The 57,671-nt window shown below is 68.1% G+C and carries 52 protein-coding genes and 2 tRNA genes (2 of these 54 running past the window's edge); 25 read left to right on the plus strand and 29 right to left on the minus strand.

Annotation, left to right across the window (positions count from 1 at the left end; genetic code table 11):
* Positions 1–617 carry the 5' end (the start) of a cytochrome P450 gene (locus tag K883_RS14180; protein WP_020821786.1) on the minus strand. Its footprint begins 625 nt before the window's first position, so 617 of the gene's 1,242 nt are visible here — the first part of the coding sequence; it begins with the start codon at positions 615–617; its stop codon lies beyond the left edge, outside the window.
* A 140-nt stretch (positions 618–757) separates the two neighbouring features.
* On the opposite strand from K883_RS14180, the gene K883_RS14185 reads away from it, so the two are divergent.
* Positions 758–4,066 carry a LuxR family transcriptional regulator gene (locus tag K883_RS14185; RefSeq protein ID WP_020821787.1) on the plus strand — a complete coding sequence of 1,103 codons (3,309 nt, stop codon included), beginning with the start codon at positions 758–760 and terminating at the stop codon, positions 4,064–4,066.
* A gap of 2 nt (positions 4,067–4,068) precedes the next feature.
* On the opposite strand, the gene K883_RS14190 is transcribed toward K883_RS14185, so the two are convergent.
* The 5 genes from K883_RS14190 to K883_RS14210 all read right to left on the minus strand — a co-directional run bounded on the left by K883_RS14190 (position 4,069) and on the right by K883_RS14210 (position 7,824).
* A complete protein-coding gene (locus tag K883_RS14190) occupies positions 4,069–4,725 on the minus strand; it encodes an LpqN/LpqT family lipoprotein (RefSeq protein WP_020821788.1) in 657 nt (218 codons plus the stop codon).
* Positions 4,722–5,066: an arsenate reductase (glutaredoxin) gene (arsC, locus tag K883_RS14195; protein WP_020821789.1), complete on the minus strand. Its 345-nt coding sequence runs from the start codon at positions 5,064–5,066 to the stop codon at positions 4,722–4,724. The genes K883_RS14190 and arsC overlap by 4 nt, the downstream gene beginning before the upstream one ends.
* The gene (locus K883_RS14200; protein WP_008254209.1) at positions 5,067–6,047 is read right to left on the minus strand and encodes a ribose-phosphate diphosphokinase; all 981 of its coding nucleotides are present in this window, start codon (positions 6,045–6,047) and stop codon (positions 5,067–5,069) included. It abuts the gene before it with no gap.
* Between the two features lie 91 nt (positions 6,048–6,138).
* Positions 6,139–7,620 (minus strand): bifunctional UDP-N-acetylglucosamine diphosphorylase/glucosamine-1-phosphate N-acetyltransferase GlmU, encoded by a 1,482-nt coding sequence (gene glmU, locus K883_RS14205; protein WP_020821790.1) that lies wholly within the window; start codon positions 7,618–7,620, stop codon positions 6,139–6,141.
* Between the two features lie 132 nt (positions 7,621–7,752).
* A tRNA-Gln gene (locus tag K883_RS14210) sits at positions 7,753–7,824 on the minus strand.
* Positions 7,825–7,981: 157 nt separating this feature from the next.
* Between K883_RS14210 and K883_RS14215 the strand changes: the two genes are divergently transcribed.
* Positions 7,982–8,575: a TetR/AcrR family transcriptional regulator gene (locus K883_RS14215; protein WP_008254212.1), complete on the plus strand. Its 594-nt coding sequence runs from the start codon at positions 7,982–7,984 to the stop codon at positions 8,573–8,575.
* A 68-nt stretch (positions 8,576–8,643) separates the two neighbouring features.
* Here the strand turns inward: K883_RS14215 and K883_RS14220 are convergent, their stop codons facing one another.
* Both K883_RS14220 and lysA read right to left on the minus strand, forming a co-directional pair.
* Positions 8,644–9,837 carry an IS30 family transposase gene (locus K883_RS14220; protein WP_369751691.1) on the minus strand — a complete coding sequence of 398 codons (1,194 nt, stop codon included), beginning with the start codon at positions 9,835–9,837 and terminating at the stop codon, positions 8,644–8,646.
* 91 nt (positions 9,838–9,928) lie between these two features.
* Positions 9,929–11,278: a diaminopimelate decarboxylase gene (gene lysA / locus K883_RS14225; RefSeq protein ID WP_020821791.1), complete on the minus strand. Its 1,350-nt coding sequence runs from the start codon at positions 11,276–11,278 to the stop codon at positions 9,929–9,931.
* A gap of 176 nt (positions 11,279–11,454) precedes the next feature.
* On the opposite strand from lysA, the gene mfd reads away from it, so the two are divergent.
* From mfd to K883_RS14265, 8 genes are all read left to right on the plus strand, one after another.
* A complete protein-coding gene (gene mfd, locus K883_RS14230) occupies positions 11,455–15,114 on the plus strand; it encodes a transcription-repair coupling factor (protein ID WP_162143676.1) in 3,660 nt (1,219 codons plus the stop codon).
* Positions 15,114–16,094, plus strand: coding sequence for a nucleoside triphosphate pyrophosphohydrolase (locus tag K883_RS14235; RefSeq protein WP_020821793.1), 981 nt, complete (start codon positions 15,114–15,116; stop codon positions 16,092–16,094). Before mfd ends, K883_RS14235 begins: the two co-directional genes overlap by 1 nt.
* Before the next feature lie 317 nt (positions 16,095–16,411).
* Positions 16,412–17,140, plus strand: coding sequence for a lytic transglycosylase domain-containing protein (locus K883_RS14240; protein ID WP_008254220.1), 729 nt, complete (start codon positions 16,412–16,414; stop codon positions 17,138–17,140).
* A 47-nt stretch (positions 17,141–17,187) separates the two neighbouring features.
* A complete protein-coding gene (eno, locus tag K883_RS14245) occupies positions 17,188–18,480 on the plus strand; it encodes a phosphopyruvate hydratase (RefSeq protein ID WP_020821794.1) in 1,293 nt (430 codons plus the stop codon).
* 1 nt (position 18,481) lies between these two features.
* A complete protein-coding gene (locus K883_RS14250) occupies positions 18,482–19,183 on the plus strand; it encodes an FtsB family cell division protein (RefSeq protein ID WP_020821795.1) in 702 nt (233 codons plus the stop codon).
* Complete coding sequence (locus K883_RS14255; RefSeq protein WP_020821796.1) at positions 19,176–19,664, plus strand: DUF501 domain-containing protein; 489 nt, start codon at positions 19,176–19,178, stop codon at positions 19,662–19,664. Before K883_RS14250 ends, K883_RS14255 begins: the two co-directional genes overlap by 8 nt.
* Positions 19,658–20,608, plus strand: coding sequence for a Ppx/GppA phosphatase family protein (locus K883_RS14260; protein WP_020821797.1), 951 nt, complete (start codon positions 19,658–19,660; stop codon positions 20,606–20,608). The genes K883_RS14255 and K883_RS14260 overlap by 7 nt, the downstream gene beginning before the upstream one ends.
* A 111-nt stretch (positions 20,609–20,719) precedes the next feature.
* Entirely contained in the window at positions 20,720–21,025 is a 306-nt protein-coding gene (locus K883_RS14265; protein ID WP_020821798.1) for a hypothetical protein, read from the plus strand.
* Between the two features lie 59 nt (positions 21,026–21,084).
* Here the strand turns inward: K883_RS14265 and K883_RS14270 are convergent, their stop codons facing one another.
* The 13 genes from K883_RS14270 to K883_RS14330 all read right to left on the minus strand — a co-directional run bounded on the left by K883_RS14270 (position 21,085) and on the right by K883_RS14330 (position 34,826).
* On the minus strand, positions 21,085–21,765 hold the full coding sequence (locus tag K883_RS14270; protein ID WP_020821799.1) for a response regulator: 681 nt from the start codon (positions 21,763–21,765) through the stop codon (positions 21,085–21,087).
* Between the two features lie 49 nt (positions 21,766–21,814).
* A complete protein-coding gene (locus K883_RS14275) occupies positions 21,815–24,370 on the minus strand; it encodes a sensor histidine kinase (protein WP_036454756.1) in 2,556 nt (851 codons plus the stop codon).
* 11 nt (positions 24,371–24,381) lie between these two features.
* Positions 24,382–25,251: a potassium-transporting ATPase subunit C gene (locus tag K883_RS14280; RefSeq protein ID WP_020821801.1), complete on the minus strand. Its 870-nt coding sequence runs from the start codon at positions 25,249–25,251 to the stop codon at positions 24,382–24,384.
* Between the two features lies 1 nt (position 25,252).
* The gene (gene kdpB / locus K883_RS14285; RefSeq protein ID WP_020821802.1) at positions 25,253–27,412 is read right to left on the minus strand and encodes a potassium-transporting ATPase subunit KdpB; all 2,160 of its coding nucleotides are present in this window, start codon (positions 27,410–27,412) and stop codon (positions 25,253–25,255) included.
* Positions 27,412–29,082, minus strand: coding sequence for a potassium-transporting ATPase subunit KdpA (kdpA, locus tag K883_RS14290; protein WP_020821803.1), 1,671 nt, complete (start codon positions 29,080–29,082; stop codon positions 27,412–27,414). The genes kdpB and kdpA overlap by 1 nt, the downstream gene beginning before the upstream one ends.
* Positions 29,083–29,172 (minus strand): potassium-transporting ATPase subunit F, encoded by a 90-nt coding sequence (locus K883_RS14295; RefSeq protein ID WP_036428576.1) that lies wholly within the window; start codon positions 29,170–29,172, stop codon positions 29,083–29,085.
* Positions 29,169–29,252, minus strand: a complete 84-nt coding sequence (locus K883_RS14300) for a hypothetical protein (protein ID WP_008254247.1) — start codon at positions 29,250–29,252, stop codon at positions 29,169–29,171. Before K883_RS14300 ends, K883_RS14295 begins: the two co-directional genes overlap by 4 nt.
* A gap of 159 nt (positions 29,253–29,411) precedes the next feature.
* Complete coding sequence (locus K883_RS14305; RefSeq protein ID WP_020821804.1) at positions 29,412–30,947, minus strand: sensor histidine kinase; 1,536 nt, start codon at positions 30,945–30,947, stop codon at positions 29,412–29,414.
* The gene (locus tag K883_RS14310) at positions 30,944–31,717 is read right to left on the minus strand and encodes a response regulator transcription factor (RefSeq protein ID WP_008254249.1); all 774 of its coding nucleotides are present in this window, start codon (positions 31,715–31,717) and stop codon (positions 30,944–30,946) included. The genes K883_RS14305 and K883_RS14310 overlap by 4 nt, the downstream gene beginning before the upstream one ends.
* 227 nt (positions 31,718–31,944) lie before the next feature.
* A complete protein-coding gene (locus K883_RS14315; protein WP_008254256.1) occupies positions 31,945–32,229 on the minus strand; it encodes a WXG100 family type VII secretion target in 285 nt (94 codons plus the stop codon).
* A gap of 41 nt (positions 32,230–32,270) precedes the next feature.
* Complete coding sequence (locus tag K883_RS14320; RefSeq protein ID WP_003874404.1) at positions 32,271–32,567, minus strand: WXG100 family type VII secretion target; 297 nt, start codon at positions 32,565–32,567, stop codon at positions 32,271–32,273.
* A gap of 161 nt (positions 32,568–32,728) precedes the next feature.
* Positions 32,729–33,883 carry a PPE family protein gene (locus K883_RS14325; RefSeq protein ID WP_008254257.1) on the minus strand — a complete coding sequence of 385 codons (1,155 nt, stop codon included), beginning with the start codon at positions 33,881–33,883 and terminating at the stop codon, positions 32,729–32,731.
* Positions 33,884–33,941: 58 nt separating this feature from the next.
* Positions 33,942–34,826 carry a PPE family protein, SVP subgroup gene (locus K883_RS14330; protein ID WP_008254258.1) on the minus strand — a complete coding sequence of 295 codons (885 nt, stop codon included), beginning with the start codon at positions 34,824–34,826 and terminating at the stop codon, positions 33,942–33,944.
* A 350-nt stretch (positions 34,827–35,176) separates the two neighbouring features.
* Between K883_RS14330 and K883_RS14335 the strand changes: the two genes are divergently transcribed.
* From K883_RS14335 to K883_RS14385, 11 genes are all read left to right on the plus strand, one after another.
* Positions 35,177–35,250 (plus strand) — tRNA-Leu (locus K883_RS14335).
* A gap of 97 nt (positions 35,251–35,347) precedes the next feature.
* A complete protein-coding gene (locus K883_RS14340; RefSeq protein WP_231504838.1) occupies positions 35,348–35,761 on the plus strand; it encodes a hypothetical protein in 414 nt (137 codons plus the stop codon).
* A gap of 69 nt (positions 35,762–35,830) precedes the next feature.
* On the plus strand, positions 35,831–37,048 hold the full coding sequence (locus K883_RS14345) for a class I SAM-dependent methyltransferase (protein WP_020821806.1): 1,218 nt from the start codon (positions 35,831–35,833) through the stop codon (positions 37,046–37,048).
* Positions 37,049–37,133: 85 nt separating this feature from the next.
* The gene (locus K883_RS14350; protein WP_020821807.1) at positions 37,134–37,931 is read left to right on the plus strand and encodes a hypothetical protein; all 798 of its coding nucleotides are present in this window, start codon (positions 37,134–37,136) and stop codon (positions 37,929–37,931) included.
* Between the two features lie 83 nt (positions 37,932–38,014).
* Entirely contained in the window at positions 38,015–38,776 is a 762-nt protein-coding gene (locus K883_RS14355; RefSeq protein WP_020821808.1) for a DUF427 domain-containing protein, read from the plus strand.
* Positions 38,777–39,174: 398 nt separating this feature from the next.
* Positions 39,175–40,266, plus strand: a complete 1,092-nt coding sequence (locus tag K883_RS14360; RefSeq protein WP_231504839.1) for a YncE family protein — start codon at positions 39,175–39,177, stop codon at positions 40,264–40,266.
* Between the two features lie 130 nt (positions 40,267–40,396).
* The gene (locus tag K883_RS14365; RefSeq protein ID WP_233432788.1) at positions 40,397–41,653 is read left to right on the plus strand and encodes an IS30 family transposase; all 1,257 of its coding nucleotides are present in this window, start codon (positions 40,397–40,399) and stop codon (positions 41,651–41,653) included.
* 250 nt (positions 41,654–41,903) lie between these two features.
* Complete coding sequence (locus tag K883_RS14370) at positions 41,904–43,535, plus strand: long-chain fatty acid--CoA ligase (RefSeq protein ID WP_020821813.1); 1,632 nt, start codon at positions 41,904–41,906, stop codon at positions 43,533–43,535.
* A 13-nt stretch (positions 43,536–43,548) separates the two neighbouring features.
* A complete protein-coding gene (locus K883_RS14375) occupies positions 43,549–44,022 on the plus strand; it encodes an SRPBCC family protein (protein WP_020821814.1) in 474 nt (157 codons plus the stop codon).
* A gap of 28 nt (positions 44,023–44,050) precedes the next feature.
* Positions 44,051–44,941 carry a class II glutamine amidotransferase gene (locus tag K883_RS14380; protein WP_020821815.1) on the plus strand — a complete coding sequence of 297 codons (891 nt, stop codon included), beginning with the start codon at positions 44,051–44,053 and terminating at the stop codon, positions 44,939–44,941.
* A 24-nt stretch (positions 44,942–44,965) separates the two neighbouring features.
* Positions 44,966–45,835 (plus strand): patatin-like phospholipase family protein, encoded by an 870-nt coding sequence (locus K883_RS14385; RefSeq protein ID WP_036455520.1) that lies wholly within the window; start codon positions 44,966–44,968, stop codon positions 45,833–45,835.
* 25 nt (positions 45,836–45,860) lie between these two features.
* Here K883_RS14385 and K883_RS14390 read toward each other — a convergent pair whose 3' ends face one another.
* The gene (locus K883_RS14390) at positions 45,861–46,931 is read right to left on the minus strand and encodes a patatin-like phospholipase family protein (RefSeq protein ID WP_172417491.1); all 1,071 of its coding nucleotides are present in this window, start codon (positions 46,929–46,931) and stop codon (positions 45,861–45,863) included.
* Positions 46,932–47,032: 101 nt separating this feature from the next.
* Positions 47,033–47,452: a lipoprotein LpqV gene (locus tag K883_RS14395; RefSeq protein ID WP_020821818.1), complete on the minus strand. Its 420-nt coding sequence runs from the start codon at positions 47,450–47,452 to the stop codon at positions 47,033–47,035.
* A 151-nt stretch (positions 47,453–47,603) separates the two neighbouring features.
* Between K883_RS14395 and K883_RS14400 the strand changes: the two genes are divergently transcribed.
* A complete protein-coding gene (locus tag K883_RS14400; RefSeq protein WP_225336874.1) occupies positions 47,604–48,218 on the plus strand; it encodes a cupin domain-containing protein in 615 nt (204 codons plus the stop codon).
* The gene (locus K883_RS14405; protein ID WP_020821820.1) at positions 48,215–48,652 is read left to right on the plus strand and encodes a rhodanese-like domain-containing protein; all 438 of its coding nucleotides are present in this window, start codon (positions 48,215–48,217) and stop codon (positions 48,650–48,652) included. Before K883_RS14400 ends, K883_RS14405 begins: the two co-directional genes overlap by 4 nt.
* A gap of 196 nt (positions 48,653–48,848) precedes the next feature.
* Here K883_RS14405 and K883_RS14410 read toward each other — a convergent pair whose 3' ends face one another.
* The 4 genes from K883_RS14410 to K883_RS14425 are packed head-to-tail and all read right to left on the minus strand — an operon-like array spanning position 48,849 to position 53,121.
* Positions 48,849–49,502 carry a TetR/AcrR family transcriptional regulator gene (locus tag K883_RS14410; protein ID WP_020821821.1) on the minus strand — a complete coding sequence of 218 codons (654 nt, stop codon included), beginning with the start codon at positions 49,500–49,502 and terminating at the stop codon, positions 48,849–48,851.
* A 4-nt stretch (positions 49,503–49,506) separates the two neighbouring features.
* Complete coding sequence (locus K883_RS14415; protein WP_009957777.1) at positions 49,507–51,279, minus strand: alpha/beta hydrolase; 1,773 nt, start codon at positions 51,277–51,279, stop codon at positions 49,507–49,509.
* 8 nt (positions 51,280–51,287) lie between these two features.
* Positions 51,288–52,070, minus strand: coding sequence for an enoyl-CoA hydratase (locus K883_RS14420; protein WP_020821822.1), 783 nt, complete (start codon positions 52,068–52,070; stop codon positions 51,288–51,290).
* Positions 52,071–52,083: 13 nt separating this feature from the next.
* A complete protein-coding gene (locus K883_RS14425; protein WP_020821823.1) occupies positions 52,084–53,121 on the minus strand; it encodes an enoyl-CoA hydratase/isomerase family protein in 1,038 nt (345 codons plus the stop codon).
* A gap of 236 nt (positions 53,122–53,357) precedes the next feature.
* Here K883_RS14425 and K883_RS14430 point away from each other — a divergent pair, with 236 nt between their 5' ends.
* Complete coding sequence (locus K883_RS14430) at positions 53,358–54,209, plus strand: Bax inhibitor-1/YccA family protein (protein WP_026071427.1); 852 nt, start codon at positions 53,358–53,360, stop codon at positions 54,207–54,209.
* 196 nt (positions 54,210–54,405) lie between these two features.
* On the opposite strand, the gene K883_RS14435 is transcribed toward K883_RS14430, so the two are convergent.
* Complete coding sequence (locus K883_RS14435; protein WP_008254309.1) at positions 54,406–55,623, minus strand: acetyl-CoA C-acetyltransferase; 1,218 nt, start codon at positions 55,621–55,623, stop codon at positions 54,406–54,408.
* A gap of 93 nt (positions 55,624–55,716) precedes the next feature.
* Positions 55,717–56,679, minus strand: a complete 963-nt coding sequence (locus K883_RS14440) for an SGNH/GDSL hydrolase family protein (RefSeq protein WP_086427177.1) — start codon at positions 56,677–56,679, stop codon at positions 55,717–55,719.
* A gap of 245 nt (positions 56,680–56,924) precedes the next feature.
* Here K883_RS14440 and K883_RS14445 point away from each other — a divergent pair, with 245 nt between their 5' ends.
* On the plus strand, positions 56,925–57,671 hold the 5' portion of the coding sequence (locus tag K883_RS14445; RefSeq protein WP_036455522.1) for an alpha/beta hydrolase. The gene runs 321 nt beyond the window's last position; 747 of the gene's 1,068 nt are visible here — the first part of the coding sequence; the start codon lies at positions 56,925–56,927; its stop codon lies beyond the right edge, outside the window.

Genomic DNA, 57,671 nt, shown 5'->3' on the forward strand with positions numbered 1-57,671 from the left:
AACTCCTCGAGGTAGGCGTCGAGTTGATCCCATGCGGCCAGGATCGCCGGACCGTCTTCGGCGACGTTCCAATCGAAGATCTTCTTGATGTCATCGGTCCAGTCGCTGAACAGGTGCCAATCCTCCGGCGGCGCACCCAGCAACGCGCAGATGACCGGCGTCGGGTAGCGGCGAGCGATGTCGGCGACGACGTCGCAGTGCCTCGCGTTGGTGAGCGGGTCGACCAGGCCGTCGATGATCTCGATGACGAGGGCGCGCAGCCGCTCCGCGCCCCGCGGTGCGAAGGCCTTCGACACCAGGCGGCGCAGCCGGTGATGCGCGGCGCCGTCGAGTCCGAGGATGTTGCTGATGGCCCTGTCCCACAGCGGGCCGGAGGTAACGCCTTGCAGGCCGAGCCCGAGGCCGTGCGCGGTGACGAATCGGCCGTCGCGCAACACCGTCCGGACCAGCTCGTAACTCAACACCTCCGGTCCGTGGGGGCCGACCGCGATCGGGGAGAGCTCGCGGGCGTCGTCGATGACGCGGTGCGCCGCGTCGGGGTCGGTGAGGTGGTCGTAGGCGATGACGGGAAGGCCGGCGTCGAAAACGTTCGGGCATCCGCTGATGAGAGTGGTCATGGCAGTCGACTATCCGGCGCCGCGCGGCCAAGACCATCCGCCCTGGCGCGTAGATCTACGGCCCGAGGGTCGTAGATCCGCGCGCCGCGCGAAGGCGATCTGCGCGTATTGGCCGATGTTTTGCCTAGTCGGCGGAGGCGATGCTGACTAACATGAGCCAACATGCGGAAATACCGTCGCTAACCTGGGACGATTTGGGCGTGGTCGAGTTGCTGCCGACCGGAACGGTGACGTTGCTGCTGGCCGATGTCGAGGGTTCGACGCGGCTGTGGGAAACGCGGCCCGAGGAGATGACGGCCGCGCTGGTCCAGCTGAACAAGACGGTGAACGAGGCGATCGCCTCGCACGACGGAGTGCGCCCGCTCGAACAGGGTGAGGGCGACAGCTTTGTGGCCGCCTTCGCGCGGGCGTCCGACGCGTTGGCCTGTGCGGTGGAGTTGCAGCGGGCTCCGCTGGCCCCGATCCGGCTACGCATCGGAATCCACACCGGCGAGATTCAGCTGCGCGACGACGCCAACTACGCCGGCCCGACGATCAATCGCACCGCGCGGCTACGCGACTTGGCGCATGGTGGTCAGACGGTGTTGTCCGGGGTGACCGAATCGTTGATCGTCGACCGCCTTCCCGAGGACGTCTGGCTGGCCGATCTGGGCAGCCATCCCTTGCGGGACCTCCCGCGTCCCGAGCGGGTCGTGCAGATGTGTCATCCTGATCTGCGCAACGAGTTCCCACCGCTGCGCGTCCGCACAGCTGTTGTGGCGCAGAACCTTCCGGCCCAGCTGACGAGCTTTGTCGGCCGCCAAGGGCAACTGGGCGAATTGCGGGACATCGTCACCGCCAACCGGCTGGTGACGTTGACCGGGGCCGGCGGTGCCGGAAAGACCAGGCTGGCCGTCGAAAGCGCCGCACGAGTGGCCGCAGACTTCTCCGATGGGGTCTGGTACGTCGACCTCGCGCCGATCACCATCCCGGAAGTGGCGCCGGTGACCGTGGCCCGCACGCTCGGACTGCCCGACCAACCGGGCCGCTCCACCATGGATCTGCTCGTTCGGTTCTTCGGCGACAAGAAGATATTGCTGTTGCTCGACAATTGTGAGCACCTGCTTGACGCGTGCGGCGCGATGGTCGTCGAATTGCTGGCGGCCTGCCCACGATTGACGATCCTGGCCACCAGCCGCGAGCCGTTGGGCTTACCCGGTGAACTGAGCTGGCGGGTGCCGTCACTTTCCCTGAGCGATGACGCGATCGAGTTGTTCGCTGACCGCGCACGCCGTGCCCGACCGGATTTCGCTGTCGACGACGGCAATACCGCGGTGGTAGCCGAGATCTGCCGGCGAGTCGACGGGATGCCGTTGGCGATCGAGCTTGCCGCGGCGCGGGTCCGGGCGCTGTCGCTGACTCAAATCGTGGACAGCCTGCACGACCGGTTTCGGTTGCTCACCGGGGGCGCGCGCACGGCGGTGCGTCGTCAGCAGACGTTGCGTGCGTCGGTGGATTGGTCCCACGCGCTGCTCACCGAGCCGGAGCAGGTTTTGTTTCGGCGGCTGGCGGCGTTCGCCGGCGGCTTTGATCTCGACGCCGCCCAAGCCGTCGGCGCCGACAGCAACGTCGAAAGTTATCAAGTTCTGGATCAACTGAGCCTGTTGGTCGACAAATCGCTGGTGGTCGCCGAGGACACCGGCAGCGGGATGCGCTATCGCCTGCTGGAGACGGTGCGCCAGTACGCCCAGGAGAAACTGGGCGAATCCGGCGAGGCCGGCGAGGTTCGCACGCGCCACCGCGATTACTACACGACTGCGGCGATCGAGATGGACTCGCAGGGCCTCAGCGGCCTTGGGAGGCTGTTGGTTTGGGCGCAAGACGAAATCGACAACCTGCGGGCCGCGTTCATGTGGAGCTATGAGAATTCCGATCTCGAGACAGCGCTGCGGCTGGTATCCACATTGCAACAGTTCTGGATCGCTTGCGGCCGTTTCCGCGAAGGACTGGCAGGGTTCGAAACGGTGTTGACCGACAACCGCTGCTCGGAAGTCGAACCGGCGGTGTGGGTTCGCGCGGTCGCCGACCAGAGCACACTTACAGGGTGGGCGGTTGTTCCCGCGAATGTGGGGCGTGCACGGGACGCCCTTGCTGCTGCGCGCGAACTTGACGATCCGGCCCTGCTTGCCCGAATCCTGACCGGGTGCGCGACCGCCACCTTCTACGATCCCGAAACCTCGGCGCGCTACCTCGAAGAGGCCACGGAAGTGGCACGCGCCAGCGACGATCGTTGGATTCTGTGCCAAATACTCAGTTATGCGGCTACCACGGGGTGCGTGGCGGGCGAACCGACGGGCGCACGCGCCGCGGCCGAGGAAGGTCGCGACGTCGCCGACGCATTGGGCTTTGGGTTCTATTCGCGCCACTCCCGAGCGTGGCTCAGCATGGCGCTGATGATGGAGGGGAATCTTGCTCATGCCGCTCGGGTCGAAGCGCATCTGACCGAGGAAGCCGAAGCGGCCGGGGATAAGCCGATGAAGGTCTTCGCCGACGTGGGCCGTGCCGTTGTGCTTGCCTATCACGGACAGGCTGAGCCCGCTCAAGCGGCGGCGGAGTCCGCGCGAGAACTTGCCGAGGCGTTGGGCGGGCAGTGGGCAGACGTGGCGAGTGCGGTCGCCGCACATGCCGCACTGGCTGCCGGTGACGGCGCCCGAGCCTGGGACGTCGCGCAGGTGGCGTGGCGGCAGACCGTTCCGCTGCGCGAAGTGTTCATCAAAAGCATCAATCCAATCGCCGAGGCGGCGCTTGCCTGCGGTGATCTGGTGACCGCACGTAAATGGGCCGACGATTGTGTCGCGGTGGTACCGGGCTGGTTCCAAGTGATCGCGCGCGTAGTCCGCGCCTTTGTCGCGATCGCTCAGGGTGAGCCGGATCAGGCCGAGCGCGACGCCCATGAAGCACTTGCGATCGCCGTCCGCACCATGGGATACCTGCGGGTCGCCGACACGTTGGAATGCCTTGCCCGCCTGTCGGTCGACCACGCCAACCACCCGTATGCGGCACGACTGTTCGGCGCAGCGGCCCAAATCCGGCAGCGAATGGCGCATGCGCGTTATCCGATGTACCAAGCCCATTACGATGTCGCAGTCGCACTGGTGCGAGAAGGATTGGGGCAGAAGGCCTTTGACGCCGCATGGGTGGAAGGGGCCGCACTGTCCACCGAAGAGGCGATCGCCTACGCGCAACGCGGGCGTGGCGAACGCAAACGCCCGAGTAGCGGCTGGGAATCGCTGACGCCCATGGAGAACGATGTTGTACGTCTGGTCCGTGAAGGCCTGGGCAACAAGGAGATCGGCGCGCGGCTTTTCATCTCGCCGCGCACCGTCCAGACGCACCTCACCCACGTCTACTCGAAGCTCGGCCTGACATCCCGGGTCCAGTTGGTGCAGGAAGCGGGCCGTCGCTCCTGAATCTACTTCGCCGCGACGACGAATCCGCGGATGATCGCGTCGATGTCCGTCGACTCCGCGGCGGCCTGGTTGGCCATGCTGGTGATGGTCAGCTGCACCAGGTAGCGCTTGCGGTCCGGCGGCGGGCCGGTGGGGATGACGATTCGGTTCCAGCTATGTAGCCGCATGCCGTCGAGGTCGTAGCTGCCCTGGATCATCGACGACGGGAAGCCGCTGTACGGCGCGCCCGAGGCGTCCAGCTGCTTGAAGTTCTCGAACAGGTGCGCATCGTCGTTGCCGTGCTTGATGACTTCGGCCGGGTCGAAATCCCCGTTCAGCTGGAAGACCACCAGCCGCGCCGTCGGAAATTTACCGCCCTTGGAGATGATCAAGGTTTGCGGTGTGATGTTGGGACTGGTGAACGGCGCCCAGCCCTGCGGCGTCGGGATCGAGATCGTCAGGCCGGGAACGGATCCCGGTGCCACGGGTTGGCCGGTAACCCCGATGCTTTGCAGATACTGCGACAGGGGGACCGGCTTGGCCGTCGGCGCGGTGGTAGAGGTGGTCGGCGTCTTCGACAAGATCGATTGATAGTCAGGAGCTTTCGGGGCGCACCCGGCGGCCGACACGGCCAGTGCAACTATCGCGGCGCCGGCCGCGCAGCTGCCGAACCGATTCACAGAATCTCGCGGACCGCGTCGATCGGGCGGGCCAGCCGAGTGCCCTTCGTCGTGACGACGAAGGGGCGTTCGATCAGGATCGGGTGTTCGACCATGGCGTCGAGCAATTGCTCATCGGTCGCGTTGGCGAGATTGAGCTCCTCATACAGCGATTCACGCTTGCGCACCGCCGTACGCACGTCGATGCCGGCGTCGCGGATCATCTTCACCAGCTCGGCACGCGACGGCGGGTTTTTCAGGTACTCGACGACTTCGGGCTCAAGGCCGCTGTCGCGCAACAGGTCCAGCGTCTTGCGGGAGGTGCTGCAGCGGGGGTTGTGGTAGATGACGGTGTCGGCCATTTAGGCGTCCCCGTCGAACAGCCCTGTGACCGAGCCGTTTTCGAACACAGCACGGATGGTGCTGGCCAGCAGTGGCGCGATAGACAGGACCGTCAGCTGCGGGAAACGCTTCTCCTCACCGATCGGCAAGGTGTTCGTCACGATCACCTCCCGGGCGCCGCAGCCGGCCAGCCGCTCGGCCGCCGGGTCGGAGAGCACGCCGTGCGTCGCGGCGATCACCACGTCGGCCGCGCCGTCGTCGTGCAGCAGCTTGACCGCGCCGGCAATGGTGCCACCCGTGTCGATCATGTCGTCGATCAACACGCAGGTGCGTCCCGCCACCTCACCGACGACGCGGTTGGACACCACCTGGTTGGGCACCCGCGGGTCGCGGGTCTTGTGGATGAACGCCAGCGGGACACCGCCCAGGGCGTCGGCCCATTTCTCGGCGATGCGCACCCGGCCGGAGTCGGGGGAGACGACCACCATGTTGCCGTCGGGGTAGTTGTCCCGGATGTAGCCGGTGAGCAGGTTCTGCCCGCGCATGTGATCGACGGGCCCGTCGAAGAAGCCCTGGATCTGATCGGTGTGCAGGTCGACGGTCACGATCCGGTCGGCGCCGGCGGTCTTGAGCAGGTCTGCGACCAGGCGCGCCGAGATCGGTTCGCGGCCGCGGTGCTTCTTGTCTTGCCGGGCGTAGGGGTAGAACGGCATGACGGCGGTGATCCGCTTGGCGCTGCCCCGCTTGAGCGCGTCGATCATGATGAGCTGTTCCATCAGCCAGTTGTTCACCGGCGCCGGCGCCGACTGCAACACGAAGGCGTCGCACCCGCGGACCGATTCGTGGAACCGGACGAAGATCTCGCCGTTGGCGAACTCGCGCGCGGTCTGCGCGGTGACGTGGACGTCGAGCTCCTTGGCCACCTGCTCGGCCAGCTCGGGGTGCGCCCGACCGGAGAAGAGCATCAAATTTTTGCGGTTATCGGTCCAGTCGTGGCTCACCGTGCTGCCCTTGCCGTTCGGATCCCAATGGAAGTGCCCATCGTACGAAGCGAATCGTACGGAAATGTGGCCGGGTTGCCAGCTACCGACGTCACGATGTCTGTTCGGTTTCTGCGGCGGGCGCCTGGCCGGTGGCCTTTTCGGCGGCCTCGGCCGCTTGCGCGGCGGCGCTGCCGGGGCGCTTGCGGTGCACCCAGCCCTCGATGTTGCGTTGCGGACCTGCGGAGACCGCCAGCGTTCCCGGCGGGACGTCGTTGCGCACCACCGTGCCCGCTCCGGTGTAGGCGCCGTCGCCGACCGTCACCGGAGCCACGAACATGGTGTCCGACCCGGTGCGGACGTGCGAACCGATGGTGGTCCGCCGCTTGGATTCGCCGTCGTAGTTGACGAACACGCTGGACGCGCCGATGTTGCTGTGCTCGCCGATGTCGGCGTCCCCGACATAGGTCAGGTGCGGCACTTTGGAGCCGGTGCCGATGGTGGAGTTCTTGGTCTCGACGAACGCGCCCAGCTTGCCGTCGTCGCCCAGCACGGTGCCGGGCCGCAGGTAGGTGAACGGGCCGACGGTGGCCCCGGCGCCGATCGACGACGAGGTGCCGTGGGTCCGCACCACCGAGGCGCCGTCGCCGACGCTGACGTCCGTCAGGGTGGTGTCCGGCCCGACGACGCAGTGCCCGCCGACCTGGGTGCGGCCCAGCAGCTGAGTCCCGGGGTGGATCACGGTGTCGCGGCCGATCGTGACGTCGACGTCGATCCAGGTGGTGGCCGGGTCGACGATGGTGACGCCGGCCATCTGGTGCGCGGCGACGATGCGCCGGTTGAGCTCGGCGCCCAGCTGCGCGAGCTGGACCCGGTTGTTGACGCCGGCCACCAGCGCGCTGTCGTCGACGTGGCGGGCGTGGATCGCCAGGCCGTCGCCGCGCAGGATGGCGATGACGTCGGTCAGATACAGCTCCTGCTGGGCGTTGTTGGAGCTCAACCGGTTCAGCGCCGAGCGCAACGCCGCGATGTCGAAGGCGTAGACGCCGGCGTTGACCTCGCGGATCTCGCGCTGGGATTCGGTGGCGTCGGCGTGCTCCACGATCGCCGTGACCTCGTTGTCCTGGGTGCGCAGGATGCGGCCGTAGCCGCTGGGGTCGGTCAACGTCGTGGTCAGCACCGTGGCCGCGGCCGGCGCCGCGCTATGGGCGGCGATGAGGTCGGCGAGGGTGTCGGCGTCCAGCAGCGGAGTGTCGCCCGAGGTGACGACGACCACCCCGGCGTAGTCCTCGGGCAGAGCGGACAGGCCGCACAGGACGGCGTCGCCGGTGCCCCGCGGCCGGTCCTGCAGGGCCACGTCGATCGGGCGCCCGAGGGCGTCGGCCCAGTCGGCGACGAGCGGGGCGATGCGCTCGTGATCGTGGCCCAGCACCACGGCCAGGTGCTGCGGTGCCACCTTGGTGATCGCGTGCAGAAGGTGGGACAGCATGCTGCGCCCGCCGATGGTGTGCAGCACCTTCGGGGTGTCCGACCGCATCCGGGTGCCGGGCCCGGCCGCGAGCACCACGACCGCGGTATCACCAGGAGACGACATCAACCCTCCTTCTCGGGTTCGTCCCGCGCGGGCTGCGCGCGGAAGCGCCGACACGCCGTCAAGCGTGTCACCTCATCTGCGGTGAAGGCAAAAAATCGAGCCGCGGGAGACCCGCGCTCGATTCGGAGGAAGCTCCGTCGCCAGGACTCGAACCTGAACTATCTGAACCAAAATCAGAGGTGCTGCCGATTACACCACGACGGATCGCCAAGAAGACTTTAGTCGGCTTAGTCGGATGACGATGCGGGGTGCTTGCGGCCCACCGAACAGCCCACCGCCCGATACGCTGATTGACGTGGCCGTGCTGGACCCCCAAACGCAAAAGGAACCGGACAAAGAGGTTCGGGCGCCGCGCGCGCGGATGACCGGTACCGAACGCCGCCAACAACTCATCGGCATCGCGCGTTCGCTGTTCGCCGAGCGCGGGTATGAAGGCACCTCGATCGAGGAGATCGCGCTGCGGGCCAACGTGTCCAAGCCGGTCGTCTACGAGCATTTCGGGGGCAAAGAGGGCCTCTATGCCGTGGTCGTCGACCGGGAGATGTCGGCGCTGCTGGACGGCATCACCTCGTCGCTGACCAACAACCGCTCCCGGGTGCGGGTCGAGCGGGTCGCCCTTGCCCTGCTCACCTACGTCGAAGAGCGCACCGACGGCTTCCGGATCATGATCCGCGACTCGCCGGCCGCGATCAGCTCGGGCACCTACTCCAGCCTGCTCAATGACGCCGTCAACCAGGTCAGCTCCATCCTGGCCGGTGATTTCTCCCGTCGCGGCCTGGATCCGGGGCTGGCTCCTCTCTACGCCCAGGCGCTGGTGGGCTCGGTGTCCATGACCGCGCAGTGGTGGCTCGACACCCGCGAGCCCAAGAAGGAAGTGGTGGCCGCGCACCTGGTCAACCTCATGTGGAACGGGCTGATCGGGCTGGAGGCCGACCCCCGCCTGCAGGACGAGTAGACCGCTTCGCGCGCGTAACGGCACGGCGATAATCGGCCGCTCAAAGTCAAGTGGCTAATGCATTTTTGTTAGGCGGCTTGGTCGAGGAGGGCGGCCAGGCGTTGGGCGGGGGTGTCGAGGTCAAGGGTTGGGCGCGGTCGTCGGTTGAGGGTGTCTTGGATGCGTTTGAGGTCTGCTGGGGTGTAACCGCTGAGGTCGCTGCCCTTTTCGAACCAGAAGCGCAGGAGGCGGTTGGTGTTTTCGTTGGTGCCGCGTTGCCAGGGCGAGTGCGGATTGCAGAAATAGACCGGGGTGTTGAGTTGCAGGTGAATGTCGCGCCAGCGGGCCATTTCGCTGCCACGGTCCCAGGTGATTGATCGACGAAGGTGTTCGGGTAACTGGCGCATCGCTTCGATCATCGCGCCGGCCACCGTCTCGGCGGTGTGATCGCCGGGCAAATGCAGCAGCATCGTAAAGCGGGTGGACCGCTCGACCAGGGTGCCGATGGCGCTGTTGGGGCCGACGATCAGATCACCTTCCCAGTGGCCGGGCACCGCGCGGTCGGCGGCCTCGGCGGGCCGGTCGCTGATGGTGAACACATCGTGGAATTTCCCCCGCCGTTCGGTGTGGTCCCGGGATTTGCGGGCCGCGCGTTTCGTCGACAAACGCTTACTCAGGTCGGCGCGCAGTTGACCACGAGTTTGGACGTAGAGGCACTGGTAGATGGTTTCGTGGCTCACCCGTGCCAGCCTGTCATCGGGGTGATCGCGCGCCAAGACATCGGCGATCAGTTTGGGACTCCATCCCTGATCCATCCAGTCCTCTATGGCCTCGCATAGCGCGCGGTCTTGGAGTTTGAATGCTTTGGGACGCTTGGCTTTCTTGGCGGCGCGGGCATGGGCAAGACCAGCGTGGTAATCCCCGTCGGGATTGCGATTGCGTTTGAGCTCACGGGAGATGACGCTGGCGTCGCGGTCGAGCTCGTCGGCGATCTCGACCTGGGTGAGGCCCTTGTCCAGACCCCGCATAATCACCAGGCGTTCATCGAAACTGAGCCGGTGTCCCCGCGCGCCCGGCCGGGTCAGATCACCTGGTTCGGCAAGGCCGGTATCAGAGCCCGTACCACTTCGTAATTGCATTGATCCAGCGTCATGCCACCAGCTCCATCCGGTCTGGATCGACACACCGACCTGACGGCCGGCTTCACGCAATGATTCCCCTGCACACACCCGATCAAAGAACTCTCGCCGCATCGAACGCGGATAAGCAACTGACACCTGCAACCTCCTCAAACGTGGAAATTGCATTGACCGTATGAATCTGCCGCCGGAATTTTCGCCGTGGCGTTACGCCCGACGAGTAGACCGCGACGGGCTACCCGCAGTCACGCGCCATCAGGTCGGCGACGGTCTCGCGGCGAACAAGTTCGCGGGCCCGGCCATCCTTGACGGCCACCAGCGGCGGCCTGCCGACCATGTTGTAGTTGGACGCCATGCTGTGGTGGTAGGCGCCGGTGCACGCCACGGCCAGCAGGTCGCCGGGGCGCAGATCCGCCGGCAACTCGATGTCGCGGGCGATCTCGTCGCCCGATTCACAGTGCCGGCCGGCCACGGTGACGGTTTGCTTGAGCCCCAGCGGATGCCGGTTGGCCAGCGCGACGGCGTACTGCGCGCCGTACAGCGCCACCCGCGGGTTGTCGCTCATGCCGCCGTCGACGGCGACGAAGGTGCGACCGCCGAATTGCGTCTTCACCGAGCGCACCCGATACAGGGTCACGCCGGCGCGGCCGCTGATGGCCCGGCCCGGTTCCACCACGATCTGCGGGCGGGGGAACTGCTCGGCGGCGCAGGCCTCGTCGAGGGCGTCCTCGATCGCCGCGGCCAACTCGTCGAGGTCCAGCTCGCGGTCGCCGGGGACGTATGGGATCGCATGTCCGCCACCGATGTTCAGCTCGGTGAGGATGACGCCGTGCCGGGCCCGGATGTCGGCCATTGCGGCGACCATCCGCCGAATGGCCTCGCCGTACAGGGCGGCGTCGCCGACCTGCGAGCCGATGTGGCAGTGCAGGCCGACCAGGTCGAGGATGGGGTGCGCCAGCACGCGCGTCACCGCATCGGCGGCGTGGTCGCCGGCGAGCGTGAAGCCGAACTTCTGGTCGCTGACGCCGGTGGTGACGGCGCGGTGCCCGTGGATGTCGATGTCGGGCGTCACCCGGATGAGCACCGGCTGGCGCCGCCGCGCCAGGCCGGCGAGGTAGGCGATCTCCATGCAGGAATCCACCACGATGCGCCCCACCCCGGCGCCCACGGCGTCGCGCAGCTCGTCGGGCGATTTCGCGTTGCCGTGCATGACGATGCGGGCCGGGTCGACGCCGCCGGCCAGGGCCGTGGCCAGTTCACCGGCCGAGCAGACGTCGACGCCCAGGCCCTCGTCGCGGGCCCAGCGGGCCACCGCGGTGGTCAGCAGCGACTTGCCGGCGTAGACGACCACTGTGTTCCCAGCGCCGCCTAGCGTCTTGCGATAGCGGCGGGCGCGATGCCGAAAGTCGGCTTCGTCGATCACGTAGGCCGGGGTGTTGAATTCGTCGGCGATATCGGCCAGCGCCACACCGCCGACGCACAGCCTGCCCTCCTCGTCGGGATGGGCGGTCAACGGCCAGATCTCCGGGTCGAAGCGCGGCGGAGCCGCGTGGCCGAGCGACGGCAGAATGTCCAGCAATGTCATGAATCCAACGTGCGCCCGCGGGCGCACGCGTAGAGCTTTCTTGACGATCCCTTGACGACGACGACCTCAAAATTGACGCGGATCGGCGTGTCCGGCGGCCCCCCCGCCCGGCGACAGCGAGCGCCGCGTCGGCGGGAGGAAGGAGCCGGGCAAGCCGCCCTAGAATGGAATTCATCATGACCGCACCGGGGGCTGCTCGCCCAGAAACCCCGATCGCGGGGCTCGTTGAATTGGCGCTCACCGCGCCGACCTTCCAGCAGCTGATCGACAGCGCGGCCGCGTCGCCGGCCGAGCTGCACCTGGTGGGTCCAGCCAGCGCACGGTTGTTCGTGGCCAGCGCGCTGGCGCGGTTGGGTCCTTTGCTGGTAGTCACCGCGACCGGGCGCGAAGCCGACGACCTGACCGCTGAACTGCGCGGCGTCTTCGGCGATGCCGTCGCGGTATTCCCGTCCTGGGAGACGCTGCCGCACGAGCGGCTCTCGCCCGGCGTCGACACCGTCGGCGCCCGGCTGACCGTGCTGCGGCGCCTGGCCCACCCCGACGACGCGCGGCTGGGCCCTCCGCTTCAGGTCGTGGTCACCGCGGCCCGCTCGCTGCTGCAGCCGATGACACCGCAGCTCGGCCTGATCGAGCCGGTCACGTTGAACGTCGGTGCGGAAGTCGAATTCGAGGACGTGATCGCCCGGCTGGTCGAGCTGGCCTACACCCGGGTCGACATGGTGGGCCGGCGCGGCGAGTTCGCCGTGCGCGGCGGGATTCTCGACGTCTTCCCGCCGACGGCCGAGCACCCGGTGCGCATCGAGTTCTGGGGCGACGAGGTCAGCGAGATGCGGATGTTCTCCGTCGCCGATCAGCGTTCGATCCCGGAGATCGAGGTCGACATCCTGATCGCGGTGCCCTGCCGCGAACTGCTGCTCACGGAGGAAGTGCGGCAACGGGCCGCCGAGCTGTCCGCGCGGCACCCGGCGACCGAGCCCGCGATCACCGGCAGCGTCACCGACATGCTGGCCAAGCTCGCCGAGGGCATCGCGGTCGACGGCATGGAGGCCCTGCTGCCCGTGCTGCGGCCCGGCGAGCACGTGCTGCTGACCGACCAACTGGCGCAGGGCACCCCGATCCTGTTGTGCGACCCCGAGAAGATCCGCACCCGCGCCGCCGACCTGATCAAGACCGGCAGCGAATTCCTCGAAGCCTCGTGGTCGGCGGCCGCCATGGGCACGGACGCCCCCGTCGACGTCGCGCAATTCGGCGGATCGGGATTCGCCGAGCTGGACGACGTGCGGGCCGCGGCCGCCAAGGGCGGGCATCCGTGGTGGACGTTGAGCCAGTTGTCCGACGAGTCGGCCGTCGAGCTGGACATCCGGGCGGCGCCCTCGGCGCGCGGCCATCAGCACGACATCGACGGCATCTTCGCGATGCTGCGCGCGCACGTCAGCACCGGCGGCTACGCCGTCGTCGTCGCCCCCGGCGCCGGCACCGCGCACCGCGTGGTGGAACGGCTGGCCGAATGCGACACGCCCGCCGCCATGCTGGAACCCGGGGCCGCAGGCCAAGTTCGGCCTAAAAAGGGCATAGTCGGCGTGCTCAAGGGCCCGCTGCACGACGGCGTCATCATCCCCGGCGCCACGCTGGTGGTGATCACCGAGACCGACCTCACCGGCAGCCGGGTCGCCGCCGTCGAGGGCAAGCGCCTGGCGGCCAAGCGGCGCAACACCGTTGACCCGTTGGCGCTCACCGCCGGTGACCTCGTCGTGCACGATCAGCACGGCATCGGCCGGTTCGTGGAGATGGTCGAGCGCACCGTCGGCGGTGCCCGCCGCGAGTATTTGGTGCTGGAGTACGCGTCCAGCAAGCGCGGGGGCGGGTCCGACAAGCTTTATGTCCCAATGGATTCGCTGGATCAGCTGTCGCGGTACGTCGGCGGGCAGGCGCCGGCGCTGAGCAAGCTCGGCGGCAGCGACTGGGCGAACACCAAGACGAAGGCGCGCCGCGCGGTGCGCGAGATCGCCGGCGAGCTGGTGTCCCTGTACGCCAAGCGACAGGCCAGCCCCGGGCACGCGTTCGGCCCGGACACCCCGTGGCAGGCCGAGATGGAAGACGCGTTCGGGTACACCGAGACCGTCGACCAGCTGACCGCGATCACCGAGGTCAAGGGGGACATGGAAAAGCCGATCCCGATGGACCGGGTGATCTGTGGCGACGTGGGCTACGGCAAGACCGAGATCGCGGTGCGGGCGGCGTTCAAGGCGGTCCAGGACGGCAAGCAGGTGGCCGTGCTGGTGCCCACCACGCTGCTGGCAGACCAGCACCTGCAGACCTTCGCCGACCGGATGACCGGGTTCCCGGTGACCGTCAAGGGCCTGTCCCGGTTCACCGACCCCGCCGAGTCCAAGGCCGTGATCGAGGGCCTGGCCGACGGGTCGGTGGACGTGGTGATCGGCACGCACCGGCTGTTGCAGACCGGGGTGCGATGGAAGGACCTCGGCCTTGTCGTCGTCGACGAGGAGCAGCGGTTCGGCGTCGAGCACAAGGAGCACATCAAGTCGCTGCGCACCCACGTCGACGTGCTGACCATGAGCGCCACCCCGATCCCGCGCACGCTGGAGATGAGCCTGGCCGGGATACGCGAGATGTCGACGATCCTGACCCCGCCCGAGGAGCGCTACCCGGTGCTGACCTACGTCGGCCCGCACGACGACAAGCAGGTCGCGGCCGCCTTGCGGCGCGAGCTGCTGCGCGACGGGCAGGTCTTCTACGTGCACAATCGCGTCAGCTCCATCGACCGGACGGCGGCGAAGATCCGGGAGCTGGTGCCCGAGGCGCGGGTGGTCGTCGCGCACGGGCAGATGCCCGAAGAACGGCTGGAACGCACGGTGCAGGGGTTCTGGAACCGCGAATACGACATCCTGGTGTGCACCACGATCGTGGAGACCGGGCTGGACATCTCCAACGCCAACACGCTGATCGTCGAGCGCGCCGACACCTTCGGCCTGTCGCAGCTGCACCAGCTGCGCGGCCGGGTCGGCCGCAGCCGGGAGCGCGGCTACGCCTACTTCCTGTATCCGCCGCATGCGCCGCTGACCGAGACCGCCTACGACCGGCTGGCCACCATCGCGCAGAACAACGAGCTCGGCGCGGGCATGGCGGTCGCGATGAAGGACCTCGAGATCCGCGGCGCCGGAAACGTGTTGGGCGTCGAGCAGTCCGGGCACGTCGCCGGCGTCGGCTTCGACCTGTACGTCCGCCTGGTGGGCGAGGCCGTGGAGGCCTACCGCGCGGCCGCCGACGGCCACACGGTCACGACGGCCGAGGAGCCGAAGGACGTGCGCATCGACCTGCCGGTCGATGCCCACCTGCCGCCGGACTACATCGCCAGCGACCGGCTGCGGCTCGAGGCGTACCGCCGGCTGGCCGCGGCGGCCTCCGACGGCGAGATCGACGCGGTCGTGGAGGAACTCGTCGACCGCTATGGCGCGCTGCCCGAGCCGGCCCTGCGGCTGGTGGCGGTGGCCCGGCTGCGGCTGCTGTGCCGCGCCGCGGGCATCACCGAGGTGTCGGCGCCGTCGGCGGCCACCGTGCGGCTCTCGCCGATGACGCTGCCGGATTCGGCGCAGGTGCGGCTCAAGCGGATGTATCCGGCGGCGAGTTACCGCGCCACGACCTCCACCGTGCAGGTCCCCATCCCGCGCGCCGGCGGGGTGGGCGCGCCGCGGCTGCGCGACGTCGAGCTGGTGCAGATGGTGGCAAACCTGGTGACCGCACTGCAGGGCAAAGCTCAGACGGATATTGGTATAACGAGTGAACTGCCTGCATCGATGACGAGTGAGGGGCGGTAATGATCGTCGTGTTGTTCGACCCCCGCCGCCCGTCGCTGGTCCCCATCGAAGCCATCGAGCATCTCGCCGGTGAGGTGCAGTACACCGAGGAGATGCCCGTCGCGGTGCCCTGGTCGTTGTCGGCGGCGCGTCCGGTGCACTCCGGTGCGGACGCGCCGGTGCTGCTGTCGTCCGACCCCGACCACCCGGCCGTGACCGCCCGCCTGGCGGCCGGGGCCCGGCTGATCTCGGCGCCCGAGACGCCGCGCGGCGAACGGCTGGTCGACGCCGTGGCCATGATGGACAAACTGCGCACTGCCGGGCCCTGGGAGAGTGAGCAAACCCACGATTCGCTGCGCAGGTTTTTGTTGGAGGAAACCTACGAGCTGCTGGACGCGGTGGGCAGCGGCAACGCCGATGCGCTGCGCGACGAGCTCGGCGACGTGCTGCTGCAAGTCCTCTTCCACGCCCGCATCGCCGAGGAGGCGCCGCAGTCCGCCTTCACCATCGATGACGTCGCCGCCGCCCTGATGCGCAAACTGGGCAACCGGGTCCCGGGAGTGCTTGCCGGGCAATCGATTTCGCTCGAAGAGCAGTTGGCCCAGTGGGAAGAGCGCAAGGCGTCCGAAAAGCCGCGCAAGTCGGTGATGGACGACGTGCACACGGGGCAGCCCGCGCTGGCGCTCGCCCAGAAGGTGATTCAGCGCGCCGGCAAAGCCGGTGTGCCCGCCGACCTGATCCCCGACGAAATCACCTCGATCCGCGTGTCGGCCGATGTCGATGCCGAAAGCGCTCTGCGCACAGCGGTTCTGGACTTCGTCGACACGGTTCGTGGTGCGGAACGGGCGATCGCCACGGCGCGCCGCGGGGGAGACGTCCCCAACGAGTTCGACGTGGCCCCGCTCGGTGAAGTCTCCGAACAGGAGTGGCGCGAGCACTGGCCGACGGGTGACTCGGCCCCCAAGGAGGCCGCCACCGACGCCGTTGCCGACGAGGCCTGAGCGCGCGACGACGCCTCGCAGGCGGGCGCGCCACGGATATTTCCCGCCCGCCGTCATCGGAGAGAGCGATCGCCGCGGTGTTTGCCGGATTTGTCCTCGGCCCGTCGGTAATATCGCGGATGAGGTTGCGAATCCCCGTGGTCGGCGTTGGTCTGACCGCGCTAGCCAAGGCGGCCAGCAGCTAATCGGTAATTAGCTGAACCCGGCACGACGCCGGTGCGCCGAGGCCCGACGCGACCGAGCGGTCCCCGAACGCATGGGACGATGGTGTGGCGGAAGTTGGTGCAGGCGAGTTTAGGGGAGCTCAGGAAAGCATGGTGTCGCCGAGGCGTTGGATGCGCGCGGCCGCCGTGATCGGCGCGACCGCGATCGTTCTGGCCTCCAGTTGCACGTGGCAACTCAGCCTGTTCATCCCCGACGGCGTGCCGCCCCCCGCGGGCGACCCGGTGCCGCCGGTGGACACGCACGCCAGCGGTCGGCCCGCGGAACAGTTGCGCGACTGGGCCCAACCACGGTCGGCGGCCTTGGAGATCCCGCTGATCGCGCTCGAGGCCTACGCGTACGCGGCCCGGGTCGCCGAAGTCGAGAACCCGAAGTGCCACATCGCCTGGACCACGCTGGCGGGCATCGGACAGGTCGAGAGCCACCACGGCACCTACCGCGGCGCCACGCTGGCCCCCAACGGGGACGTCAGCCCGCCGATCCGCGGTGTCCGACTCGACGGCAGCGGCGGGACGCTGCGCATCGTCGACACCGACGAGGACCTCACCGACGGCGACGGCGTGACGCGCGCCATGGGGCCGATGCAGTTCATCCCCGAGACGTGGCGGCTCTATGGTGTCGACGCTCACAACGACGGCCGCGTCAGCCCCGACAACATCGACGACGCCGCGCTCGCCGCGGCGGGCTACCTGTGTTGGCGCGGAAAGGATCTCGCGACGCCGCGGGGCTGGATCACCGCGCTGCGGGCCTACAACAATTCCGGGGTCTACGCGCGGGCGGTCCGGGATTGGGCGACCGCTTACGCGAAAGGTCACCCGCTATAGCAGGATGTATCGCTGACCCAGGCCTTACGCGAACAAGGAGAACCCCAGTGCCGATTATCGAGCAGGTCGGGGCCCGCGAGATCCTCGATTCCCGCGGCAACCCGACAGTCGAGGTCGAGATTGCCCTGATCGACGGGACCTTTGCCCGCGCGGCGGTGCCGTCGGGCGCATCGACGGGTGAGCACGAGGCCGTCGAGTTGCGCGACGGTGGCGAGCGCTACGCCGGCAAGGGTGTGCAGAAGGCCGTGCAAGCGGTGCTGGACGAGATCGGCCCGGCGGTGATCGGCCTCAACGCCGACGATCAGCGGCTGGTCGACCAGGCGCTGCTGGACCTGGACGGCACGCCCGACAAGTCGAGGCTGGGCGGCAACGCGATCCTGGGTGTGTCGCTGGCCGTGGCCAAGGCGGCCGCCGATTCCGCCGAGTTGCCGCTTTTCCGCTACCTCGGCGGCCCGAACGCGCACATCCTGCCGGTGCCGATGATGAACATTCTCAACGGCGGCGCGCACGCCGACACCGCCGTCGACATCCAGGAGTTCATGGTGGCGCCGATCGGCGCGCCCAGCTTCGCCGAGGCGCTGCGCTGGGGCGCCGAGGTGTATCACTCGCTGAAATCGGTGCTCAAGAAGGAGGGCTTGAGCACGGGCCTGGGCGACGAGGGCGGCTTCGCCCCCGACGTGGCGGGCACCACCGCGGCACTGGACCTGATCAGCCGGGCCATCGACTCGGCCGGGTTCAAACTCGGCGCCGACGTGGCGCTGGCCCTCGACGCGGCGGCCACCGAGTTCTTCACCGACGGGGCGGGTTACAAATTCGAGGGCAGCACCCGCACCGCGGAGCAGATGACGGAGTTCTACGCCGGGCTGCTCGGGTCTTATCCGCTGGTGTCCATCGAAGACCCACTGTCGGAAGACGATTGGGATGGCTGGGCGGCCCTGACCGCGGCCATCGGTGACCGGCTGCAGATCGTCGGCGACGACATCTTCGTCACCAATCCCGAACGCCTGGAAGAGGGTATCGACAAGGGAGTGGCAAACGCGTTGCTGGTCAAGGTGAATCAGATCGGCACGCTGACCGAGACGCTCGACGCCGTCGCGTTGGCCCATCACAGCGGCTACCGCACGATGATGAGCCATCGCAGCGGCGAGACCGAGGACACCACGATCGCCGACCTGGCGGTGGCGGTCGGCAGCGGGCAGATCAAGACCGGTGCGCCCGCCCGCAGCGAGCGCGTCGCCAAATACAACCAGCTGCTGCGGATCGAGGAGGCGCTCGGCGATGCCGCCCGCTACGCCGGCGATCTCGCCTTCCCGCGGTATACGCCGCCGGAGGCCAAATAGCTTGCCCGGCAAGCCGGATCCGAAGCGGCGTTCCCCGGCATCGCGCCCGGGGAAGGCCGGCGCTTCGGTTCGGCGCCCTCGGTCGGCCAAGCCGTCGTCGAAGCCGTCCGCGCGGACATCGCCCACGGCCAACCACGGCGGCCGCAACACCGCGCAGCAAGAGCATGTCGTCGAACCCATCGCCCGGCAGGCCGCCGAATCGGTTGAGCAGCGCTCCGAGCAACGGCTCGGTTTCACCGCGCGACGCGCGGCGGTGCTGGCCGCGGTGATCTGCGTGCTGACGCTGACGATCGCCGGACCGGTGCGCACCTATTTCGCGCAGCGCACCGAGATGAATCAGCTGGCCGCCAGCGAGGCGGCGCTGCGCCGTCAGATCGCGGATTTGGAGCAGCGAAAGACCAAACTCGGTGACCCGGCCTACATTGCGGCGCAGGCCCGCGAGCGGCTCGGCTTCGTAAAGCCCGGCGACATCCCGTTCCAGGTTCAGCTTCCCCCGTCGGCGGCCGAGCCGACCCAGCCGGGGTCCCCGTCGGCGAAACCGGTCAACAACGACCCGTGGTACACGTCGCTGTGGCACACCATCGCCGACGCCCCGCACCTGCCGCCGGCCGCGCCGCCTCCCGCGCCGCCGCCCGCCGAAGCCCCGGCCCCGCCGGCCGAACCGGGTCCGTCCGCGCCGAATCCCCCCGGTCCCGGTGGTTGATCGTGCCGACCTGGACGCGGTGGCCCGCCAGCTCGGGCGGGAGCCGCGCGGGGTGCTCGAAATCGCCTACCGGTGTCCCAACGGCGAACCCGGCGTGGTGAAGACCGCGCCGAAATTGCCTGACGGAACGCCGTTTCCGACGCTGTACTACCTGACACATCCGGCGCTGACGGCGGCGGCGAGCAGGCTCGAGACGACGGGATTGATGCGCGAGATGACCGAGCGGCTGGGCCGCGACGAGGACCTGGCGGCCGCGTACCGGCGCGCGCACGAATCCTATCTGGCCGAGCGTGACGCGATCGAATCGTTGGGGACGACCTTCACCGGCGGCGGGATGCCCGACCGGGTCAAGTGCTTGCACGTGCTGATCGCGCATTCGCTGGCCAAGGGGCCGGGCGTGAATCCGTTCGGCGACGAGGCGCTGGCGATCCTGGCCGGCGAGCCCGCGATGGCGGGCATTTTGGTGGAGGGCCAATGGTGAACGGCAGGCTCGCGGGAATCGACTGCGGTACCAACTCAATTCGCTTGTTGATCGCCGATGTTGAAGGGTCGGGGCGGCTGCGTGACGTGCATCGGGAGACGCGGATCGTGCGGCTCGGCCAGGGTGTCGACGCGACCGGCGAGTTCGCGGCCGAGGCCATAGCCCGCACCCGGGCCGCGTTGGCGGACTACGCCGCGCTGCTGAAAACGCATGGGGTTGAGCGGGTGCGGATGGTGGCGACCTCGGCGGCGCGCGATGTCGCCAACCGCGACGACTTCTTCGCGATGACGGCCGACGTGTTGGGCGCCGTGCTGCCCGGTGCGGTGGCGGAGGTCATCAGCGGCGCCGAGGAGGCCGAGCTGTCGTTCCGCGGCGCGGTCGGCGAATTGGACGGTGGGGCCGGACCTTTCGTCGTCGTCGACCTCGGTGGGGGCTCCACCGAGATCGTCGTGGGGGGCGAGGCGGTGGTGGCCAGCTACTCGGCCGACATCGGCTGCGTCCGGCTGACCGAGCGTTGCCTGCATTCGGACCCGCCGACGCCCGCGGAAGTGGCGGCGGCCCGGCAGGTGGTGCGCGAGCGGCTCGAGGTCGCGCTGGGCGTGGTGCCCGTCGAGGGCGCGCGGACGTGGGTCGGATTGGCCGGGACGATGACCACGCTGTCCGCGCTGGCGCACGACTTGCCGGCGTATGACTCTGCGGCCATTCATCTTTCACGCGTCGCCGGTGCGGATCTGTTGGCGGTGTGTGAACGGCTGATCGGGATGACGCGCGCCGAGCGCGCTGCGCTGCCGCCGATGCACGAGGGGCGGGCCGACGTGATCGGCGGGGGTGCGATCGTGGTGGAGGAGTTGGCCCGCGAGTTGCGCGCCCGTGCGGGCATCGAGGAGTTGACGGTGAGCGAGCACGACATTTTGGACGGCATCGTGCTGTCGATCGCCGTATAGGCCGGGTTTAGTCACACCCGCCACATGCGCCCCTCCGGAGGAGGACATGTCAATTGCCCACCTCCGAGCGACAACTTCGGCGGTGTCGTACCCCTGTGCGACCGTCCGGGAATGAACCGTGCACTCAAAGGCATCGAGCTGCGTTACGTGCTCACGATGCAGCTGGCCGTTCACGGGCCGGCAACCATCGACGAATTGATCGAAGCCTTGAACTGGCACCGCTTCTCGGTGCGCGGCAGGCAGTCGAAGGCGATTTCGGACGCGCTGCGGTGGGAGATCGGTCGTGGGCGGGTACGGCGACTAGGGCGAGGAAGGTACGGCCCCGGCTACCTGCCGCGCAGCACCGAGCATCGAATTCATCAGCGCGTGCTGGCGTTGCGCCAGGCCGCGGGTTGTCGCTCGGAGGTGGGCAATTGACATGTCCTCCTCCGGAGGGACGCGTGTGGCGGATGGGACTATGTCGACGACCGCGGGCGTCATACCTCGAAGCGATAGCCCATGCCCGACTCGGTCAGCAGGTGTTTGGGGTTCGACGGGTCGTCTTCGAGCTTGCGGCGCAGCTGCGCGAGATACACCCGCAGGTAATGGGTTTCGGTGGCATACGCCGGGCCCCACACCTCCTTGAGGAGCTCCTCGCGGCCGACCAACTTGCCGCGATTGCGCACGAGGACCTCGAGCATTCCCCACTCGGTGGGGGTGAGGTGGACCTCGCCGCCGTTCTTGCTGACCTTCTTGGCGGCCAAATCGACCGTGAACGACTCGGTTTCGATCACCGGCTGCTCGACTTCGGATGCTGCGGTGTTACGGCGGATCGCCGCGCGCAGCCGGGCCAGGAACTCGTCCATTCCAAAGGGTTTGGTGACATAGTCGTCGGCGCCGGCGTCGAGCGCCTCCACTTTGTCCGACGAGTCGGTGCGCGCGGACAACACGATCACCGGTGCGGTGAGCCATCCGCGCAGACCCGCCAGGACGTCGATCCCGGAGATGTCGGGCAGGCCGAGGTCGAGGATCACCACGTCGGGCTTGTGCTCGGCGGCGGCGCGCAGCGCGCCCGCGCCGCTCGACGCGGTGACCACCTCATAGCCCCGCACGGACAGGTTGATGCGCAGCGCGCGCAGGATCTGCGGCTCGTCGTCGATCACCAATACGCGGGTCATGTGCGCCGCTCCTCCTCATCGCTGCGCTCTGCATCGTCGCCGGCGCGCGTCACGGCGCAGCCATTTCCACGATCACGGTCAGCCCGCCTCCCGGAGTGTCGGTGGCCGTTATGGTCCCGCCCATCGCCTCGACGAAGCCCCGCGCCACCGACATTCCCAGACCGACGCCGGTGGTGTTGTCGTGATCGCCGAGCCGCTGAAACGCTTCGAAGATCTGTTCCTCGGCCCCGTGGGGTATTCCGGGGCCCTCGTCGATGACGTTGATCAGCACCCGATCGCCCACCCGCCCGGCGTTGACCCGGACCAGGCAGTGGGGCGCGTAGCGCAGCGCGTTGTCGATCAGGTTGGCCAGCACGCGCTCCAGCAGCCCGGCGTCGGCCATCACCATGGCGTCGCCCACGTCCACCTTGACGCGGTCGATGGCGGACCGGAAATAGCCGGTGGCGCCCTTGCCGATGCTGACCAGCGCGCGTTGCACGGTTTCCTCGAGGTACACCCGGCTCAGCTCGGGGTGGATCACCCCGGCGGCCAGCCGCGAGGAATCGAGCAGGTTGCCGACCAGGGCGGTGAGTTGGTCGATGGACTCCTCGATCGTCGCCAGCAACTCCGCGGTGTCGGTGGCGGAGAAGGCGACGTCCTCGGCGCGCAGGCTGGACACCGCGACCTTGGCCGCCGCCAGCGGTGTGCGCAGGTCATGGCTGACCGCGGACAGCAGCGAGCGCCGCAGTTCGTCGGCCCGCACGACCGCCTCGGTTCGGCTGGCCTCCTCGGCGAGTTCGCGCTGCCTGATCAAACCGGCCGCCTGCCTGGCCACCGCGGACAGCACCCGCCGGTCCCGCGCCGAGAGCTTTCGGCCCGCCAGCAGCATCCAGAATTCGTCGTCACCGACCTCGATCGCGGTGTCCGCGGAATCGACGGTGACGCAGGGATCCCTGCCCACACAGGCGACGACGTCGCTCGTGGTGCCGCCGCGCGCTTCCTCGCCGGCCCCGCGCAACATCGCGACCGCGCGCTGGGCGTACGTCTCACGCACCCGTTCGAGCAGCGTTTCGAGGTCGGCGCCGCGCAGCACCGAACCGGCGAACAGGGTCAGCAGCTCGGCCTCCTGCGACGCGCGGCGGGCTTCCCGGGTGCGTTTGGCCGCGAAATCGACCAGCACCGCCACCGCGACCGCGATCAGTAGCAGCACCAATTCGGTGATGGCGCTGTTGGGTTCGGCGATGGTGAAGCTGTGCCGCGGGGCAATCAAAAAGTAGTTGAGCAGCAGCCCGGACAGCATCGCCGAAAGCGCCGCGGGCGCAACGCCTCCGAACAACCCGACCAGCAGCACCCCCACAAAGAACAAGGCGCTCTCGCCGCCGGTGTCCAGGTAGGGATCCAGCGCCGTGACGGTGATCGCGCAGATGATCGACGGCACGATGAGCGCCGCCAGCCACGACGTCACGCGCCGTTCGCGCGGCGCGAGCGACGCCGTGCGAAATCCGCGCTTGGCCTCCTCGTGGGTGACCAGATGCACGTCGATCTTGCCGGACAGCTCGACGATCCTCGGGCCGATGCCCTCCTCGAACAGGCGCGCCCAGCGCGACCGCCGCGAGGTGCCGATCACCAGCTGCGTGGCGTTCATCTCGCGCGCGAACTCGAGTAGGGCGGTGGGCACGTCGTCGCCGACGACGGTGTGCAGCGAAGCGTCCAGGCTGGTCGCCAACTCGCGGATCTTGGCCATCCGGGGTTCCGACAGGCCGGCCAGGCCGTCGCCGCGGACGACGTGGACCACCATGAGCTCGGCGGTGGACTTCGACGCGATCCGGGACGCCCGTCGCACCAATGTCTCGGATTCGGGCCCACCGGTGACCGCGACGACAACCCGCTCGCGGGCCTCCCACATGTCGGTGATCTTGTTCTCGGCCCGGTATTTTGCCAGCGCCGTATCGACCTGGTCGGCGAGCCATAGCAGCGCCAGTTCCCTTAGCGCGGTGAGGTTTCCGCGACGAAAGTAGTTCGACAACGCCGCATCGATGCGATCGGGAGCGTAAACATTTCCATGAGACAACCTGCGCCGCAACGCCTCTGGCGTGATATCGATGAGTTCGACCTGTGCGGCCTGCCGCACGATCAGGTCCGGGACGGTCTCCTTCTGCTCGATCCCGGTGATCTGGGCGACGACGTCGTTGAGGCTTTCCAGGTGCTGCACGTTGACCGTGGAGATCACCGTGATCCCGGCGTCGAGCAACTCCTCGACGTCCTGCCATCGCTTGGGGTTCTTGCTGCCCGGCGCGTTGGTGTGCGCGAGTTCGTCGACGAGGACGACCTGCGGGCGGCGCGCCAGCACGGCCGGCACGTCGAGCTCTGGGAAGCGGCCGCCGCGATACTCGATATGGCGCGGCGGAATGATCTCGATGCCCTCAAGCAGCTCAGCGGTTTTCGCACGCCCATGGGTTTCCACCACGCCCGCCACCAGATCGGTGCCCCGCTCCAGCCGCCGATGCGCCTCGCCCAGCATCGAATACGTCTTACCCACGCCCGGAGCGGCACCGAGGTAGATGCGTAGCTCCCCCCGCCTGGGTTGGCGGCCGTGGAGGTTGACGTCACTCACGCCAACCATCATCCCCCTTGGCGCTAACTCGTGACGGGATACCGGTGGTCGAGTTGCAGGTTGAGTTGCAGCACATTGACGCACGGCTCACCGAAAAACCCCAGCGCGCGGCCGCTCCGGTTCTGCGCCACCACCGCACGGATCTGTTCCGGGCTGACACTACGGGCGTGGGCGATCCGCGCCACTTGGATGTCGGCGTAGGCCGTCGAGATGTTCGGATCGAGGCCGCTGCCGCCGGCGGTGACCGCGTCGGCCGGCACGGCCGGGCTGGCGGGCGCGGCGCCGCGGACGGGCACGGTCTGTCCGATCGAGTAGTCCTCTGCGGTTTGGGCGCATTCGACGCGCACCCCCTGGTAGAGGGTCAGGAACGGCGCCGGCGTCGAGCCGCACGGCTCGTTGACGCTGACCACCCGGGTCGGGTGCATGACGTTTCCACGCGCGTCGCGCGGGCCGATCACCGACAGCACCGCACCCACACCGCCGCCGGTGCAGAACGGCCGCGACCCGTCGACACCCTCCAGCCTGCCCACCGCGGCACTGCGCGCACACACCTGCGTCAGCAGGCTCGGCTTGCCGGGCGCGTCGACGATGCTTTCCGGCCCCAGGTTGCTGCCGCCCGACGAGGTCGGGTCGTAACCGAGCCCGGCCGCCGAGGGTCGGCTCTGGAAGTATTGCGGCAACGGGTTGCCGCCGGAGTCGGTGAAGGACTGGCCGATCAACCTGCTGCCCACCGGCTTACCGTCCGCGGTGAGGATGGACCCCTCGGCGTGCTCCCGCAATCCCGGAAGCTGCGCGACGGCCCAGACGAACAGGGGATAGGCCAGACCGGTGATCGCGGTCAGCACCAGCAGCGCACGCAGTGCCGCCCAGTGCAGGCGGACGAAATTCGTCATATCAGGACATCCCGGGGATGAATTGGACGATCAGGTCGATCGCCTTGATTCCGGCGAACGGGGCGACGATGCCGCCCAGACCGTAGACATACAGGTTGCGGCTCAACAGTTTTGACGCGCTGCTCGGCGTGTACCGCACACCGCGCAGCGAGAGCGGGATCAGCAACACGATGACGATCGCGTTGAAGACGACCGCGGACAGGATCGCCGATTGCGGGCTGTGCAGCCGCATCACGTTGATCAGGTCCAGCCCGGGGAACAGCGCGACGAACATCGCCGGGATGATCGCGAAGTACTTCGCGATGTCGTTGGCGATCGAAAAGGTCGTCAGTGCCCCGCGGGTGATCAGCAGCTGCTTGCCGATCTCCACGATCTCGATGAGCTTGGTGGGATCGGAGTCGAGGTCGACCATGTTGCCGGCCTCTTTGGCGGCCGACGTGCCGGTGTTCATCGCCACACCCACGTCGGCCTGCGCCAAGGCGGGCGCGTCGTTGGTGCCGTCGCCGGTCATCGCCACCAGTTTGCCGCCGGCCTGCTCGCGCTTGATCAACGCGAGTTTGTCCTCCGGGGTGGCCTCGGCCAGGTAGTCGTCGACCCCGGCCTCGTCGGCAATCGCCTTGGCGGTCAACGGGTTATCACCGGTGATCATCACCGTCCGGATGCCCATCCGGCGCATCTCGTCGAACCGATCCCGCATGCCCTGCTTGACGACGTCTTTGAGGTGGATGACACCGAGCACCCTCGCGTGCCCGTCGACGCATTCCCCGACGACCAGCGGCGTGCCACCGCCGGCGGAGACGCCGTCGACGATCTCGCCGAGCTGCGCGGGGACGTCGCCCCCGTGGCCGCGCACCCATTCCGCGACCGAGCTGGCGGCGCCCTTGCGCAGCTGGGTGCCGTCGACCCCATCGAGATCGACGCCCGACATCCGGGTGGTGGCGGAGAAGGCGACCCAGTGGGCCTGTGCCAGCTCGCCTGGTGTGCGGGCACGCAGTCCGAAGTGCTGCTTGGCGAACACGACAACCGAACGGCCCTCGGGTGTTTCGTCGGCGAGGCTGGACAATTGCGCGGCGTCGGCCAGTTGTTCGGGCGACACTCCGTCGAGGGGAATGAAGGCGGCGGCCTGCCGGTTGCCCAGCGTGATGGTGCCCGTCTTGTCCAGCAGCAGGGTGTTGACGTCGCCGGCGGCCTCCACCGCCCGCCCGGACATGGCGAGCACGTTGCGCTGCACCAGCCGGTCCATGCCGGCGATGCCGATGGCCGACAGCAGCGCGCCGATGGTGGTCGGGATCAGGCACACCAGCAGCGACACCATCACGATCTCGGTCACGCCGCCGGCGTCCAGCGCCTGGCTATCCGGGACGCCGGGGTTGTTCGCCTTGGAGTAGATGGCCAGCGGCTGCAAGGTCACGACGGCGAAGACGAAGATGATCGTCAACGCGGCCAGCAGGATGTTCAGCGCGATCTCGTTCGGGGTCTTCTGCCGGTTGGCGCCCTCGACGAGCGCGATCATCCGGTCGATGAAGCTCTCGCCGGGCTTCTGGGTGATCTTGACGACGATCCGGTCGCTCAGCACGGTGGTGCCGCCGGTGACCGCCGATCGGTCGCCGCCGGACTCCCGGATCACCGGCGCCGACTCGCCCGTGATGGCCGATTCGTCCACGGAGGCAATGCCTTCCACCACGTCACCATCGCCGGGGATCGCCTGGCCGGCCTCGACCACGACGATGTCGCCCTGTCGCAGTTGCGCCGCGGCGACGGCTTCCTCGACCGCGGCGGCCCCGGGTACCCAGTCCTTGAGCCGGCGGGCGACGGTTTGCGTTTTGGCTCGGCGCAGCGTTTCGGCCTGGGCCTTGCCCCGCCCCTCGGCGACCGCTTCGGCGAGATTGGCGAACAGCACGGTCAGCCACAACCAGATCACGGCCAGCCACGCGAACCAGCTCGGCGCGGCGACCGCCAGGACGGTGCTCCAGGCGGCGCCGATTTCGACGATGAACATCACCGGGTTGCGCCACAGGGTGCGGGGGTTGAGTTTTCGCAGCGCGTCCGGGGTCGAGCGCCACAGCATCCTCGGGTCGAGCAGGCCGCCCTGCACCCGTTTTCTGCCGGTGGACGCCGCCGGTCGCGTCTGCTCGGCCGGCTGGATCGCGGTGGCGGTCATCAGTGAATCCCTTCGGCGAGGGGCCCGAGCGCGAGCATGGGCAAGAACGTCAGGGCAACGATGATCAACGTGACGCCCGCGACCATGCCCACGAACTGCGGCCGGTGCGTGGGCAAGGTGCCCGCCGAGGCCGGTGTGCTGCCTTGCCGGGCCAGCGATCCGGCCAGCGCCAGCACGAGCACGATGGGCAGGAACCGGCCGAAGGCCATGGCCAGGCCGAGAGCGGTGTTGTACCAGTCGGTGTTGGCGCTCAGCCCGGCGAAGGCCGACCCGTTGTTGTTGGCCGCCGAGGTGAACGCGTAGAGGATTTCGGAGAGTCCGTGCGGTCCGCTGTTGAGCATGCCGGCGCGTTGGCCGGGCAACGCCATCGCGATCGCGGTGCCGGTCAGGACAATCAGCGGAGTGACCAGGAAATAGCTTGCGGCAAGCTTGATCTCGCGCGGGGTGATCTTCTTGCCGAGGTATTCGGGGGTGCGTCCGACCATCAGGCCGGCGACGAACACCGTGATCACCGCCAGCACCAGAATGCCGTACAGGCCGGAGCCGGTGCCGCCGGGCGCGACCTCACCCAGCTGCATGTTGAACATCGTGATCATGCCGCCCAGGCTGGTCAGCGAGTCGTGCGCGGAATCGACTGCGCCGGTGGACGTGAGCGTTGTCGCGGCGGCGAACACCCCCGAGTCGGCGACGCCGAAGCGCTGCTCGACCCCCTCCGTCGCCGCGCCGACGGCCGTCGGCACCGTGCCGTGGTGCTGCGTCTGGAACCACAGCATGAAGGTGGTGCTGATCATGTACAGCGTCGCCATCACGGCCGCAATCGCGTAGCCCTGCTTGGTGTTACCGACCATGCGCCCGAACGTGCGGGGCAGTGAGAACCCGATCACCAGGATGAGGAAGATCTCCAGCCAGTTGGTCCAGCCGGTCGGGTTCTCAAACGGGTGCGCGGAATTCGCGTTGTAGAAGCCGCCGCCGTTGGTGCCGAGTTCCTTGATGACCTCCTGGCTGGCCACCGGTCCGCCGGTGATGGTCTGCTGGGCGCCGCCGACGGTGGTGACCACCTGGTCGTGCAGGTGGAAGTTCTGGATCGCCCCACCGGCGATCAGCAGGATCGCGCTGACGATGGCGACGGGCAACAGGATGCGCAGCGTCCCGCGCACCAGGTCGACCCAGAAGTTGCCGAGCTCGCCGGTGCGGGTGCGGGCGAACCCGCGCACCAGCGCCACGGCGACCGCCATCCCGACGGCGGCGGACACGAAGTTCTGCACCGCCAGGCCGGCCATCTGCACGAGATGTCCCTGTGTCGTCTCGCCGGAGTAGGCCTGCCAGTTGGTGTTGGTGACGAAGCTGACCGCGGTGTTCCACGCCAGCGAGGGCGTCAGCCTGGTGGCCGGATCATGCAGGTGCAGCGGCAACTTGCCCTGGACGAGTTGGAAGACGAACAAGAACAGAATGCTGATCGACGAGAACGCCAGCACGCTTCGGGCATAGGCCCCCCAGGTCTGTTCCGAGCGCGCGTCGACGCCGATGAGCCGATAGATCATCCGCTCGACAGACGAATCCTTCTTCGCGGCGTACACGCGAAACATGTAGTCCCCGAAGGGCACGTGGACAACCGCCACCGCCGCGACGAGGACAACGAGGAAAACGATCCCGGCCGTTGTCGTGCTCACTCAGAACCTCTCGGGGAACAGCAGGGCGCCCCCGACGTAGAGCGCAACGAGGACGGAAAGCACCAAGCCGACCGTGTTTTGGTAGTTCATAGCCGCTCGACCAGCTTCTGAGCCACGCCGAGTGCGGCGAACACCGCCACGGTCAGCACGACGTACACCGCCACGCCCATCTCGTCTCCGTTCCGCGCCAATCACGCGCATACGCAAGGGACCCCGAGTAGCCCCACCGTCGCGCGACAGCCGCGGGCCAACGTCCGATTGAAACTAACCGGGTGGCGTGCGGTGCGGGTGCGTGGTTGACGGTTTCCTAACGGGGCTACCGTGCACCTTTACGGTTTGTTAACGCCCCGTGGCGGCCCGTCGATCAGGGGGAGCTTTACCCGGAAAACCGTCTCGTCCTCCGTGGATTCGACGGTGACCGAACCATGATGGGCCTTGACGATCGAACTGACGATCGGCAGGCCCAGTCCGTGACCCGAGCCGTCGGATCTCGATTTGTCTGCGCGGACGAACCGTTCGAACAGCCTGGGCAGCAGCTCTTCGTCGATGCCGGGCCCGTCGTCGGTGACGGTCAATTCCACGAACGGCGGTTCGGGACCGTCACGGTGGCAGGTGATTCCGGTCGTCACCGTCACCCCGGGCGGTGTGTGCACCCGGGCGTTGCCCAGCAGGTTGCTGACCAACTGGTGCAGCCGGGCGTGGTCGCCCCGCACCCAGACCGGATGGTCGGGCAGGTCTTTGACCCAGTGGTGGGTCAGCGCTGCCACCGTCGCGTCGTTGACCGCGTTGTTGGCCACCGCGGCCAGGTCGACGTCCTCGGACTGCAGATCTTGCCCTTCACCCAGCCGGGAAAGCAGCAGCAACTCGTCGACGAGCAACGCCATCCGCCGGGCCTCGGATTCGATGCGGGCCAGCGCGTATTCGGTGGTCGGCGGCAGCTCCGAACTGTCCTGGCGGGTGAGTTCGGCGTAGCCCTGAATCGCCGCCAAAGGTGTGCGCAGCTCGTGGCTGGCGTCGCTGATGAATTGCCGCATCCGCAAATCGGATTCGACCCGATGCGCCAGCGCGCCATCGACGTTGTCCAGCAAGCGGTTCAGCGTGTGGCCGACGATCCCGACCTCGTTTTGCGGGTCGGTGTCCTGCGGTTGGACCCGGATGCTGATGCGGTGGTCGTCGTCGGCGAGCGGCATGGCGGCTACGTTGGCCGCGATCGCGCCGAGCCGGCGCAGCGGGCGAAGCGTGTACCCGACGACCCACCCGGTCAGAGCCGCGGTAAGGGCCAGCGCCCCGGCGGTCAGCGCGATCGTGGTGATCTGCTTGCGCGCGATGATCCGGTCGGCGAAGTTCTGCGACATCCCGACCACGAGCACGTCGGAGCCGTCCACGGTGCTGTCGAGGCGATAAGACCCGAGCCTGCCCAGTATTTCGGTCCGGGGTGGGCCGCCGGACCACGTCTGCCCTTCCAGCGCGCTGATGACGTCGGCCGGCGCGGGTTTCGGTTCGCCTTCGGAGAAGACCGCCGACCCGATCACCACGCCGTTGCGCAGCACGGCGATCAGGTTGCCCGGCGTCTGTCCGGTGAATTCCAGCATCGCCTGTCCGATCGGCGGTGTGCCCGGATGCGTCGAAGTGTGTTCGCCGTTGCGGTATTTCGTGTACTGGTGGCTGAACGCGTCAAGGGACTCGGCGATGTCGGCGTCGCTCATGGCGTTGACATAGCCGCGCAGGCTGAGCACGGAAACGATGCCGACGGTCACCAGCACCACGCTGACCACGGCCAGCACGCCCAACAGCAGCTGGCGGCGCAGCGACGAGGGAAACCACCGGGGAAAAATCCCGGATGTCGCGGCCTTGTCTTCCGTCATTCCGCCGGCCGCAGCATGTACCCCACGCCGCGGACCGTGTGAATCATCGGCTCCCGGCCGGAGTCGATCTTTTTCCTCAGGTACGAGATGTAGAGATCCACAATGCTGGTGCGCCCCGCGAAGTCGTAGTTCCACACCCGGTCCAGGATCTCGGTGCGGCTCAGCGCGCGCCGCGGGTTGCGCATGAGGAAGCGCAGCAACTCGAACTCGGTGGAGGAAAGCGACACCGCGGTGTCACCGCGGGTGACTTCCCGGCTGGCGGTGTCGACCCGCAGGTCGCCGACGATGAGGGTTTCGGCCGTCGGCGTGGGCGGCTGGCCGGAACGGCGGAGCAACCCGCGCAGCCGGGCGACCAATTCCTCCAGGCTGAACGGTTTGGTCATGTAGTCGTCGGCGCCCGCGGTCAGGCCGGTCACCCGGTCCATGACCGAGTCGCGCGCGGTCAGGAAAAGCGTCGGGGTGTAGACGTCGGATTGGCGCACCCGCTCGAGGATCCGCAACCCGTCGACGTCGGGAAGCATGATGTCGAGGACGAGCACGTCGGGGCTGACCCTCTCGAACTTGGCCATGGCCTCGCGCCCGTTGTGGGCGATGTCGACCACCCAGCCCTCGTAGTGCAGGGCCATCTTCACCAGATTGGTCAGCGCCGGCTCGTCGTCGACCAGCAAAACCCTGATCGGTGAGCCATCGGCACGGTTGATCCGCGGCAGCTGCCCCAGGATGGCTTGGCGGGGCCGCTGCGAGCCTGAGTATCCGGCCGTTGCGGTCATATTCCTTCAATTCTGGCCGGTCACACACCGGATTGTCACGGAGTTCATAGAATTCTCAAATGTATGCGGGTCTTCCGACGCTTTCGAAAGGCGCTGTGCATTGCGGCGTTACGGGCATTCGTCTTCCAAAACGACGGCGCCCGAGCGGGTTTCGTCGAGTGGACGGAAGATGCGAAACGGGGCCGCGCACCGGTCGGTGCGCGGCCCCGTTTTCAAGAGACGAGGCGTCAGGCCCAGCTGGACCCGACGGCGCTGTCGGTGCTGGCCATGTTGTTGCCCGCGGACTGAACCTTCTGTCCGTGGGAGTTGGCCTGCTCGTAGATCACCTGGAAGTTGCGACCCAACTGGGTGATGAACTCCTGGCACGCGACCGAACCGGCACCGCCCCAAAAGTCGCCGGCAGCAAGCACATCGCGAATGATGGCCTGGTGCTCGGCCTCCAAGGACGCGGCCTGGGCGCGGATCAGGGCGCCGTGGGCGTCTACGTCGCCGAACTGGTAGTTAATGCTCATTACATGGCTCCTTAAAAGTGTTGGGCAGCAGCAGTTCTGGGCTAGCTGCTGAGGATCTGCTGCGAGGCCTGCTCTTGCTGCTCGTAGTTGTTCGCGTCGCGGATCAGCCCGTCGCGCACCCCGTGGAGCATGTTGACGATGTTGCGGAATGCCTGGTTGACCTGGCCCATCGTGTCATACGACGTCGCCTGCGCCTGGCCGCTCCAGCCCGCGCCCGCGATGTTCATCGACGACGCCCACATCTTGCGAGCCTCGTCCTCGACGGTCTGGGCGTGGACCTCGAAACGGCCCGCCATCGCCCGCATCTCGTGCGGATCGGTCATAAAACGTGTTGCCATCTCGGCTGTCTCCTATCTTGATAGCTTCAGTCGGCCGAAGTCTTAACAATGGAAATTGATGCGGCGGTGGCCGCGGTTCAACTAGATTACGGCCTGCCGGTTAATTGTTCGCCTCAAACGGGCGACATGTACCCCCTTGATTCCCGTATCAGCGTCCCTCCTCAGACGACAACCTGCTTGGGCATGACGATCGGCTTGAAGCCGTACCGGGGTCCGGTGCCGTAGGCGCCGGCGCCCTTGGCCGCCGCCGCCATGCCCGGCATGCCGGGCATCGCGGTGACGCCCTCCGCTTCGGCCGCGGCCGTCCAGCCCGAACCCTCGAGCGGAGCGGTGGCCGATGCCAACGACGACGCCGGGGCGGCCGCGTTCCAGCCGGCCGGCACCGAGAGGCGGCCCACGGTGGAGGCCTCGCCCAGCGCCGCCGATGCGCCCGCGCCCGACACCGAGCCCACCGTCGTGCCGGGCGTGATGGCGGCCGCGCCCGCCGCCGGCGCGACGGAGTCGGCCAGCGAGAACGGAATCGATGGCACCGATCCCAGCGTGTGCCCCAGCGACACCGCGTTCGGGATCGTGGCACACACCCACCAGGCCGCGGTGTTGACGGCGCCGTTGGTGGCGTTGAGGAACGACGGGGTGCCCATCAAGTTGTCGATGGACTGCAGCAGGCCGCCACTGCTCGTTGGCGACGTGATGAGCGACGACAGGTCCAGACCGGCCGTCTGCGACGTACTGTTCGCCGCGTCGAAGGCGACCGCGCCGTTGTCCACGGCCGCGGCTCGCGCCGGGTCGGTGGTCGACGTCAGCGGCGTCACCGGGGTGAGGACCCCGGCCGCCGCCGACGCGGCCTGGTAAGTGGCCATCATGGTGGCGTCTTGTACCCACATCTCGGCGTATTGCGCTTCGGTCGCGGCGATCGCGGCCGAATTGACGCCCAGGAAGTTCGTCGCGACGAGTGTGGCCAGCAACGTGCGATTGGCCGCGATCACCGGCGGGGGCACCGTCGCGGCGAACGCCGCCTCGTAGGCAGCCGCCGACGCGGTGGCCTGCGCGCTCGCCTGCTCGAGGGTGGTCGCCGTCTCCGTCAGGTAGGACACGATGGGCTGGGCGGCGGCCGCCGCCGCGGCCGACCCACCGCCGGTCCACTGTTCGGTGGTCAAAAGCGAGATGATCGACTCCCACTGCGTGGCGGTGGCGCTCACCTCGGCGGCCAGGTTGGCGTACGCCGTCGCGGCGGCCATGAGCGGAGCCGAGCCCGCACCCGCGTACATGAGCGAGGAGGTGATCTCCGGGGGCATCGCTGAAAAGTCAAGAACCATCTGGGTTTCCCGCTCCTTGTCTGTTCGGATTCGATGTCTGACGAGTGGCCGTGGTCGCCTAGACGGCCGCCGGTTTCGGCATGACGATCGGCTTGACGCCGTAGCGCGGCGCGCCGAAGCCGGCGCTGTTGCGCCCCATCGCTCCCACTCCGGGCATGCCGGGCACCACCGTGCCGGCGCCGGTCTGCGGCGCGGCGGCGGTCCAGCCGACGGTCTGCAGCGGCGCGGCGCTCGAGCCGGCCACCGGGGTGGAACCGGCCCAACTCGGCGGCACCGAGAGCTTGTTGACCATGGTCGCCTGGCCCATCGCGGCGGCGGGCATCGCGCCCACGCCCGCCACGCCGCTCACCCCGGCGCCGGCCGGCGTGGTCGAGGTGGCCAGGTCCGCCGCGGCGGCCGCACCGGCGGCGTCGCCGGACGTGTCCAGCAGGCCGCCACCGGCGAGGCCGAGGAGGTTCGACGTGGCCGACGCCCAGTTTCCGAAGCCGATGTTTCCGATGTTGGCGCCGTTGCTCGACAGGCCGAACATGCCGCCGAGGCCGCCGCTGGACTGGCCGTTGAAGCCCAGGAGCCAGGCAAGGATGTCGATCGGGTTGGAACCCGTGGCAGCGCCGGTGCCGGAGTCCGCGGCGTCCAAAGCCTGAACGGCGGCCTGGCTGGCGTTGACGGCCTCGGTGTCGCCGTAACTGTTGGAGCTGATGCCCAGGGTCTGCGAGTACTTTTCCAGCTGCGCCTGCGCCTCGGCGGCGATCGCCTGGTACTGGGTGCCGTACGCCGAGAAGATCGCCGCCTGCTGGGCCGACACCGGGTCGGCGGCGGCGGGAGCGATGACGGTCGTCGCCGACGCGGCGCCCGCGTTTTGCGCCGCCAGGTTGCTGTTGATTCCGGACAGCAACGTCTCCGCGGCTAGCATTTCCTCGGTCTGTGTTGTCAGAAACGACATCTGTTGCTCCTATGCTGAACGAGCCGACCCCCGGTGTGGATCGCTGTGTGTTCACGTAACGGCCGCTGTGCGTTGGCGTAACGCTAGCGAGCCACAACTCCACATTCCCCACCCAATGAGCTGGGGTTACAGTCGTTTACGGCTTCTTAACGACAAGGGCGGCAGTTTTAACAAGACCCTGTCGGACGACATCGGGACGTCATCTGATCGCGGGCGCGAAAAGGGAGAAATCGCGCGCGGCGCGCGGATCCTAATCGATGGACACGGCCCCCGCATGTTGGACGTCTGGCAAATATCGGCCGGGATGCGATGCCCCGTGTTCGGGTTTCACGCGCTAGATTCGCCGCCGGGCCCCCATAGCCCAATTGGCAGAGGCAGCGGACTTAAAATCCGCCCAGTGTCGGTTCGAGTCCGACTGGGGGCACCGCGAAACGCGTCCGAACACGCAGGCGCCCTGTGGACGCCACGCCCGCATTCACCGCCTCGCGGCGCCGGTGTGGGTTTACCGCTAGTGTCCAGGGATGGACGGACAGCCGGCGGTATTGCTCAGACCAACGATTCGTACGGCTTTCGATCCGGGCTCCCGGCAAGACGTTGACGCACTGCGCAGTGAGCTGGCCAGCGAAGGGCGCAACGTCACCCTCCGAATGCCCGATCCCGGCAAGTTCGCCGTTCACACGCCGGAGTCGGTCAGCGTCTACATCCTCGCCGGCGTCACAACCCAATTCCTGTCGCTGTTGCTGGCCGATATCTCCGACAGCATCAAACGGTGGCTGGTCAGTCGCTTCAACAAGGACGACAAGGCCAGCGCGCAGGCCGTGACGATCTACGTGCACGGCAAGGCCGTCAAAAGCATTCTCGGCAGAAGCGCCGACGACATCGAGGACGTGTCCACGTACCTCGAGGGCTGGGACGCAACGGCGACCCGCCCCTGAACAGCCCACTCGCGGTAAGTTGCTCGAGACCGTTGTGCGAGCCGCCACCGCGAAGGAGCCAGCGCGAAGGTGTCCGAGGATCCGCGGGCTGACGGCGTCTCCCGCCAATACGATCGGTGGGAATATCCGCCCCCGGTAACCGATCTCGAGGCGTGGACCAAGAACCATTGGGATTGGTTCGATCCCTTCTATGCGCATCGCGTGTTGTGGCCGAACCGCGCATACAAGCCGGACCTCGACATCCTCATCGCGGGTTGCGGCACGTTCCAGGCGGCCGTTTTCGCCTTCATGAACCGCGCCGCCAGGGTCGTCGCGATCGACGTCAGCCGGGCCGCGTTGGATCACCAGCGGTACCTGAAGGACAAGCATCAGCTGACCAACCTGGAACTGCATTTGCTGGCCATCGAAGAGGTCTCGGCGCTGTCCCGCGACTTCGACCTCATCGTCTCCACCGGCGTCTTGCACCACCTGGCGGATCCGTTGGCCGGGCTCAGCGCGCTCGGTGGATGCCTGCGCAGAGACGGCGCCCTGGGGGTCATGCTCTACGCCAAATACGGCCGGTTCGGCGTGGAGCTGCTCGAATCGGCGTTTCGCGACCTCGGCCTGTCGCAGGACGACGCGTCGGTTCAGCTGGTCAAGGAGGCGGTTGCGGCGCTGCCGCCCGACCATCCCGTCCGTCCCTACCTGCACGGCGCGCGTGACCTGATGTCCGACGGCGCGCTGGTCGACACCTTCTTGCACGCCCGCCAACGCAGCTACACCGTCGAGGAATGCCTGGAGTTGGTCGGCGCCGCCGGGCTGACGTTCCAGGGCTGGCTGCGCAATTCGCCGTATTACCCCCACGACGGGCTCTCTGCGCAGACGGGTCCATTTCAGTCGCTGTTGAACCGGTTGCCCGACGCCACGCTGTGGTCGGTGATGGAACGCCTGCAGCCGGCCAATGCCACCCACTTCTTCCTCGCCTGCCGCCCCGAACGCCCGACACGGGACTATGCGATCGACTTCTCGACGGCGTCGTCCCTCGATTACGTCCCCCTGCCGCGGACGGCATGCCTGCTGTCCGGCGACGAGATCCACCTTCCCTGCGCGAAGCTGACACTCACCGCGGCCCAGTTGCCCTTTGTCCGGCACGTCGACGGGCGGCGCACCATACGGGAAATCGTCGATGCGGTGGCCCAGGGCAGCCGGGAGGACGGCACGCGGGTGCGCGAGTTCGGGCACCAGCTGTTCCGGTCGCTGTGGCGCCTCGATTTCCTGGCGATGGCGCTGCACACGTCGTCGGATTAGCACCCGGTCGACGTGGTTCAGCGTCGGACCAACATTTTGGGCCTGCCCACGCCGGAGCGAACCGTCACTCATACACTGACCCAGCATGGGCATGCTGTTCGGTCTCTCGCCGTGGATCGTGTATTGGGTCCTTGTCGGAAACGTTCCCTTCGCCGCCGCGGTACTGGTCGCGCTGGCGGTCGCCGCCGCCGGCCTGGGCCTGGGCGGCGCGACGGGCAGGCGGTGGCAGTTCTTTGACTTCGCTTCTGTCGCAGCGCTTTTGATCCTCGCCGTGCTGACTTTCACGCTTAGTCAGTCGTTCCTCGAGCGGTGGCTACTGACGCTGAGCAACGCCGGGATCTTGGTGGTGACGCTGGTCGGGATGCTGGTCGGCAAGCCGTTCGTGGCCGAATTCGCCGCCGCGGAGCACGCGCCCGACGTCGCCAAAACCGAGCTGTTCGGCCGCGTCGTCCAGGTCCTCGGCTGGGTCTGGGTCGCGACGTTCGCCGCCATGACGGTCTCCTCGGCCATCCCGTCGATCGTGCAACGACCCGCGGCGAACGCCTCCGCCCTGATCCTGGACACCAAGACCCCGCTGTCCTTCCTCTGCTACTGGATCATCCCCTTCGGGCTGCTGGGCCTGGCCGCGGTGGCCTCGCGGCTGCTGCCCGACCGGATGCTGGTCGGGATCGACGATGTGGAGCGGGAAACCTCCTTCGTCGCCTACGACGAGGCCACCATCGACGAGCTGTACTTCCTCGCCCAGGAACACGCCAACCGAGAGGCGGGCCCGGGCAAGGAGGCCTACGCCGTCAAGGTCGGCGGGATGGGAACCCCGTTGACCGGAGACGAGTCCCGCAAGTCGTGGCCGTCGACGTACAAGGTGCGCGACAAGCGGCACTGAACCCCACAAGGAGTCGTGATGAACGCGCCCAGCCCGACGGAGGGCATCGTGTGGATTCACCACACGCCCGGATACGGCCGACCATGACCGACTATCCGCAAATGGCCGCCGCCCGGGGCAGGATCGAGCCCGCACCCCGGCGCGTCCGTGGCTTTCTCGGCGACGCGCTGGTCTTCGACACCACCGCCGCCCGCTACGTGTGGGAGGTCCCCTACTACCCGCAGTACTACATTCCGCTGGCCGACGTCCGCACCGAGTTCCTGCGCGACGAGAACCACGCGCAGACAGTGCAATTCGGCCCATCGCGGCTGCACACCCTGGTGGCCGCCGGCCAGACGCATGCGTCCGCCGCACGGGTATTCGACGCCGACAGCGACAGCCCGCTGGCGGGCACCGTGCGGTTCGAATGGAATCCATTGCGCTGGTTCGAAGAGGACGAGCCGATCTACGGTCACCCGCGCAACCCCTATTCGCGTGTCGACGCCCTGCGCTCGCACCGCCATGTCCGGGTGGAGCTCGACGGAATCACCTTGGCGGACACCAAATGTCCCGTGTTTCTGTTCGAAACAGGCTTGACCACAAGGTATTACATCGACCCCACCGACGTCGTCTTCGAGCACCTGCGACCCAGCACCACGCAGACGTTGTGCCCGTACAAGGGAACGACGTCGGGATATTGGTCGGTGCGGGTGGGTGACATCGTGCACGAGGACCTGGCGTGGACCTACCACTATCCGCTGCCCGCGGTCGGTCAGATCGCCGGCCTGATCGCCTTCTACAACGAAAAGGTCGACATCGTCGTCGACGGGGCCCCATTGGCGCGGCCGCAGACGCAGTTCAGCTAGCGGCGGCGGCCGACTCGCGGCGATGTGATATTCGCCTCGCTGACGGCAAATCCTGAGAATTCCTTACTAAAGCCTCGGTCGAGCGGAAACGCGAATCGTTAGCGGTGTAGGCAAAATCCGCCGGAAGCGGGTTTGCATGCGTTTCGCTACGGGTAAGCGATTGCGATACAGCGTGATTGGAAGTCTGAGCAGAACCTGAGTGCGCGGAGTGACGTAGCTAACGTCGAGCATTTTGAACTGCTTTAAGGCGAATTTTGGTCAGTAGACTACCGAAAACCAGTCTCGTCAGCGCCTTTCGGTGCTGAAAGCCGGTGGATCCGGAGGCCAAATCGTCGCGTGTGTGCGGCGACGCCACTTTGGCCACCAGGGCCGACGAACACAGCAAAGGCGGTACCAGCGTGAGTGATGCATACGACCCAACGGCGGCCGGGTTCTCGGTCGACGACACCGCGGTGGTTCGAGTCCCGGTGCACCACGGCCCGATCAGCGACATGGACCTCAGCGGCGACGGTCGCCGGCTGCTCGTCACGAACTATGCCCGCGACGCGGTAACGGTCATCGACGCCCACACCCTTCGGGTCTCGAGCACCCTCGCCGGCCTCAGCGAACCGTCCGCCGTCGCCATGAGCAGCGCGGACGCCAACTACGCCTACGTCAGCACCGCCACCGCCGCCTACGACGCCATCGAGGTCATCGACGTCGTCACGAACTGGCGGATCGCCACGCATCGGGTCGCGCACAGCGTGAGCGACCTGACGGTGAGCGCCGACGGAAAGCACCTGTACGCGAGCCGAAACGCCGTTCGCGGCGCCGACGTGACGGTCCTGGACACCACCACGGGCGAACTCGAGGTGATCGAACTGGCCACCGCACCCGGCACGACCACCGCATGCGTGCGGGCCAGCGCCGACGGGCGGCGCCTCTACGTCGGGGTCAACGGGCCGAACGGCGGCAGCCTCGCCGTCGTCGAAACCCGCACCCGATCCGACGGTGGCCGGGTGGGCGGCCGCTCGCGCGTCGTCGGCACGATCGAGCTCGGTCTGCCCGTCCGCGATGTGGCGCTGAGCAGCGACGGCGCCACGGCATACGTCGCCAGTTGCGGCCCGGTCGTGGGCTCGGTGCTCGACGTCATCGACACCCGCGCGAACAAACTCGTCAAGACGCACAAGATCAACGAGATCACCGGGCCGCTGGCGCGGATGACGCTCAGCCGCGACGGCGAGCGGGCCTACCTGGTCAGCGACGACCGCGTCACGGTGCTGGGCACCCGCGCGCTCGACGTCCTCGGCGAGGTCACGGTGACCAAGAACCCGTCCTGCGTGCTGGAAAGCCCCGACGGCAGCCACCTGTACGTCGCCGACTACTCCGGAGTGCTCACCGCGGCGCGCATCGACTCGGGCCAGACGCCGCACAGCGGCGACGCGGATCACCCGGACGCGACCGCGGCCTGGCTGTTCGATGTGCCCCAGTGGGAGCCGGCGCTGGCCTAGCCGGCTTCCCGCGGTATTTCGCGGCGCCGTGCCGCGATTGTGAATCCTCGCCCTTGGGTGTGAATCCTTGGCGGCGATCGTCGGCTTGGGCTCAAGGGGTGATTGCAACACTTCGTAGTTAGGGGTGTTGATGTCGGGTGAGCCGCAGCTGTTGTCGGTGCAACGTCGGTTTTGGGAGTTGATCGCAGCGGGGGTGTCTTCGGAGGATGCCGGGGTTGCGGTCGGCGTGTCGGCGACGTGCGGTAGCAAGTGGTTTCGCAGGTTTGGTGGTGTGAATCCACGATGGGTTGCCCCTCAGGGGCAGAAGCGGCCGCGGTTGTCGATTGATGAGCGTGAACAGATCATGATCGGTACCGCGCAGGGTGAGTCGATCCGCTCGATGGCGGCCCGGTTGGGTCGGGCCCCCTCGACGGTGATGCGCGAGATCGCCCACAACGGCGTGATGCGCGGGCATGTTGGCCGTTATCGTGCCCGGTATCGCTTCGGGGCTCGCCGGGCCGGCTGGGACGCAAAATCGGGGTATTCGGCGCGGATTGCTCAGCTGCGCAGTGAGCAGCGCGCGCGGCGTCCCAAGACCGGCAAGCTGGGGCGTTGCCCGGCGCTGCGCACCGAGGTGCAAGCGTGGTTGGTCAAGAAGTTCAGCCCCGAACAGATTGCTGGGGAGTTGGCCAGGACTTACCCTGATCGCCCGGAGATGCAGGTGTCCCACGAAACCATCTATAAAGCGCTCTATGTGCAAGGACGCGGGGAATTACGCCGCGAGTTGACCAAGTGTCTGCGGACCGGGCGTGCCCTGCGCAAGCCTCGCCACCGGTCCCGTGCGGGCAGCGGCCGCATTCCGGGCATGGTCAACATCAGTGAGCGCCCCGCCGAGGCTGCTGACCGTGCGGTGCCAGGGCACTGGGAAGGCGATCTGATCATCGGCAAAAACCAGCGCTCCCAGATCGGCACGTTGGTCGAGCGTTCCACGGGATTCGTGCAACTTTTGCATCTGCCCACTCGACGAGATCCTGAGACTGTGGCCGAGGTGATGGTCACGACCATCCAGGCCTTGCCCGAGACGTTGCGCAAGACGCTGACCTGGGACCAAGGCAGCGAGATGGCTGCTCATGCCCGTATCAGCGTCGATGCCGGCATCGACATCTACTTCTGCGATCCACATTCACCCTGGCAGCGCGGCAGCAACGAGAACACCAACGGCCTATTGCGCCAATACTTCCCGAAAGGCACCGACCTATCCGTGCACTCCGCGGACTACCTGGCAGAAGTCGCCGCCGAACTCAACGAACGACCCCGAAAACGATTCGACTGGGACAACCCCACCAACCGCCTCAACCAACTACTACAGTCACCGCCAACAGAAACCACTGTTGCAACCAAACCTTGAAACCGCCCGGCGTGTCGCCACCCAGCGTTCACACTCAACGCCCAGGACGCACACTCAATGGAGGCGGGCGTCGGAAACTGCCCAGGACGCGGAAGGAGCCACCCCAAAGCCGTACCGGCCGAACGGGATCCACGTCCCCGGCCACCGGCTCGGGTGATGTCTGCCACGATCGCCGAATTCGGGCTTAGGGTGGGAAGCGGTCGGCGGCTTGGCACGGACGGTGCCGCGCGGAGAGTGAGGCGGTACATCGATGGACGGCACGATGCAGGACTATCCGTTGACGATCACCGCGATCATGCGCCATGGCTGCCGCGTTCACGGGGATCGCACCGTCACCTCCGCCACCGGGGACGGCTACCGCACGACGAGCTATCGGGAACTGGGCTGCCGGGCCGCCCAGCTGGCGAATGCGTTGCGCCGGCTCGGCGTGTCCGGTGACCAGCGGGTCGCGACGTTCATGTGGAACAACGCCGAGCACCTGACGGCGTACCTGGCGGTGCCCTCGATGGGCGCCGTACTGCACACCCTCAACATCCGCCTGTTCCCCGAACAGATCGCCTACGTCGCCAACGAAGCCGAAGACCAGGTGATGCTGGTCGACGCCTCCCTGATCAACGTGCTCGCCCCGGTGCTGTCCCGCCTCGAGACCGTGCACACCGTGATCGCCGTCGGCGAGGGCGACACCGAACCGCTGCGGGAATCGGGCAAGACCGTGCTGGACTACGCCGACGTCATCGCCGGGGAGCCGACCGAATTCGACTGGCCGCACATCGACGAGAAATCCGCGGCGGCGATGTGCTACACCAGCGGGACCACCGGCAACCCGAAAGGCGTGGTGTACAGCCATCGTTCGAGTTACCTGCACACCATGGCGGCGTGCACCACGAACGGCATCGGCGTCGGGGCCGTCGACAGCGTGCTGGCGATCGTGCCGATGTTCCACGCGAACGCCTGGGGCCTGCCGTACGCGGCGCTGATGGCCGGCGCCGACTTGGTGCTGCCGGATCGCCACCTCGACCCGGCATCGGTGGTCGGCATGATAGAAGACCTGCGCCCCACCGTGACCGGCGCGGTGCCGACGATCTGGAACGCCGTCCTGCACCACCTCGAGGACGACCCCGACCACGACCTGTCGTCGCTGCGGCTGGTGGTCTGCGGCGGCTCGGCCGTCCCGGTCTCGCTGATGCGCACCTTCGAGGAAAAGCACGACGTGCAGATCCGGCAGCTGTGGGGCATGACGGAGACGTCGCCGCTGGCGACCATGGCCTGGCCACCGCCGGGCACCCCCGAGGACCAGCACTGGGCCTTCCGCGGAACCCAGGGCCAACCGGTCTGCGGGGTGGAGATGCGGATCGTCGACGACGACGGTCAGGTGCTGCCCAACGACGGCGTCGCCGTCGGGGAGGTGGAGGTCCGCGGCCCGTGGATCGCCGGCTCCTACTACCTGGGCCACGACGAGTCGAAGTTCGACTCCGGCTGGCTGCGCACCGGCGACGTGGGCCGCATCGACGGCCGCGGTTTCGTCACGCTGACCGACCGGGCCAAAGACGTCATCAAATCCGGCGGGGAATGGATCTCCTCGGTGGAGCTGGAGAACGTTCTGATCGGCCACCCCGAGGTGGTCGAGGCCGCGGTGGTCGGCGTCCCCGACGAACGCTGGGAGGAACGACCACTCGCGGTGATCGTGGCCAAGGAGGGCGCGTCGGTCAGCCCGGGGCAGCTGCGAAACTTCCTCGCGGACAAGGTCGCTCGGTGGTGGCTGCCCGAACGGTGGACGTTCGTCGACGAGATCCCCCGCACCAGCGTCGGCAAGTACGACAAGAAAGCCATTCGCTCGCGCTATGCCGAAGACGGCTACCAGGTGGTCGAAGCCCGCGACTGAAAGGCTTGAGGCAGTGACACATTCACTCGTCGTCGACCAATCGGTCGTCACACCGGTCGCGGTGCACGACGCGTTCGGCCGGACGCTGCCGATGCCGCTGCCCACGCTGTTCAACCGCTGGTACGGCCCGTTCCCGCCGATCCGCGACGTGCGCGAGCAGACCGGCGCCTGGGACGCGGCGGGGCAGACCCGCATCGTGCACCTGGCCGGCGGCGCCACCATGCGCGAGGAGCTGACCAGTGTCGACCCGCCGCGCTCGTTCGGCTACCGGCTCCGCGAGGTCACCGGTCCGATGGCGTTGCTGGTCGATCACGTTGTGGGCGAATGGATTTTCACACCGGCGGCCACCGGAACCGAGATCACCTGGCGCTGGGACATCCACCCGAAGTCGCCGCGCACGGCCTGGGCGCTCCCGCTGCTGGGCAGGATGTGGAAGGGCTACGCGCGGCGCGCGCTGGCCAACCTGTCGGCCTTGCTGACGAAGTGAGGCCCGCGAACCGTTACGGTGTGAAGGCATGTGCCGACTCTTTGGCCTGCACGCCGGGACGCACGCGTGCACCGCGACCTTCTGGCTGCTGGACGCGCCGGACAGCTTGTCCGAACAGAGCCGGCGAAACCCGGACGGCACCGGCCTGGGCATCTTCGACGAGCACGCCGCGCCGCACCTCTACAAGGAGCCGATAGCGGCCTGGCAGGACGCCGCATTCGCGACCGAGGCGCACCGGATGACCGGCACCACCGTCATCGCCCACGTCCGCTACGCCACCACCGGCTCGCTCGACATCCGCAACACCCACCCGTTTATGCAGGACGACCGGATCTTCGCGCACAACGGCGTCCTCGAAGGGCTGGACATCATCGACGAGCGGCTGCGCGAGATCGGTACCGCCGACCTGGTATTGGGCGACACCGACTCCGAGCGCGTGTTCGGCTTGATCACCGGCTCGATCCGGGCCCGCGGCGGCGACATCACCGCGGGGCTCGTCGACGCCATGCGATGGCTCGCCGAGCACGTCCCGATCTACGCCGTCAACGTGCTGCTGAGCACGGCCACCGACATGTGGGCGCTGCGTTACCCGCAAACCCACGAGCTCTACGTCTTGGATCGATCCGACGGTGTGGCGTCCCAAGACCCCGAATTCGACTTGCACACCATACGAATTCACGCGCGCTCCGAGCACCTGTGCACGCGGCCGTCGGTGGTGTTCGCCACCGAACGCATGGACGCCGACCCGCGCTGGCGCCTTCTCGAGCCCGGCGAGCTGATTCACGTCGACGCCGGGTTGCGCGTCACCCGCAGCCTGGTGCTGCCCGACCCGCCCAATCAGCTGTTGCGACGGGAGGACCTGAGCACGCCGGTGGAGGACTCCCAACACGCCCTGCCGAGCACCCGACGGCTGGTCTGAGGACGTTTGGCAGAGTTGGTGAGCGTGACGAACAAACGCGCCCTGGTGCTGGCGGGTGGCGGGATCGCGGGAATCGCCTGGGAGACAGGTGTTCTGCGGGGCATCGCCGACGAGTCGCCGGCCGCGGCCCGGCTGTTGATCGAATCGGATGTGCTGGTGGGGACGTCGGCGGGCTCGGCCGTCGCCGCGCAGCTCGGCAGCGGCCACACGCTGGACGAGCTGTTCGACCGGCAAGTCGCCGAGTCGTCGGCCGAAATCGACTCCGGCGTCGACGTCGAGACCATCACCGAACTGTTCCTGACCGCCCTGGCCGCGCCGTACGAGGAGCCGCTGGACAAGACCCGCCAACAAATGCAGCGGATCGGGGCCGTGGCCCTGGCGACCGAAACCGTTCCCGCGCCGGTGCGCCGCCAGGTGATCGCGCAGCGCCTGCCGTCGCACGAGTGGCCCGAGCGCGCGGTGCGGCTCACCGCCATCGACGTCGCCACCGGAGAACTGACCGTCTTCGACCGCGAATCGGGCGTCGACCTCGTCGATGCCGTGGCGGCCAGCTGCGCGGTGCCCGGGGCGTGGCCGCCGGTGTCGATCGCGGACCGCCACTACATGGACGGCGGGGTGGCCAGCTCGGTCAACCTCGTGGTGGCCGCCGACTGTGACGTCGCGGTGGTGCTGGTGCCTTCGGGCATCGACGCGCCGTCGCCGTTCGGCGCCGGGCCCGCCGCCGAGGTCTCATCGTTTCCCGGGGCGGCGTTCGCGGTGTTCGCCGACGCCGATTCGCTGGCCGCCTTCGGGCCCAACGCCTTGGATCCGGGCTGCCGCATCCCCTCGGCCATGGCCGGGCGCGAGCAGGGTCGCCGCGAAGCCGCGGCCATCGCCCGGTTCCTGGGCTTGTGACGGATTCTGTTGCCGCACAAAACCTTTAGCGATCGATCGGGGGCGGGGCGGCGTCGTCGCGCCCGGCTTCCAGCGAGTCCAGGGCGTCATCCGCGAGCGCTCGGCCGGTGGCGATCACCTCCACCGCCCGGTGAAATTCCAGGGCCCGACACGTCGACCGCGGAACCTCGATGAGCAGGTCGGGCGGGTAGACCGCCAGCGTGTGACGCGCCAGGGCGGCCTGCGCGATGTCGATCGTCCGGTTCATCACCTCGAAGCTGCCCAACTTCGGCACGTCGGACACCGCGGCGGCCAGCTCGCCGGCGACAGCGTCGGCCGGTGACGGCTCTTCGTCGGGGTTGTCCGACCAGTCATCCGGCTCGCCGCCCGGCCCGCCCAGCCTGCTCAGTACCGCCCGGGCGGTCGGCCGGTCGAGCAACGAGCGGGCGGCGGCCGTGTCGAGCAGCGCGGAGGTGCTGCGCAGCATGCGGGTCAACCATTCGGCGGTGGCCCCCGGCTCCGCTTCCCGGGTGGTGATCGCCTCGCTGCCGGACAGGTTCACCGCGATGGTCAGGTCGGCGTTGACGGCCGACAGCGGGGCCATCGGCAGCGGGTCCAGGATGCCTCCGTCGGCCAACAGCCGCCCGTCGACCGCGTGCGGCGCGATCACCCCCGGGATGGCGATCGACGCCCGGATCGCCTCGTCGAGGGGGCCGCGCTGAAACCACACCGACTTGCCCGCCAGCAGGTCGGTCGCCACCGCGGTGTACGGGATCCGCAGGTCTTCGATGGCGACCGGGCCCAGGATGTCGCGCACCGCGTCCAGGATCTTTCCGGCTCGCATCACGCCGGCCGCGCTGATCGACGGGTCCAGCAGCCGCAGGATGGTGCGCTGGGTCAGGGACTTCGCCCACTCGGAGAACTCGTCGAGCCGCCCGGCCGCGTGCAGGCCGCCGACCAGCGCACCCATCGACGAGCCGGAGACGCCGACGATGTCATAACCGCGTTCGCGCAGCGCCTCGATCACCCCGATGTGCGCGTAGCCGCGGGCGCCACCGCTGCCGAGCGCCAGTGCCACCCGAGTCGGTGCCGAGCGACGCGGAAGTTCGTCAGGCACCCCACCATTTTGCGCGGCGGGGGTCCTCAGCGGGCCGCGCGCGGACTTTTTTCAGCCGTGATCGTAATTACTCCGTGGGGCGAGGGGGCCCGCGCGCGGCGCTACCCGCACTCGTCGTTGGCCGCCGCCCGCGCGGCGACGATCACAGCCGCCTGCCGGGCCGGCGTCAGCTTCGACCAGGGGGCGTTCCAGCTGCCCGCGGTGCCCGACGGCGACGCCTGCAGCATGGCCAGATACGGCTCGAACAGCGACGCGCCGGCCCTGGGCTGGCCATCCATCCACACTTTTGCGGCGTGACAGGCCTGGTAGTACTCCTCCTCGGTCGAGTGTGCGGGGACGTCGACCCTGGTCGTCACGCCGCCGGGGGACACGCCGATGGCGCCCGCCGGCACCGAGCCCGGGCGGCCGGCGCTGTCCGATTGCCGCGCCGACGAGGGGGCCGGTGCGCCGTGCTGGTCGCCCTGCGAGCAGCCCGCGACCGCCAGCAGGACGCCGACTACAGGGGCCGCGGCAACCGCCACGCCCCGCCGCCGGGATCGACCACCGCGCCAGCGCACGGTCTCAATCTATGCAACACTGGCTGCCGTGATGGAGCGCTTCGGATTTTGCGAGTGTTGTCGGCCGTAACACGCCGCCGCCCGTTCGATCCTCTTTCGCTCTGGAGTTCCCCCCATGACTTTGTCCCTTGCCGGGGCAGCGCCCGTCACCGCCGCGGTCACGCGCCCACGAACCCTCTCGTCCCCGTCCGCGGGCCCGACCCCGCTGCGGGTGCCCGACCTGTTGCACGCGACCGACCAGGCCGCCGACGACGTGCTCAGCGGGCGCTGCGACCACCTGCTGCCCGAGGGCGGCATCCCGGAGTCGCGGCGCTGGTTCACCCGCATCCACGGCGACGAGGAACTCGACGTCTGGCTGATCAGCTGGGTGCCCGGCCATCCGACCGAGCTGCACGACCACGGCGGGTCGCTGGGTGCGTTGACCGTCGTTTCCGGCTCGCTCAATGAATACCGTTGGGACGGAAGAGCTTTGCGGCGCCGTCGGCTCGACGCCGGCGACCAGGCCGGGTTCCCGCTGGGCTGGGTGCACGACGTGGTCTGGGCGCCGCGGCCGGTCACCGTGCCGGTCACGGGGTTGCCGGGTGCGAGCGCCGGGCCGGCGCAGCCGACCCTGAGCGTGCACGCGTACTCGCCGCCCCTGACCGCCATGTCGTACTACGACATCACCGACCGCAACACGTTGCGCCGGCAACGCACCGAACTGACCGACCAGCCGGAAGGATCGCCGTGAGCCGCATCGACGTCGTCTTGAGGTCCGCCCGACGCCGGTATCGCCGCCTGCCCGCCACCGAAGTGCCCGACGCGCTGCGGCGCGGCGCGGTGCTCGTCGACATCCGCCCCCAGGCCCAGCGGTTCCGCGAGGGGGAGGTGCCGGGCGCGCTGGTGATCGAACGCAACGTCCTGGAGTGGCGCTGCGACCCCACCAGCGACGCCAAACTGCCCGAAGCCGTCGGCGACGACGTCGAATGGGTGATCCTGTGCTCGGAGGGCTACACGTCCAGCCTGGCTGCGGCCGCGCTGCTGGACATCGGCCTGCACCGCGCCACCGACGTCATCGGCGGGTATCACGCGTTGGCCGGCGCGGGCGTGCTCACCCAGCTGGCCGGCGGTGCGTCCGACGCCCCGTTGGCCGACGCGGCCGCCGGCGCCCGCCGCTGGATCTAGCCGCTAATTAACTGCAACCCCGACGGGTGATTCGGCACTGGGAACGCACGCGGCCGCGGTGACGGCGGTGAGTGCGAGGACCGCCGCAACGACGAGTTTCGCGGCTAGACGTGACATGAGGACTCCGTTCGTCGGCCCCCCGGCGCAGAACTCTAGCGGGCCTACGAGCAAATTTCAATGGTGATTGAATTAGGCGCTAACCGTCGCCTGATTGCGACGCCGGGTCCAGCCCCAGCTCGTCGGCGGGTGCGGTCAAGAACCGATGCACCGCCGGCCCCACCAACCCGACCACCTCGTCGACCCCGAGCGACGACAGCGGAGGCACCCGCATGACGTAGCGCAGCATTCCGGTGCCGACGAGGTTGGTCGCGGCCAGCGTCGCGCGCAGCCGCGCCTCATCTCCACCGCCCAAAGCGCTGGACACCGCGGTGAGCAGGTAGTCGTGCAGGAATCCGCGAAACGCGTCGTTGGCGTCGCCGTTCGACGTCGCCGACCGCACCATCGACGCCATGCTCGCGGCCGTGTCGGGCTGCTCCCAGATACCCAGGTAGGCCCGCACTACGCGGCAGCCCAGATCGTCGTCGTTGCGTGCGATCTCGGTCGTCAGCAGGTCAGCGGGCAGCACCAGCTTCAGCGATTCGCGAAACAATGCGGCCTTCGAGCCGAAGAGATAGAGAACCATCGAAGGATCAACTCGCGCATCGTCGGCGATCGCGCGCAGCGTCGTCTTGTCGTAGCCATGGGCGGCGAACTGCCGCTTCGCCGCGCGAAGGACCGCGTCGCGCGATACCGGCTCGCCCTGGCGTCTACCGCGCCGCTTCTGAATCCCGGACACCGGTTCCCGGCCCACCCGGCTAGCCTTCGGCGTGCAGGAGCGGCCGCAGCCGGGCCGTCTTCTCCGGCGTCCACCCGGGCGGCGACATCACCGCCGCCCAACCGTCGGCGACGTCGGCGACGTAACGGTGACCGTGCCCGTCGGGGACGTCCACCGCGACGGCCATGTCCGCCGACACCTGGAGGAAGGTGACGACCGGGATCCAGCGCGTCTGCGGCAACACGTCGTAGCCGCGCCGCTCCCGCAACCAGTCGGGCTTGCTGAACACCAGGTCCGGGGTCCACCAGGCGATCGGGTCCGAGGCGTGCTGCAGATAGACCACCCGCGGGTGGTCCCACGGATCCTTCGGGCGCGCCAGGTTGCCCGCGCGGGCCACGAAGCGGACGTAGCGGCCGTCGTCGTAGATCGGCAGCCATTCGGGGGACCCGGGGTCGCGTGTCGTGGTGAGGTCGGTCCAGATGGTGTTCTGGAACGTCGGCCCGCTGAACAGGGCGCCGTCGGTGCGGGCGAGCACGTTGTTCAGGCTCATGAACGACGCCTCGCCGCCGAACGAGCCGAGGCTCTCACCGAACACGACCAGCTTGGGGCGTTGGGCTTCCGGCATCTGGCGGATCAGCCGGTCGACGGCCTCGAACAGCGCCTGGCCGGCGTGCCGGGCGTTCTCCTTGTCCACCAGAAACGACAGCCAGCTCGGCAGGAACGAATACTGCATGCTGACGATCGCGGTGTTGCCGTTGTACATGTACTCGAGCGCGGTGGCCTCCGCCTCGTTGATCCAACCGGTGCCGGTGGTGGTCGCGACCGCGACGACCGCGCGTCGCAGCCCGCCCGTGCGTTGCAGCTCGCGCGCGGCGAGTTCGGCGGTCGCGGTGATGCCGTCGGCGGAGTTCAGCCCCGCATAGGCCCGGATCGGTTCGGTCGCAGGGGCGCCGTTGAACGCGGTCAGATCGCCGACCTTGGGACCGCCCTCGACGAAGACGCGCCCTTGGTGGCCAAGGGATTCCCACGACACCAGCGACTCCGGTCCGCCGGAGCGCAGCGCGGTCTTCGGCGGCGCGCTGTCGGGGTTCATCTCGTTGTTGGCCGAGGCGAAGGTGTCGTTCATGGTGCGCATGGCGAACTTGAGCACGACGCCGTTGAGCACGGTGACGGTCAGGACCGCCAGCGTGACGACCACGATGGTCGCCGAGAGCCGAAACGGCACGAACCGGTCGACCTGACCGACCAGGAAGCGGACCAACCAGCGGGTGAACTGGCCGATTTCGACCACCGTGAACAGCACCACCAGCGAGAGGACTCCCGACAGCGGGTAGTCGTACCACTCCAAATGTGGCACGCCCATCAGGTCGCGCACGTCGTCCTGCCACACGTGGAACCAGATCGCCATCAGTACCTGGCCGACCACACCGATCGGGATCAGCACCTTCCAGGCCCAGCGTGGCGGCGGCGGGCTGTGATCCTTTTCCCGCATGAACCGCACCAACCAGACCGAAAAGACGCCCAGCCCATAGCCGATGGCGCCGGAGAGCCCGCTGACGAGTCCCTGGAACAACGGGCCGCGCGGCAGCAGCGAGGGCGTCAGCGAAAGCCAGATGAAGACCAGGCCGACCGTGGTACCGGTGAATGTGTAATGCCGCACCCACCAAGGCTTTTCGGTCCACGGCAGGGTGGGGGCGGCGCGCCCGGCCCGCGGGGCGGGCGGGGCCTGTGAAACGGCGACCGCGGATTCCTCGACGTCGTCCGCCGGCTTGTCGCCGGTGTCGACGTTGGTCGCGGAGCCGGGTTCGCTCATGGTGCGTCCTAGCGGTGGGTGAAGTTCGGCGCGCGCTTCTCGACGAAGGCCGCCATCCCCTCGGACTGGTCCTCGGTCGCGAAAGTGGAGTGAAACAGCCGGCGTTCGTAGAGCAGCCCCTCGGCCAGGGTGGATTCGAACGCGCGGTTGACGGCCTCTTTGGCCATCCGCGACGCCGACCGCGACATCTGGGAAATGGTGGTCGCGACTTTCTTCGCCTCGGTCAGTAGGTCGTCGGCGGGCACCACGCGCGAAACCAGCCCGCTCCGTTCGGCTTCCGCGGCGTCGATGGTGCGCCCGGTCAGGATGAGGTCCATGGCCTTGGCCTTGCCGATGGCGCGAGTCAGGCGCTGCGAGCCGCCCATGCCGGGCAGCACACCGAGTTTGATCTCGGGCTGGCCGAATTTCGCTGTGTCGGCGGCGATCAGCACGTCGCACATCATGGCCAGCTCGCAGCCGCCACCGAGCGCGTGCCCGGCCACCGCGGCGATCGTCGGGGTGCGGACCTCGGCGAGTCTGCCCCAGGGGGCGAAGAAGTCGGCGCCGAAGGCGTCGGCGAACGTCAGCCCGGCCATCTCCTTGATGTCGGCGCCGGCGGCGAACGCTTTGGCCGAGCCGGTGATGATGATCGCCCCGATGCCGGGGTCGTCGTCGAAATCCGCTGCCGCACTGGTGACCTCGTTCATCACCTGGGTGTTCAGCGCGTTGAGGGCCTTCGGCCGGTTCAGCGTGATGATGCCGACGCGCTCCTCGCGCTCGACGAGGATGGTCTCGTACTGCGTGTCTGTCATCTGGGCCGCCTTTCTAGAAACTCAGGTCGTCGTCGACCGGGGTGAAATACGCCTCGACATCGGCCGCCGTGACGGCGGCCAGCTGCGCCGGCGACCACTTGGGATTGCGATCCTTGTCGATCAGCTGCGCGCGAATTCCCTCGACCAGGTCGTGTGAGCGCAGCGACGCCGAGGACACCCGATAGTCCTGAATGAGAACGTCTTTGAGCGTTTCCAGTTCGGCCGCGCGGCGTACCGCCTCCAGCGTCACCGACAACGCGATGGGGGAGCGGGTGGCGATCAGGTTGGCGGCGTCGTTCGCCGGGCCCGCGCCGTGGCCCGCGAGGGCCGCGACGATGTCCTCGACCGTGTCGCGCGCGAAGCAATCGTCGATCCAATCGCGTTGTGCGGCAAGTTCACTCGGTGGCGGTTCGACGGCGTATTTGGCGAGCGCGTTCTCGACTCCGTCCCCGACGATCGCCCGACGGAACGCCTCGATCTCGGTGTGCGGCACGTAGTGGTCGGCGAAGCCCATGGCGATGGCGTCGGCTCCGGAAAACGGCGCCCCGGTCAGCGCGGCGTGCAGGCCCAGGCCGCCGGGCGCGCGCGACAGCAGGTAAACCCCGCCGACGTCGGGGATGAAGCCGATTCCGACCTCGGGCATGGCGATCTTGGAGGTGTCGGTCACCACCCGGGTGTTCGCGTGCGCGCTGACGCCCACACCGCCACCCATCACGATGCCGTCCATCACCGCGACGTATGGCTTGGCGAAGTCGGCGATCTGGGCGTTGAGCAGATATTCGTCGCGCCAGAAGCGTCGCGCCTCCGCCCCGTCCTTGCGCGCGCTGTGGTAGATCGAGACCACGTCGCCGCCCGCGCACAGTCCGCGTTCACCGGCGCCGGAGAGCACCACCGCGCGCACCGCGTCGTCGCTGGCCCAGCCGGTGAGGATGGCGGTCAGATCGTCCACCATCCGTTGGTTCAGCGAGTTGATCGCCTTGGGCCGGTTGAGGGTGATCAAGCCGACGCTTCCGTCAACCTCGGTGAGAACCTCATCGGATCCGTCGGTCACGCCCTAGCCTCCCTCGCGCCGGTCCAGCCTCGAGGAAGAAATCTAGATCGTCACGACCGGCGCGGTATGCGCGGGTAAGGGTTATGTTTAACGCGACGACAACGGTTTAAGCCTTCCCAAGCCTTCCGAGGCTCGAGAACTCCGCAAAATGCCCAGCTCGGCTGGGAACCTGGGTGGGCCGTTGATCGTTGAGATGGTGTTCGCACAGCTCGAAGCCAATAAGAGAGGATCCGACGGTGCGGGAGACAAGCAACCCGGTATTTCGTTCGCTGCCTAAGCAGAGGGGCGGATACGCGCAATTCGGCACTGGCGCGGCCCCGATGCAGGGCTACCAGGCCGACCCCTATGCGGCTCCCTACCAGGCCCCGTACCAGGAGGCCCGGCCTTCGCGCCCGCTGACCATCGACGACGTCGTCACCAAGACCGGCATCACGCTGGCCGTGCTGGCGGCCTCCGCCGTCGTCTCCTACTTCTTGGTGGTCTCGAACCTCGCGCTGGCGATGCCGCTGACCCTGATCGGCGCGCTCGGCGGCCTGGGCCTGGTGCTGGTCGCGACCTTCGGTCGCAAGCAGGACAGCCCGGCGATCGTGCTCAGCTACGCCGTACTCGAGGGCCTGTTCCTGGGAGCGCTTTCGTTCGTCTTCGCCCACTTCTCGGTGTCGAACGCCAACGCCGGCGTGTTGATCGGGGAGGCCGTGATGGGCACCTTCGGGGTGTTCTTCGGCATGTTGGTCGTCTACAAGACCGGCGCCATCCGGGTCACGCCCAAGTTCACCCGCATGGTGGTCGCCGCGCTGTTCGGCGTGCTGGCCCTGATGCTCGGCAACTTCGTGCTGGCCATGTTCGGTGTCGGCGGCGGCGCGGGCCTGGGCCTGCGCAGCGGCGGCCCGCTGGCGATCATCTTCTCGCTGGTGTGCATCGGCATCGCGGCGTTCAGCTTCCTGATCGATTTCGACGCGGCCGACCAGATGGTCCGCGCCGGTGCGCCGGAGAAGGCGGCGTGGGGCATCGCGCTCGGCCTGACCGTGACGCTGGTCTGGCTGTACATCGAGATCCTGCGCCTGCTCAGCTATCTACAAAACGATTAGCTCTGCCACACAAAAACCGGCACGCCGATGGGCGTGCCGGTTTTTTGTTGCCTCTCGTGCCGTTGCGGCGTCATTGAGTGTGAAGCTGTGGCTTTGACTGTGAAGCAGCGGCGGGCTTCCTCGGCGTGTCGCCGCCCAGGTTTAACGCTGAAAGCCCAGGTTTCACACTCGACGCCAGCGCCCAACGACGAGCGACTCAGCTGAGCCGCTCGATCACCATCGCCATGCCCTGCCCGCCGCCGACGCACATGGTCTCCAGGCCGAACGTCTTGTCGTGCGTCTGCAGGTTGTTGAGCAGCGTGGTGGCGATGCGGGCGCCGGTCATGCCGAACGGGTGGCCCAGCGCGATCGCCCCGCCGGACACGTTCAGCTTGTCCTCGTCGATGCCCAGCTCGCGGGCCGAGCCCAGGACCTGGACGGCGAACGCCTCGTTGATCTCGAACAGGTCGATGTCGCTGACGGACAGCTTGGCCCGCGCCAGCGCCTTCTTGGTCGCCTCGATCGGGCCCAGGCCCATGATCTCCGGGGAGAGGCCGCTGACCCCAGTGGACACGATCCGCGCCAGCGGCGTCAGGCCGAGTTCCTTGGCCTTGGTGTCGCTGGTGATCACCACCGCGGCCGCGCCGTCGTTCAGCGGGCACGCGTTGCCCGCGGTCACCGTGCCGTTGGGCCGGAACACCGGCTTGAGTTGGCTGATCTTCTCGTAGGTGGTGCCGGGGCGGGGGCCATCGTCGGTGCTCACCGTGGTGCCGTCGGGCAGGGTCACCGGGGTGATCTCCCGCTCGAAGAACCCGCTCTTGATCGCCTCCTCGGCGCGGTTCTGGCTGCGCACTCCCCAGTGGTCCTGGTCTTCGCGGCTGATGCCGGTCAGCAAGGCGACGTTCTCGGCGGTCTGCCCCATCGCGATGTACACGTCGGGCAGGTTGCCGTCGGCGCGGGGATCGTGCCACTCCTCGGCGCCTTCGGCCGCGGCGGCCGAGCGCTCCTGGGCCTCGGCGAACAGCGAGTTCTTGGTGTCCGGCCACGAGTCGGCGCTGCCCTTGGCGAACCGCGACACGGTTTCCACACCCGCCGAGATGAACGCGTCGCCCTCACCGGCCTTGATCGCGTGGAACGCCATCCGGGAGGTCTGCAGCGACGACGAGCAGTACCGGTTGACGGTGGTGCCCGGCAGGAAGTCGAAGCCGAGCTCGACGGCGATGACTCGCGCCAGGTTGTATCCGGATTCACCGGCGGGCTGCCCGCAGCCCAGGATCAGGTCGTCGATCTGGTGCGGGTTCAGGGCGGGGACCTTGTCCAGCGCGGCCTTCACGATCTGGACGGTCAGGTCGTCGGGGCGCATGTTGACCAGCGACCCCTTCATCGCGCGGCCGATCGGCGAGCGAGCAGTTGAGACAATGACGGCTTCAGGCATGGTGGTTCCCTTCAGATCCCTGCAGATCCCACAGATGGGGCTGGCTCGCTTCATCATCGGGCGGTGGGCCCACGCCGACGGGCGAAGACAAATCTAGTCGCTGCCAACCTCGGGGCACGAAGACGGGGCAGGTCCGGGTGCCGGGCGCCGCCACAGCCGCGACATCACGCTCGCCCGCGTGTGGCGCTGCCCCAGGACCGGCTCCGCCGGCGGCACCGGCGGACTCAGCGGCGGGCGCTCCACCTTCTCGCCGAGCGCGTCACACAGGGCCAGCAGCAGCGCGTCGGCGGCCAGCGCATAGGCGGGCGCCGACGGATGGTAGCCGTCGGCGGAGAACATCGCGTCGGGCGTGGCCCGGAACTGCGGCGCCATCAGCTGCGCCAGCGGCACCGGCACGCCGCCGGCCGAGCGGACCGCCGCGGTCTGGGCGCGGGCTAGTTGCAGGCAACGCTCGTGCGCGAGCGACCGCAGCGGCTGCGGAATCGCGCTGATGAAGCCCAGATCCGGGCAGGTGCCGACGATCACCACGGCGCCCCGGGCGCGCAGCCTGCGGACGACCAACCCCAGCCGTTGCGCCGACTGGCTCACCCCGTTGAGCGCGGTGACGTCGTTGGCGCCGACCATGATCACCGCCACGTCCGGCGGGGGGCCGGCCACGAACATGGCGTCGACTTGGCCGCACAAGCCCTTCGAGGTGGCGCCCACAATGGCCTTGGTGCTCAGCCGGATTCGCTTGCCGGTCTGCTCGGCCAGGCCGCGCGCGATCCGCACCCCCGGCACCTCGTCGGCACTCATGCATCCGTATCCGGCGGCGGTCGAATCGCCGAAGATCATCAGGTGCAGGTCGGCCGCCATCCCGCGGCGCCACCGCTCCACGGGCCCACGGCCGCGCGTGTACACGCCGTCGGCGCGGGGCGGGATGTCCCACGCCTTGGGGATGACGGTGCGCGCGTGGGACGCCTGGCCGACCAACAGACTGCGTGCCCCCAGGTAGGCGGTTCCTGTCGAGGCCAGCGCGCCCGCTGTGGCCAGGGCGATCGCCGACCGGCGTGGCACCCGAATGGTCACGCACTCAAGTTTAGGGCCGCTGCGGAGTTTGCGCGGCCGGTGCGAAAAAACGAACTGATCACGGTGCGAAGCAAAACTGGTATCAACTCAGAGATTTCATACGTTGCACTAAGCGATGGCTGTCAAGCTGAGAACAAGGGGATGGCTGAGCGCTTTGGCAAACGGTCGAACCAGACGCTCAACAGCCTCGTCACATGCTGTATCGCACTACAACGGCGTAGGAAGTGTTGAGCATGACCGCACCTAGCAAGGTATCGGGGTCGCCTCAGGCCACCGTTCGTGCCCATGATGTCCTCAAAGCCCGTCGCGCCCGGACGCGCAAGTTCGCGATCAGCGACGGCGCGCCCGTCGAGGTCCTCGAATCCGGCCCCAGCGTTGCTGCGCGATTGGCCAACCTGACGTCACGGCTGACGATCCGGCCGATTCTGACCGTCGGCAGCCACGTCCCCAACCTGCCGTGGCCGTGGGGCCTCATCGACCTCACCGCCCGGGTGCTGATCCCGGCGTCGGCCACCGTCCGCGAGACGGTGAAGTTGCCGCACGCCTCGGCGCAACTGGTGCGCGCGCCCGGCGTGCTTCCCGCCGACGGCAGCCGCCGCGTGGTCGTCTACCTCCACGGCGGCGCGTTTTTGACCTGCGGGGCAAACTCGCACGGCCGGCTCGTCGAAGCCCTCTCCAAGTTCGCCGACGCGCCCATCTTGGTGGTCAATTACCGTCTGCTGCCCAAGAATTCGGTGGGCATGGCGATCGAGGATTGCCACGACGCCTACCGATGGCTGCGGCTGCGCGGCTACCAACCCGACCAGATCGTGCTGGCGGGCGATTCCGCGGGCGGCTACCTGGCGCTCACGCTCGCGCAACGCCTGCAGGAAGAAGGCGAGGAGCCCGCGGCGCTGGTGGCGATCTCGCCGCTGCTGCAACTGGCGAAGGAACCCAAGCAGGCCCACCCCAACATCGACACCGACGCGATGTTCTCCGCC

Origin of the sequence: Mycobacterium sp. TKK-01-0059 (genome assembly GCF_000709305.1) — a bacterium.
GTDB lineage: Bacteria > Actinomycetota > Actinomycetes > Mycobacteriales > Mycobacteriaceae > Mycobacterium > Mycobacterium intracellulare.

What these genes read in the sequence shown, in the direction of transcription:
- K883_RS14185 (WP_020821787.1), top strand. Translation starts at nt 758, where the DNA reads ATGCTGACTAACATGAGCCAACATGCGGAAATACCGTCGCTAACCTGG.
- arsC (WP_020821789.1), bottom strand. Translation starts at nt 5,066, where the DNA reads ATGGCCGACACCGTCATCTACCACAACCCCCGCTGCAGCACCTCCCGC.
- glmU (WP_020821790.1), bottom strand. Translation starts at nt 7,620, where the DNA reads ATGTCGTCTCCTGGTGATACCGCGGTCGTGGTGCTCGCGGCCGGGCCC.
- K883_RS14215 (WP_008254212.1), top strand. Translation starts at nt 7,982, where the DNA reads ATGACCGGTACCGAACGCCGCCAACAACTCATCGGCATCGCGCGTTCG.
- lysA (WP_020821791.1), bottom strand. Translation starts at nt 11,278, where the DNA reads ATGACATTGCTGGACATTCTGCCGTCGCTCGGCCACGCGGCTCCGCCG.
- mfd (WP_162143676.1), top strand. Translation starts at nt 11,455, where the DNA reads ATGACCGCACCGGGGGCTGCTCGCCCAGAAACCCCGATCGCGGGGCTC.
- K883_RS14235 (WP_020821793.1), top strand. Translation starts at nt 15,114, where the DNA reads ATGATCGTCGTGTTGTTCGACCCCCGCCGCCCGTCGCTGGTCCCCATC.
- K883_RS14260 (WP_020821797.1), top strand. Translation starts at nt 19,658, where the DNA reads ATGGTGAACGGCAGGCTCGCGGGAATCGACTGCGGTACCAACTCAATT.
- K883_RS14265 (WP_020821798.1), top strand. Translation starts at nt 20,720, where the DNA reads ATGAACCGTGCACTCAAAGGCATCGAGCTGCGTTACGTGCTCACGATG.
- K883_RS14270 (WP_020821799.1), bottom strand. Translation starts at nt 21,765, where the DNA reads ATGACCCGCGTATTGGTGATCGACGACGAGCCGCAGATCCTGCGCGCG.
- K883_RS14275 (WP_036454756.1), bottom strand. Translation starts at nt 24,370, where the DNA reads ATGATGGTTGGCGTGAGTGACGTCAACCTCCACGGCCGCCAACCCAGG.
- K883_RS14280 (WP_020821801.1), bottom strand. Translation starts at nt 25,251, where the DNA reads ATGACGAATTTCGTCCGCCTGCACTGGGCGGCACTGCGTGCGCTGCTG.
- kdpB (WP_020821802.1), bottom strand. Translation starts at nt 27,412, where the DNA reads ATGACCGCCACCGCGATCCAGCCGGCCGAGCAGACGCGACCGGCGGCG.
- K883_RS14295 (WP_036428576.1), bottom strand. Translation starts at nt 29,172, where the DNA reads ATGAACTACCAAAACACGGTCGGCTTGGTGCTTTCCGTCCTCGTTGCG.
- K883_RS14300 (WP_008254247.1), bottom strand. Translation starts at nt 29,252, where the DNA reads ATGGGCGTGGCGGTGTACGTCGTGCTGACCGTGGCGGTGTTCGCCGCA.
- K883_RS14305 (WP_020821804.1), bottom strand. Translation starts at nt 30,947, where the DNA reads ATGACGGAAGACAAGGCCGCGACATCCGGGATTTTTCCCCGGTGGTTT.
- K883_RS14310 (WP_008254249.1), bottom strand. Translation starts at nt 31,717, where the DNA reads ATGACCGCAACGGCCGGATACTCAGGCTCGCAGCGGCCCCGCCAAGCC.
- K883_RS14315 (WP_008254256.1), bottom strand. Translation starts at nt 32,229, where the DNA reads ATGAGCATTAACTACCAGTTCGGCGACGTAGACGCCCACGGCGCCCTG.
- K883_RS14320 (WP_003874404.1), bottom strand. Translation starts at nt 32,567, where the DNA reads ATGGCAACACGTTTTATGACCGATCCGCACGAGATGCGGGCGATGGCG.
- K883_RS14325 (WP_008254257.1), bottom strand. Translation starts at nt 33,883, where the DNA reads ATGGTTCTTGACTTTTCAGCGATGCCCCCGGAGATCACCTCCTCGCTC.
- K883_RS14330 (WP_008254258.1), bottom strand. Translation starts at nt 34,826, where the DNA reads ATGTCGTTTCTGACAACACAGACCGAGGAAATGCTAGCCGCGGAGACG.
- K883_RS14340 (WP_231504838.1), top strand. Translation starts at nt 35,348, where the DNA reads ATGGACGGACAGCCGGCGGTATTGCTCAGACCAACGATTCGTACGGCT.
- K883_RS14350 (WP_020821807.1), top strand. Translation starts at nt 37,134, where the DNA reads ATGGGCATGCTGTTCGGTCTCTCGCCGTGGATCGTGTATTGGGTCCTT.
- K883_RS14355 (WP_020821808.1), top strand. Translation starts at nt 38,015, where the DNA reads ATGACCGACTATCCGCAAATGGCCGCCGCCCGGGGCAGGATCGAGCCC.
- K883_RS14365 (WP_233432788.1), top strand. Translation starts at nt 40,397, where the DNA reads ATGTCGGGTGAGCCGCAGCTGTTGTCGGTGCAACGTCGGTTTTGGGAG.
- K883_RS14370 (WP_020821813.1), top strand. Translation starts at nt 41,904, where the DNA reads ATGGACGGCACGATGCAGGACTATCCGTTGACGATCACCGCGATCATG.
- K883_RS14380 (WP_020821815.1), top strand. Translation starts at nt 44,051, where the DNA reads ATGTGCCGACTCTTTGGCCTGCACGCCGGGACGCACGCGTGCACCGCG.
- K883_RS14400 (WP_225336874.1), top strand. Translation starts at nt 47,604, where the DNA reads ATGACTTTGTCCCTTGCCGGGGCAGCGCCCGTCACCGCCGCGGTCACG.
- K883_RS14415 (WP_009957777.1), bottom strand. Translation starts at nt 51,279, where the DNA reads ATGAGCGAACCCGGCTCCGCGACCAACGTCGACACCGGCGACAAGCCG.
- K883_RS14420 (WP_020821822.1), bottom strand. Translation starts at nt 52,070, where the DNA reads ATGACAGACACGCAGTACGAGACCATCCTCGTCGAGCGCGAGGAGCGC.
- K883_RS14435 (WP_008254309.1), bottom strand. Translation starts at nt 55,623, where the DNA reads ATGCCTGAAGCCGTCATTGTCTCAACTGCTCGCTCGCCGATCGGCCGC.